General features: G+C 37.1%; 39 protein-coding genes, 1 rRNA gene and 1 other annotated feature (1 of these 41 running past the window's edge). Of the genes, 13 read left to right on the plus strand and 27 right to left on the minus strand.

Going from position 1 to position 40,529, the window contains the following annotated elements:
• A protein-coding gene (gene ezrA, locus SPK86_RS03970) for a septation ring formation regulator EzrA (RefSeq protein WP_284139846.1) crosses the window boundary here: on the minus strand, positions 1-866 show its 5' portion. It extends 832 nt beyond the left edge of the window; 866 of the gene's 1,698 nt are visible here — the first part of the coding sequence; it begins with the start codon at positions 864-866; its stop codon lies beyond the left edge, outside the window.
• A gap of 375 nt (positions 867-1,241) precedes the next feature.
• Positions 1,242-1,865: a forespore capture DNA-binding protein RefZ gene (refZ, locus tag SPK86_RS03975; protein WP_284139847.1), complete on the minus strand. Its 624-nt coding sequence runs from the start codon at positions 1,863-1,865 to the stop codon at positions 1,242-1,244.
• Between the two features lie 225 nt (positions 1,866-2,090).
• On the opposite strand from refZ, the gene SPK86_RS03980 reads away from it, so the two are divergent.
• Both SPK86_RS03980 and rpsD read left to right on the plus strand, forming a co-directional pair.
• Positions 2,091-2,582 carry a GAF domain-containing protein gene (locus SPK86_RS03980; RefSeq protein WP_284139848.1) on the plus strand — a complete coding sequence of 164 codons (492 nt, stop codon included), beginning with the start codon at positions 2,091-2,093 and terminating at the stop codon, positions 2,580-2,582.
• A 301-nt stretch (positions 2,583-2,883) separates the two neighbouring features.
• Positions 2,884-3,486, plus strand: coding sequence for a 30S ribosomal protein S4 (gene rpsD / locus SPK86_RS03985; protein WP_284139849.1), 603 nt, complete (start codon positions 2,884-2,886; stop codon positions 3,484-3,486).
• Positions 3,487-3,707: 221 nt separating this feature from the next.
• On the opposite strand, the gene tyrS is transcribed toward rpsD, so the two are convergent.
• Complete coding sequence (tyrS, locus tag SPK86_RS03990) at positions 3,708-4,979, minus strand: tyrosine--tRNA ligase (RefSeq protein ID WP_330948684.1); 1,272 nt, start codon at positions 4,977-4,979, stop codon at positions 3,708-3,710.
• An 86-nt stretch (positions 4,980-5,065) separates the two neighbouring features.
• Positions 5,066-5,281, minus strand: a binding site (T-box leader).
• Between the two features lie 114 nt (positions 5,282-5,395).
• On the opposite strand from tyrS, the gene SPK86_RS03995 reads away from it, so the two are divergent.
• The 4 genes from SPK86_RS03995 to SPK86_RS04010 all read left to right on the plus strand — a co-directional run bounded on the left by SPK86_RS03995 (position 5,396) and on the right by SPK86_RS04010 (position 11,103).
• Positions 5,396-8,341: a transglycosylase domain-containing protein gene (locus tag SPK86_RS03995; protein WP_330948685.1), complete on the plus strand. Its 2,946-nt coding sequence runs from the start codon at positions 5,396-5,398 to the stop codon at positions 8,339-8,341.
• 301 nt (positions 8,342-8,642) lie between these two features.
• Positions 8,643-9,296: an N-acetyltransferase gene (locus tag SPK86_RS04000; protein ID WP_284139852.1), complete on the plus strand. Its 654-nt coding sequence runs from the start codon at positions 8,643-8,645 to the stop codon at positions 9,294-9,296.
• Entirely contained in the window at positions 9,296-9,943 is a 648-nt protein-coding gene (locus tag SPK86_RS04005; protein WP_284139853.1) for an acetoin utilization AcuB family protein, read from the plus strand. The genes SPK86_RS04000 and SPK86_RS04005 overlap by 1 nt, the downstream gene beginning before the upstream one ends.
• A complete protein-coding gene (locus tag SPK86_RS04010) occupies positions 9,940-11,103 on the plus strand; it encodes an acetoin utilization protein AcuC (RefSeq protein WP_330948686.1) in 1,164 nt (387 codons plus the stop codon). The genes SPK86_RS04005 and SPK86_RS04010 overlap by 4 nt, the downstream gene beginning before the upstream one ends.
• Positions 11,104-11,155: 52 nt before the next feature.
• Here the strand turns inward: SPK86_RS04010 and motS are convergent, their stop codons facing one another.
• The 4 genes from motS to SPK86_RS04030 form a co-directional block, all read right to left on the minus strand.
• Positions 11,156-11,923: a flagellar motor protein MotS gene (gene motS, locus SPK86_RS04015; protein WP_284139855.1), complete on the minus strand. Its 768-nt coding sequence runs from the start codon at positions 11,921-11,923 to the stop codon at positions 11,156-11,158.
• Entirely contained in the window at positions 11,913-12,734 is an 822-nt protein-coding gene (motP, locus tag SPK86_RS04020) for a flagellar motor protein MotP (protein WP_284139856.1), read from the minus strand. The genes motS and motP overlap by 11 nt, the downstream gene beginning before the upstream one ends.
• A gap of 112 nt (positions 12,735-12,846) precedes the next feature.
• Complete coding sequence (gene ccpA, locus SPK86_RS04025; protein WP_330948687.1) at positions 12,847-13,848, minus strand: catabolite control protein A; 1,002 nt, start codon at positions 13,846-13,848, stop codon at positions 12,847-12,849.
• A 476-nt stretch (positions 13,849-14,324) separates the two neighbouring features.
• Positions 14,325-15,401, minus strand: a complete 1,077-nt coding sequence (locus tag SPK86_RS04030) for a bifunctional 3-deoxy-7-phosphoheptulonate synthase/chorismate mutase (protein WP_284139858.1) — start codon at positions 15,399-15,401, stop codon at positions 14,325-14,327.
• 178 nt (positions 15,402-15,579) lie between these two features.
• Here SPK86_RS04030 and SPK86_RS04035 point away from each other — a divergent pair, with 178 nt between their 5' ends.
• Positions 15,580-17,706: a cell division protein FtsA gene (locus tag SPK86_RS04035; RefSeq protein ID WP_330948688.1), complete on the plus strand. Its 2,127-nt coding sequence runs from the start codon at positions 15,580-15,582 to the stop codon at positions 17,704-17,706.
• A 52-nt stretch (positions 17,707-17,758) separates the two neighbouring features.
• Here the strand turns inward: SPK86_RS04035 and SPK86_RS04040 are convergent, their stop codons facing one another.
• The 9 genes from SPK86_RS04040 to SPK86_RS04080 form a co-directional block, all read right to left on the minus strand.
• The gene (locus SPK86_RS04040) at positions 17,759-18,175 is read right to left on the minus strand and encodes a YtxH domain-containing protein (protein ID WP_284139860.1); all 417 of its coding nucleotides are present in this window, start codon (positions 18,173-18,175) and stop codon (positions 17,759-17,761) included.
• A gap of 20 nt (positions 18,176-18,195) precedes the next feature.
• A complete protein-coding gene (locus tag SPK86_RS04045; RefSeq protein WP_284139861.1) occupies positions 18,196-18,603 on the minus strand; it encodes a DUF948 domain-containing protein in 408 nt (135 codons plus the stop codon).
• A gap of 282 nt (positions 18,604-18,885) precedes the next feature.
• On the minus strand, positions 18,886-20,187 hold the full coding sequence (murC, locus tag SPK86_RS04050) for a UDP-N-acetylmuramate--L-alanine ligase (RefSeq protein WP_284139862.1): 1,302 nt from the start codon (positions 20,185-20,187) through the stop codon (positions 18,886-18,888).
• Between the two features lie 146 nt (positions 20,188-20,333).
• Positions 20,334-21,449 (minus strand): nicotinate phosphoribosyltransferase, encoded by a 1,116-nt coding sequence (locus SPK86_RS04055; RefSeq protein ID WP_284139863.1) that lies wholly within the window; start codon positions 21,447-21,449, stop codon positions 20,334-20,336.
• 85 nt (positions 21,450-21,534) lie between these two features.
• On the minus strand, positions 21,535-23,748 hold the full coding sequence (locus SPK86_RS04060; protein WP_284139864.1) for a DNA translocase FtsK: 2,214 nt from the start codon (positions 23,746-23,748) through the stop codon (positions 21,535-21,537).
• Between the two features lie 193 nt (positions 23,749-23,941).
• Positions 23,942-24,544, minus strand: coding sequence for a YtpR family tRNA-binding protein (gene ytpR / locus SPK86_RS04065; RefSeq protein ID WP_284139865.1), 603 nt, complete (start codon positions 24,542-24,544; stop codon positions 23,942-23,944).
• A 20-nt stretch (positions 24,545-24,564) separates the two neighbouring features.
• Positions 24,565-25,368: a DUF1444 domain-containing protein gene (locus SPK86_RS04070; protein WP_284139866.1), complete on the minus strand. Its 804-nt coding sequence runs from the start codon at positions 25,366-25,368 to the stop codon at positions 24,565-24,567.
• Positions 25,369-25,396: 28 nt separating this feature from the next.
• Positions 25,397-25,714, minus strand: a complete 318-nt coding sequence (locus SPK86_RS04075) for a thioredoxin family protein (protein ID WP_284139867.1) — start codon at positions 25,712-25,714, stop codon at positions 25,397-25,399.
• A 122-nt stretch (positions 25,715-25,836) separates the two neighbouring features.
• Positions 25,837-26,358: a hypothetical protein gene (locus tag SPK86_RS04080; RefSeq protein WP_284139868.1), complete on the minus strand. Its 522-nt coding sequence runs from the start codon at positions 26,356-26,358 to the stop codon at positions 25,837-25,839.
• 147 nt (positions 26,359-26,505) lie between these two features.
• On the opposite strand from SPK86_RS04080, the gene SPK86_RS04085 reads away from it, so the two are divergent.
• Positions 26,506-26,946, plus strand: a complete 441-nt coding sequence (locus tag SPK86_RS04085) for a YtoQ family protein (RefSeq protein WP_284139869.1) — start codon at positions 26,506-26,508, stop codon at positions 26,944-26,946.
• A 68-nt stretch (positions 26,947-27,014) separates the two neighbouring features.
• Here the strand turns inward: SPK86_RS04085 and SPK86_RS04090 are convergent, their stop codons facing one another.
• Positions 27,015-27,515 carry a DUF84 family protein gene (locus SPK86_RS04090; protein WP_330948689.1) on the minus strand — a complete coding sequence of 167 codons (501 nt, stop codon included), beginning with the start codon at positions 27,513-27,515 and terminating at the stop codon, positions 27,015-27,017.
• A gap of 43 nt (positions 27,516-27,558) precedes the next feature.
• Positions 27,559-28,626, minus strand: coding sequence for a M42 family metallopeptidase (locus SPK86_RS04095; RefSeq protein WP_284139871.1), 1,068 nt, complete (start codon positions 28,624-28,626; stop codon positions 27,559-27,561).
• Between the two features lie 206 nt (positions 28,627-28,832).
• On the opposite strand from SPK86_RS04095, the gene SPK86_RS04100 reads away from it, so the two are divergent.
• Positions 28,833-29,147, plus strand: coding sequence for a PepSY domain-containing protein (locus SPK86_RS04100; protein WP_284139872.1), 315 nt, complete (start codon positions 28,833-28,835; stop codon positions 29,145-29,147).
• Positions 29,148-29,221: 74 nt separating this feature from the next.
• Here SPK86_RS04100 and SPK86_RS04105 read toward each other — a convergent pair whose 3' ends face one another.
• Positions 29,222-30,115, minus strand: coding sequence for a YtnP family quorum-quenching lactonase (locus tag SPK86_RS04105; RefSeq protein ID WP_330948690.1), 894 nt, complete (start codon positions 30,113-30,115; stop codon positions 29,222-29,224).
• A 165-nt stretch (positions 30,116-30,280) separates the two neighbouring features.
• On the minus strand, positions 30,281-30,922 hold the full coding sequence (trmB, locus tag SPK86_RS04110) for a tRNA (guanosine(46)-N7)-methyltransferase TrmB (RefSeq protein ID WP_330948698.1): 642 nt from the start codon (positions 30,920-30,922) through the stop codon (positions 30,281-30,283).
• 84 nt (positions 30,923-31,006) lie between these two features.
• Here trmB and SPK86_RS04115 point away from each other — a divergent pair, with 84 nt between their 5' ends.
• The gene (locus SPK86_RS04115; RefSeq protein ID WP_284139874.1) at positions 31,007-31,294 is read left to right on the plus strand and encodes a YtzH-like family protein; all 288 of its coding nucleotides are present in this window, start codon (positions 31,007-31,009) and stop codon (positions 31,292-31,294) included.
• Here the strand turns inward: SPK86_RS04115 and SPK86_RS04120 are convergent.
• The 6 genes from SPK86_RS04120 to SPK86_RS04145 all read right to left on the minus strand — a co-directional run bounded on the left by SPK86_RS04120 (position 31,281) and on the right by SPK86_RS04145 (position 36,986).
• Complete coding sequence (locus tag SPK86_RS04120; RefSeq protein WP_330948691.1) at positions 31,281-32,096, minus strand: phosphotransferase family protein; 816 nt, start codon at positions 32,094-32,096, stop codon at positions 31,281-31,283. The two genes, SPK86_RS04115 and SPK86_RS04120, sit on opposite strands and share 14 nt — an antisense overlap.
• Positions 32,097-32,170: 74 nt before the next feature.
• Positions 32,171-33,118: a diacylglycerol/lipid kinase family protein gene (locus SPK86_RS04125; RefSeq protein WP_284139876.1), complete on the minus strand. Its 948-nt coding sequence runs from the start codon at positions 33,116-33,118 to the stop codon at positions 32,171-32,173.
• A gap of 5 nt (positions 33,119-33,123) precedes the next feature.
• Positions 33,124-34,044, minus strand: a complete 921-nt coding sequence (locus SPK86_RS04130) for an NERD domain-containing protein (protein WP_284139877.1) — start codon at positions 34,042-34,044, stop codon at positions 33,124-33,126.
• 1 nt (position 34,045) lies between these two features.
• Entirely contained in the window at positions 34,046-34,615 is a 570-nt protein-coding gene (gene thpR / locus SPK86_RS04135; protein ID WP_330948692.1) for an RNA 2',3'-cyclic phosphodiesterase, read from the minus strand.
• A 24-nt stretch (positions 34,616-34,639) separates the two neighbouring features.
• Positions 34,640-35,350 carry a pseudouridine synthase gene (locus SPK86_RS04140; protein WP_330948693.1) on the minus strand — a complete coding sequence of 237 codons (711 nt, stop codon included), beginning with the start codon at positions 35,348-35,350 and terminating at the stop codon, positions 34,640-34,642.
• Positions 35,351-35,363: 13 nt separating this feature from the next.
• Positions 35,364-36,986, minus strand: a complete 1,623-nt coding sequence (locus SPK86_RS04145; RefSeq protein WP_330948694.1) for a putative polysaccharide biosynthesis protein — start codon at positions 36,984-36,986, stop codon at positions 35,364-35,366.
• A gap of 153 nt (positions 36,987-37,139) precedes the next feature.
• Between SPK86_RS04145 and SPK86_RS04150 the strand changes: the two genes are divergently transcribed.
• The 3 genes from SPK86_RS04150 (at position 37,140) to SPK86_RS04160 (ending at position 40,042) form a co-directional block, all read left to right on the plus strand.
• Positions 37,140-38,393: an NAD(P)/FAD-dependent oxidoreductase gene (locus SPK86_RS04150; RefSeq protein WP_330948695.1), complete on the plus strand. Its 1,254-nt coding sequence runs from the start codon at positions 37,140-37,142 to the stop codon at positions 38,391-38,393.
• A 69-nt stretch (positions 38,394-38,462) separates the two neighbouring features.
• Complete coding sequence (locus tag SPK86_RS04155) at positions 38,463-38,657, plus strand: hypothetical protein (RefSeq protein ID WP_284139882.1); 195 nt, start codon at positions 38,463-38,465, stop codon at positions 38,655-38,657.
• 191 nt (positions 38,658-38,848) lie between these two features.
• Entirely contained in the window at positions 38,849-40,042 is a 1,194-nt protein-coding gene (locus SPK86_RS04160) for a dicarboxylate/amino acid:cation symporter (RefSeq protein ID WP_284139883.1), read from the plus strand.
• Between the two features lie 192 nt (positions 40,043-40,234).
• Here SPK86_RS04160 and rrf read toward each other — a convergent pair.
• A 5S ribosomal RNA gene (gene rrf / locus SPK86_RS04165) occupies positions 40,235-40,350 on the minus strand.
• Positions 40,351-40,529 lie beyond the last annotated feature (179 nt).

Consider the following 40,529-nt stretch of genomic DNA (forward strand, 5'->3'; position numbering starts at 1 on the left):
CGGTCATCAAGCTCATCAATAATAGACTTCGACTCTTCTGTTTCACCTTTTTCTAGAGCCTTTACGCAATCAATTAACCGTTCCTGATATTGCTTAATTTCTTTCTCAAACCCTAAATGCTCGATACGATAGCCTGACTCCTTCATTTCCTTCATCCCTGTGTAAAGATCATCTAGCTGTGCAGGCAACTCTTGCTTACATGCTTTGTATAGTTGCGGAAATTCATGGATTTCTTGCTCTAGTGTATGTAGTCGATCACTTAAGTGTTTAACAATTTCCTTCGCCTCTATGTAGTTCCCGGCTTTTACCGTTTCATCATATGCTTGAAGTTGCTCATCTAGCTCATCTAATTCGACTTCAAAACGAATTTCTGCTTTACCGTATTGATAACGATTTTGGGAAATTGTTTTACGAAGATCGCGAATCGCTGGCTGTATTTGTTCAATTTCTAATCTACTCGTTTTTTCAGATTCAAGCAGTTCATCTAGTTCATTTAATATCCGTTCGATATCTGCTTCAATCGCTGTCATAATTTGATCAATCTTGCGAAGCGTTTTCTTTGCTGTCGGAAACCGATAGCGATCAGCCGCCTCTTCTGCATCAAACAAATACTCTTCAATATCTGGCAACTCTTTTGTTACGATAGCATCCCAACGTTCTTTCCACGTTTCAAATCTATCTTGCGTTTCCCCTGATAAGGTTAATTTCTTAATCTTAGCTAGCTCAGAAGCAATATTCCGATTCATAATATCCATCTTCCAGCTTTCCTGTCGATCAACCTCATCATAAACACGTTTTCGCAGTATAAGACCGATGATAATTAGTACGATAATTGCTAGTATGATTCCTATAATATAAGCTGCCATATAAAGCCTCCTCACCGAAATCCTTAATAAGAGGATTTTCAACCGTTCCTTATTCTCCATCTTCCTTTTATGTATGTTGATGGAGGGATTGTAATTATTCTTATGATACCATGTAAGTCCCTTTTTTGGCTAAAAAAAAACAAATAAATTCACATTTTGACATTTTCTTTTTTTTCGTCCAAAAATGCAATTTATTAAACAGGAACTCCTGTTCCCAGCTCGTTTACTATGTTTAAAACAACGACCTAATGGTTGATTAATTCGCTCTACCGCAATTTGTGAGAGCATTCTCCATCTTTTTCTCAATGCCACCAGACTAAAGTCGATTCCATCGTCTTAGAATGAATATAAATTTCTTGAAGCTAACGCTCTTCGTTATTTATAGCTTAGTTCTTCTGTAGCAACAACAAAATCAAGCCAATTATGAATTGTTTTTGCATACTGTGTAGCAAAGAGCTCGTGCGAATAATCGCCAATCACTTGATTTTTAAGCTCACTGTGCATGATATACGGCGTACTAAGCATGCCCTTTAACTGCATTAACAAAAACTGTCGATCCATAACAGTATGTCGCGCATTTTCAATTGCCTTAAAAAACGCATCCGCTATATAATGGTTTTCCTTTGCCAAATAAGTTACAACCATTTCTCTAGCAAAAACAGAGTCGAAAGAGAGCTCACGATGAATAAAACACGAAAATTGAAAATTATTCTGCTTATACTGTATAATAGTCGAAATTAATTTCTTCAAGTAATCAAGTGGAGGAGCATGATCCATCATATGCATACTTTCCTCCAACTGTAGTAAATAGGCTTCATAATATTCGGTTACGGTAGCCTCCAACAAGCCTTGTTTACCTTGAAAATAATAGCTAACAGAGGATACATTAACAGATGCTTTGTTAGCAATATCACGTACAGAAGTGTTATGAAATCCTTTCTGATAAAATAACGCTGTTGCAACACGCATAATTTTTAATTTTGTTGAATTCGATTCCATTTATAGCAGTCCTTTCTGCTTTAAAGTATTGTTAATTTAACGCAACAGTACTTTATAGTAAATTGTAGCACCAAAATGAAATAATTGATAAATATACCTTCTATTATTCCTTTTACGACAAGGATAAAAAAATCCCTGCATTTTTTTATCGACAAATCCCTACAGCATGTCGAAGGAAAGAACAGATTACTTAACCAAATTAACATAATGAGAGGAAGATGTCGGATGTTTCAAGTATCATCATACACCGGAAACAAAGCAAAAGATTATGATCTTGTCATTAATCAATTAAAGGCATTAACTGAAGGAGAACACGATGAAATTGCTAATCTAGCGAATGCAGCAGCATTATTAAATCAGTTTTTAGAGGAAATTAATTGGGTTGGCTTTTATTTATGGAAAGAGGAAGAATTAGTCCTTGGTCCTTTTCAAGGACTACCAGCATGTATTCGTATTCCTTCCGGAAAAGGAGTATGTGGTACTGCCCTTTCTACACAAACTACAATGCGAGTCGCAAATGTGGATGAATTCCCAGGGCATATCGCATGTGACAGTGCAAGTAAATCAGAAATTGTCATTCCGATGTATATCCATGATTCTATTTATGGTGTGCTTGATATTGATAGCCCCATTATAAATCGATTCGATGAAATCGATCAAACCTATTTAGAGAAATTTGTTCTTGTTTTATGTAATGCGCTTGAAAAACAAAAGTAATATATAAAGATCAAATCGTTTCATATTCTATTGAAGAATTACATTCTATCTTAAATTCTAAAAAATCCGTTAGCATTTGTTGACTTCTGGTAGATAAAATTATATACTATTCTTTGTGTAAAATAATTAAGTAGCCTTAGTGAACCGCCGCTTGGTTCCCATTTTGTTCCTCGTATGAGAAGAGGTGTATCGCGTAACTCTTAGCTGCTGGAGCGATGGTACATGAAAACAAAATGGACAACGGAAAGGGACACGGTCGCGTTATTTTATGCAAAATAACATATAAAGGAGGAAATGTCCTATGGCACGTTATACTGGACCGATTTGGAAAAAATCACGTCGTCTTGGCATTTCATTAACTGGAACTGGGAAAGAGCTTGATAAGCGCCCTTACGCTCCTGGTCAACACGGAGCAAACCAACGTAGAAAGATCTCTGAATATGGCTTGCAACAACAAGAGAAGCAAAAGCTTCGCTTCATGTACGGATTGAACGAGCGTCAATTCCGCAACCTATTCAACAAAGCTGGTAAAATGAAAGGTGTTCATGGTGAAAACTTCATGGTACTATTGGAATCTCGCCTTGATAACCTTGTTTACCGTATGGGGCTTGCACGTACACGCAGACAAGCTCGTCAATTAGTTAACCATGGTCACATCACTGTTGATGGATCTCGCGTAGATATCCCATCATACCAAATGAAGCCTGGTCAAACAATTGGCCTTCGTGAAAAAGCGAAAAACCTTGATATCATTAAAGAAGCTGTTGAAATTAACAACTTCGTACCAGAATACGTTTCATTTAACGCTGATAGCTTAGAAGGAACATTCACTCGTCTTCCTGAGCGTTCTGAGCTTCCAGCAGAAATCAACGAAGCACTTATCGTTGAATTCTACTCACGTTAATAATTTTTATAAACCCCTCTTAATCCTACACACTCGGATTAAGAGGGGTTTTTCTGTTTAAAAGAAGCGGCTACCTATCAGGTGATACAAAAAATACTTCACTTCTTCATAATTCGTTTTAATAGCTCTATGCAAATGTTTTCTATGAATTGAAAAACCTCGTAATGCTTGCACATTACGAGATTCCAAAACAACGCTTATTTATTTTTCACAAATATAGTTTACTGAAATCGAATTAGGAAATACTTTTTCTTTCCTCTTCGAATAATGATAAAGGTATCTTCTATTCGATCTGCTTTATCTAGTGTGTATGCAACATCCTGTTGTCTTTCACCATTAATGTAAATCGCACCATTTGAAATATCCTCTCTTGCTTGGCGCTTGGAGGGTGAGATTGATGCTTGCACAAGCAAATCTACTAAGCCAATAGCTTCTTTCTCCATTTCAAATGTTGGCACATCCTTAAAGCCTTGTTTAATTTCATCTACAGATAACTGCTTTAAATCACCACTAAATAGGGATTCCGTAATCCGTTGTGCTTGCATTAAAGCTGCTTCTCCATGTACTGTCTTTGTCATTTCCTCTGCAAGACGTTTTTGCGCAACACGATTTTCTGGTCTGTTTTTCACTTCTTCCTCTAGCTCTGAAAGGACTTCATCAGAAAGGAACGTAAAATAGCGCAAAAATTTAAGGACATCACGATCATCTGTATTCACCCAAAACTGATAAAACTCATACGGACTCGTTTTTTCAGGATCCAGCCAAATGGCACCTCCAGCTGTTTTCCCAAATTTCGTTCCATCCGCTTTTGTAATAAGTGGAACTGTAAGTCCGAACACCTTTACTTCTTCGTCAAGGTTTTCTCTGGAGCGTCGAATCAATTCCATTCCAGCCGTAATGTTTCCCCATTGGTCACTTCCACCAACTTGTAATGTACAGCCTTCTTCTTCATAAAGCTTTAAATAGTCAAGTGACTGTAAAAGCATGTAGCTAAACTCTGTATAAGAGATCCCCTGCTCAATTCGTGCAGAAACGGATTCTTTTGCAAGCATGTAGTTAATGCTAAAAAATTTACCCGCATCACGTAAAAAGTCAATCACTGTCATTTTCGTTAACCAATCATGATTATTCCTGGCAACGACCGGATTTTCTCCCTTATCAAATTCAACTAGTTTAGCAATTTGTTCTTTAATTTTATTCGCATAGCCTTCCACTACCTCCGCGGTATTTAATGAACGCTCGGAATTGCGACCACTTGGATCGCCAATCATTCCCGTACCACCACCAACAAGGGCAATTGGACGATGGCCTGCTTTTTGAAATCGTTTAAGTATCGTGATTGGCAATAAATGACCAATGTGTAAACTATCTGCTGTTGGGTCAAATCCACAATAAAGCGTCACTTGATTCTCATTTAAATGCTTTCGAAGTCCATCCATATCTGTTGCTTGATTAATTAAGCCACGCTTTTCTAAATCCTGTAAAATATCCATTCTTTACTCTCCTTTAAAATAGAATTTCATCCTTTTTCTTGATCGGATTTGTGAAACGAAGAAATCAAAAAAAGCCCTTCCCTATAAAAAGGGACGAGCTTCTACACGCGGTACCACCCTTGTTGCAATTTAATTGCCACTTTGGTATTGATAACGATGCAAAACACCGTCTTTTCATGTCCTATGACATGAAAAGAAGCTCCAGATTGTAATTCGTTAGCAAATATATATCGACTTCCACCAACCGTCGACTCTCTTGGATAGGGATTTGCATCACTACTGCGATCTTTCTCAGCTATTGAATATAAAGTATAATATATTCTTACCACATCTCCATATAAAAAGCAATTTTTTTCTATACCTTCTCCACTTAACCGTATGGTATAATAAATATTGGAATTTTAGGAGGTTTTATAGTGGATTTCAAAAAATGGAGTAAACAAGCTTACCATAAAATAATATCACTTTGGCGTACTGGGAAACTCCAACGCTCATCGAGAATTACCTATGATGTTGTTTGGAATGTTATTCTCTTCTTCCTCATCATCGGATTTATTGGTGGTTTTTTTGGTCTTGGCCTAGGTGCAGGCTACTTTGCTGCACTCGTGAAGGATGAACCTATCCGTAGCTATGAAAGCATGGAAAAAGACATATACAATTACGAAGAAACGTCCAAGCTATATTTTGCTAATAACGTCTATATTGCAGACATTAGCTCAGATCTACATAGAGAAGAGACATCATTGGAAAATGTGGCGCCAATATTAATCGATGCCGTAATCGCTACAGAAGACGAATATTTTAACGAACATAAAGGAGTCGTTCCAAAAGCGATTGTTCGTGCAATCATTCAAGAAGTACTTAATATGGACATGAAATCTGGTGGAAGCACGCTCACGCAGCAGCTGATTAAAAATCAAATCTTAACAAATGAAGTTTCATTTGAACGTAAAGCAAAGGAAATTCTTCTTGCCTTACGATTAGAACAATTCTTTGAAAAGGATCAAATTCTGGAAGCCTATTTAAATATTGTTCCATATGGAAGAGATGCATCAGGTCGTAACATTGCAGGTATCCAAACCGCTGCACAAGGTATATTCGGTGTTAATGCTAAAGAACTGAATTTACCACAAGCGGCCTTTCTTGCAGGAATGCCACAAAGCCCGTATCAATATACACCGTTTAAAAATAGCGGCGGTCTAAAAGATAAAAAAGGATTGGAATATGGAATAAACCGAATGAAAATCGTTTTAAAACGAATGTATGAAGAAGGGTTTATTGCCTCTGAAAAAGAATATAAAGATGCTTTAGCTTATGATATTACAGCTGATTTTACGAAGCAGGTGAAAAAGTCCAGCGATAAATATCAATATGTTATTGATGAACTGGAGCTTCGCGCTGAACCAATTATAAAAACATATCTTGCAAAACAAGATGGTCATACAGAAGAAGACCTTAAAAAAGATAAAGAATTAAATGAGAAATACGATATTTTAGCAAGACGAAGCTTGAAAATGGATGGATATCGAGTTCATTCTACGATCGATAAAAAGATATTTGATGTTTTTCAAGATGTGGCCAAAAACTATAAACATTACGGACCGGATCGTACCATTCAAGAAAAAAATGGAGAAACTGGTAAGATTGAAACGGTGAAAGACCCTGTGCAAGCTGGTGCAATGCTGATAGAAAATAATACGGGAAGAATCATTAGCTTCGTTGGTGGTCGAGGGTATTCGACAGAAAAAAGGCTTGGCCAAGTGAATTTTGCTACCCGTACAATGCGACAAACTGGAAGTACTATTAAGCCGGTGCTAGACTATGCACCAGCTATGGAAATGGGAGTTGTTCAACCTGGAACACCTATTGCGGATATTGATACAAAATTAATTCCTGTGCCTGGTTATCCGTATGGGAAGCCTGGAAACTATGGGGAAGGCTTTCATGGTATCGTTTCTGCGCGTACTGCTTTAGAAAAATCGTATAATATTCCAGCTGCTCGAACATATTCCAAAATACTTCATGCTGATCCCGTTGGAACGTATTTAGAGAAAATGGGAGTTTCAACTTTAACGGCAGAGGATCATGAAAATATCTCGATGTCTTTAGGTTCAGGCGATATTAGTGTAGAAGAAAACACGAACATGTATACAACCTTTGGAAACGGGGGTAAATTTGTTGACGGGTACATGATTGAAAAAATTACGACAAAAGATGGAAAGGTCATTTATGAACATAAGCCAGAACCCCTCAAAGTGCTTTCACCACAAACGAATTATTTAACAATTGATATGATGCGTGATGTCATTAATTCAGGAACTGCTGCTTCTTTACGCTCATACTTAAAATATGGTGGAGTTGATTGGGCAGGAAAAACAGGAACAACAAACGATTATAAAGATGCTTGGTTTGTTGCAACTAATCCAAATATTACGATGGGCGCATGGATTGGTTATGATTCCAATGAGAGCTTGAAATATTGCCCTGGATGCACCTATAGTTATAGTCAGCGTAATATAAAGCTTTGGGCAGAGCTTATCAATGCTGCTACCAAAGTTAACCCTGAACTACTTGCACCAAAAGAACGATTTAGCCGACCAAGTGGAGTCGTGTCGCGGAGCTATTGTGGTATATCTGGTCTATTACCATCCGAGCTCTGTCAAGAAGCTGGACTAGTAAAAACAGATTTATTTAATGCAAAGTATGTTCCAAAGAAAAGAGATGACAGCTTAATTAGAGGCTCTTTCGTTAAGGTGAATGGTAAATCGGTAGTAGCAGGACCAAATACTCCAAAGGAGTTTGTTAATGGAGACGGATTAACCTTTAATCCAGCATGGTTAAAACGAGAAGGTTATGATAAGTTAAGTGACTTGTCCGTGCTTTTCCCAAGATCAGACCGGGAGAAATGGGAAAAGATTGGATTACCAAAAGGTGATTTAGGCGGCAAAGTGAAAGACGACGGAAAAGCTCCAGCAGCTCCTAGCTCGCTAGGAAAATCCGGCAATAAACTAGCGTGGAAAAAATCGTCGAGTAAGGATGTTGTTGGATATCGTGTGTATAGAAAAACAAAACCCGATGGAAACTACTCTCTGATCGGTAGCACAACCGACACGAGCTTATCAATATCTAGTAATCCAGCACTCTATCAAGTAAAGGCTGTCGATTACTTTGGACTTGAATCCAATGCATCTAAAGAGTTAATGATTGGAAAGTTTCCTGATCCTGATAAAGAAAAACCAGAAAAACCTAAACCAGATGATCCAAAAAAGGATGAAGACAAAGACAATGGTAATGAAAAGGATCCAGGCAATGGAGAAGAAGGTTCACCACCAACAGATCCCGGGTCAGGAGATAATAATTAAATAACGATTACATTTTGAAGAGGGGACCCCCCTCTTCTTTTTATGAAAAAATAGTTCTACGTTCATTTAAATAGTTTTTCAAAATATTCATAGTAATTACTAAAAAAACATCTCGTTATCCTGTATAATAAAAAATGAAACATCAATCGGTTGTTTTTCATCTCCACCCGATTGTTACATGAAAAATTTCTGATGTTTCTATCCCCATAACCCCCTCTCTTTCTTCGCTTACTTAGCGAGAGTGGGGTTTATTACAAGGTGATAAAAGCATAGGCGGATTATTTTAATAGGTGGTGACATAGTGAAGCATAAGAAGGCATATCATTCTATCACACGCTATACAGAAAATGAACCAATAATATTAGAGGGTCCACTCTCCTCTAAAGAGTTAGCAAGCTATCAGTTCCATGGACAACTAACTGCGTTTCGTCCACCAGACAAACAGTTCGAGGCAATTAAACAGATTGCTGATTTTCCTGAAGGACGTATTATTATTGCTCGATGCAAGGATGTTATTATTGGGTATGTTACTTACCTTCACCCAGACCCACTTGAACGCTGGTCAACATACAAGATGGATGATTTAATCGTGCTTGGAGCGATAGAAGTAGTACCGGAATTCCGTGGGTATAAAATCGCTTCTGGACTATTAGAGGTTTCAATGATGGACGATTTCATGGAAAATTATATCGTTATATCCACTGAATACTATTGGCATTGGGATTTAGAAGGGACAAAGCTAAGTATCTGGAATTATCGTAAGATCATGGAAAAAATGATGGCTGCAGGCGGCTTAAAACCAGCACCAACGGACGATCCAGAAATTATCTCGCACCCAGCAAACTGCCTAATGGTACGAATCGGAAAAAATGTACCCGCTGCTTCTATAAAGAAATTCGATGAGCTGCGATTTTTACAGCGGAAGAAATACCGTAGCATGAGAGGAGGATTTTAATGCTTGTAGAAGAAATTATGAAAACAGACGTCGTTACCTTACCACCGAATGCCCCAATTAAGGAAGCGCTTCATCTATTACAAACGCATCGCATTCGTCATATTCCTATTGTCAATACGAAGAAACAGGTAATTGGTATTGTTTCTGATCGAGATGTTCGTGATGCAAGCCCATCCATTTTTGATACAACCTCAGATAATTCGGCGCTAAGCAATGAAATTCAAACGATTATGAGTAAGCCTGTAGTGACTGTACATCCACTTGACCTTGTTGAAGAAATCGCAAGTATTTTTTATGACGAAGAATTTGCCTCGCTTCCTGTCGTTCAGAACAATCAATTGGTCGGGATAGTTACGGAGAAGGATATGCTGTACACATTGATTCAACTAACTGGAACGCATGTTCAAAGCTCTCATATCGAAGTAAAAGTGCCACATCGCCCAGGAATCCTTCCTGAGGTTACTGCGATTTTTGGAAAACGAAAAACGAATATTGTTTCTGTTTTAATTTATCCATATAAAGATGATCCGAACTTTAAGATTTTAGTTTTCCGTATCCAAACGATGAATCCACTTCCGGTTATTCAAGATTTAAAGAAAGCTGGCTATGAATTAATGTGGCCAAACAACGTGGAGGATAATGTATGAGCGGTAATGCTTCCTTCGTTTATTCGGATGCACTCTTGAACTATCATTTTCATTCGGATCATCCTTTTAATCAAAAAAGAGTACAAATGACAAAAGAGCTGCTAGAAGCAGCACATCAATTAGATCAAACTGACATCATTCCACTGCGAAAAGCAACCGAACAGGAGCTTGCCCTTTTTCATGATCCGCAGTTTATTGAGGCGGTTAAGCAAGCAAGTAATGGAGAGCTTTCAGAAACCACAGCAGCTAAGTATGGTTTAGGAACAGAGGATACTCCAATTTTTGAGAACATGCATGAAGCTTCCTCCCTATTAGTTGGTGGTACGCTAACAGCAGTTGACGCTGTATTAGAAAAACGTTCCACACATTCACTTCATCTTGGTGGTGGCTTACATCATGGATTCAAGCAAAAAGCTTCTGGTTTTTGTATTTATAATGACGGTGCTGTAGCTATAAAATACATCCGTCAGCACTATAACTTAAAAGTACTGTATGTTGATACAGATGCGCATCACGGTGATGGCGTCCAGTGGGCGTTTTATGATGATCCAAATGTATGCACATTTTCTATCCACGAAACAGGCAGATATCTTTTTCCTGGCACTGGAAATGTTAATGAGCGTGGAATTAAAGCAGGACATGGATATTCCTTTAATATACCGATCGATGCTTTTACGCAGGACGAATCTTTTTTACACGTTTATGAATCCGCTTTCAGAGAAATTACAGCATTTTTTCAACCAGATATTATTATTACGCAAAATGGAGCCGATGCTCATTTTCACGATCCGCTTACGCATTTAAGTGCATCGATGCAAATATATGAACGAATTCCACAGCTTGCACATGAACTAGCACATACTTATTGTGAAGGTAGATGGGTTGCATTAGGTGGCGGTGGCTATGATATATGGAGAGTAGTTCCACGTGCATGGGCACAAGTATGGAATGTAATGCGCTATGGTGTACCTAAATCAGGTTCATTACCCCTTTCTTGGTTAAAGAAATGGCAAAAATCAGCACCAGTGACGTTACCACGAACCTGGCAGGATCAAAGTGATACACTACCAAATATTCCACGTAAAGCTGATATTCAGGAAAAAAACGACAAGATGCTACAAGTTGCGTTAAAGTATACAAAAGGAAGAACAAAAACTTAATTACTTAAGAAAAAAGGCTCGTCCCTTAAATAAAGGACAGCCTTTTGTTTACTTATTCCTGCTCCATAATGATAATTTCCACACGCCGGTTTTTACTCCAATTGGCTGGCGAATCATTTGGTGCAATTGGTCTTGTATCTGCATAACCAACCGTAGAAAACCGTGATTGATCAAATTGATTTTCTTTAATCAAAAACCGTACAACACTACTAGCTCTAGCCCCCGATAATTCCCAGTTGGAAGGATAGCGATAATTAGAAATCGGTCGATTATCCGTATGACCTTCTACCTTCACGTGATTTGGAATCTTTTCCAAAAGTGACCCGACCTTATTCAAAAATGGCTTTCCAGAAGCAAGAATATCTGCTTCTCCTGAATCAAAAAGGACACTTTCCTGTAGAACAAGAACAACACCACGATCCGTCCGATTAGCTGTTATTACATTATGTAGTCCATTTTCATCAAGGTATGCTTCCACATCGCTCATTAAAGTATTTAAGGAATCCTCTTTGTTCTTTTCTTCCTCCGTCTGATCTTTCTTCCCTTCATCCGGTGTATCAAACTCATTGGATTGCTTACCACTTTCCTGTTGACTTGGGCTTTGCGTAGGGTTCTCCATTGGAACTGGAGATGGATTAAAATCAAATATCATTCGATTTCGGAATGATTCTGATACAGCTTCAAATTTCACTACATCAATTTGTGACATCGAGAAGAGCAATATGAAAAAAACGAGAATCAGTGTAACCATATCGGAATACGTTACCATCCATTTCGGTGCACCGAGCTTTTTGCTTTTTCGAATTTCTCTACGCTTCATGGAAGCTCTCCCTCGCGATAGAAGCTTGTGCATCGTCTTCTTCCTCTAATGATGCATCACTTGAAAGAAATGCGCTCAGCTTTTCTTCCAATATTCGCGGATTCTGCCCTGATTGTACACCAATAACGCCTTCTATAATAACTTGCTTTAAGAATACTTCTTCTTCTGTTTTATTTTCTAGCTTACTTGCCATTGGAATAAATACCAAGTTGGCAAGTACGGTTCCATACAGTGTTGTTAATAAGGCAACCGCCATGCTAGGACCTAAAGTTGAAGGGTCTTGAAGCGTATTTAGCATTAGTACGAGCCCAACTAATGTACCAATCATTCCCCAAGCAGGCGCATACTCTCCACATTTTTCGATAATCAGTCTTCCGCGATAATGCCGATCCTCTATCGCCGTTATTTCTGCACTCATTATGTCATGAATGACATCAGGCTCGATTCCATCTACTGTTAATAATATTCCTTTTCGAATAAATGGATCTTCTACTTCATCTAATTCATTCTCCAAGGCTAAAATACCTTCTCTTCTTGCCCGCTCCGACAATCTGATAAACAAGCGGATGAGCTCTGGTAGTTTCTGATCATGTTTACGAAAAGCCTCTTTAAGTACTTTGTTCGTCATCTTAATGTGTTCCATTTTAAAATTGATGAGTAACGAAGCAATAAGCCCTCCAATTACAATGAATATGGATGAAATATCAAAAAACGATGTTGCATTACTGCCACCTTTTGAAATGATAGCAAGCATAATCATAACAAAGCCTAATGTAATGCCGATTGGAGTTAATAAATCGCGTTTTCTCATATATTCTTCTCCCCAAACCATGTTGATTATTACCGAAACAACTAGAAAAGCATGTCCATCTTATAAAAATACTAGAAGGTTATATCTCGTGTTCTTACTTTATATATCGACATTATTTATCTTTTGTTGAGTTTCTTTCTACAATTCGATGTGGTAGTACGACATTTTTTTCTTCTACTTGTTCTTTATTCATATATTTAGTTAATAGGCGCATCGCTACTGCCCCAATATCATACATTGGTTGTACTATTGTTGATAATGTTGGACGAACCATTGTAGCTAATCTTGTATTATCAAAGCCAAATACTTCAAGATCATCTGGAATAGAATATCCCAAATCTTGTGCACCATGAATAACACCAAGCGCCATCTCATCCGACGCTACAAACACTGCATCAGGCTTCTCTTCTAGTTGAAGTAGTTTTTCAATCGACTTCATTCCAGAATCATACGTATAATCACCATGAATGATATATGCGTCATTTAATATCATTGCTGTTTCTTTAAAAGCACGTTTATATCCTTCGTACTTTAACTGATTAATGATTGTATCTTCTTCTCCTGAGATAAACGCGATTCGCTTATTCCCTTTGTCAATTAAAAACTTAGTCGCTTCAAAGGCTGCTGCCTCATAATCAATATTAACTGACGGAATTTTTCCAGAGCCATCATAGGTTGCTGCTAATACTACTGGAACGGAAGCAGTTGAAAACTGTTTAATGTGCTCTTCAGAAATATTTCCACCCATAAACAATATTCCATCCACTTGCTTTTCGAGCATGGTATTAATGAGCTGTAACTCTTTATCCATGTTTTGATCCGAATTACTTAAGATAATATTATATTTATACATCGTAGCTATATCTTCTATTCCTCTTGCTAACTCTGCAAAGAAGATGCTCGAAATATCGGGGATAATAGCTCCAACTGTTGTCGTTTTTTTACTTGCTAGTCCCCGCGCAACCGCATTTGGACGATATCCTAATTGTTCAATTGTTGCTAACACTTTTTTTCTTGTGGCAGGTTTCACATTTGGATTGCCGTTTACAACGCGTGAAACCGTCGCCATTGATACATTGGCTTCTCTGGCAACATCATATATTGTTATTGTCATTTGTAATTCCTCCTACTGCTATTTACTAATTTCGTTAAGGCTTGATTATTACTACATTAAATATTTCAAACGTATCCTCACTTTTGTTATTATCATACTCCAGGATGAGAAAAATTACAAAGAGTATGTGAAATTAAATACGAATAAACCATTATCTAGCATAGATGACTACAATTATGTCTCTTAATAAGATAAAAGCAAAAAAGATGATTTAAAACAAGCGTATTTAAATTAAAATCCAAAAAATTTCATGACAGTTTGAAAATGGGTTCGATTTCCTCGGGCACGGCCTCACCTAACTCGGAAAAGAAAGTCTGCTTTTCCGAGTAGATTTTCGGCTCGTGCTATTCCCGAAGGAAATCTCACCCATTTCAAATGCTCGATTTATTTCATTTAATTAAATGTAAGTTATTGTCGTCCATATTTCGTTCGGTAATTTTAGATGAAAAATTGTTTTGTCCCAGACTCTTTCCAATTCACTTAATTTGATTTTGAAGCTTCGTTATTTCATCCATGAAATGATGAAACATTGGAATATCCATTTGTTGCGCCGAATCCGATAATGCAACGGCTGGATCTGGGTGCACCTCTGCCATAATACCATCTGCACCGATAGCAAGTGCCGCTTTTGCCGTTGGCAATAATAAGTCTCTTCTACCAGTTGAATGGGTAACATCCACCATAACAGGCAGATGTGTCTCTTTCTTTAATATTGGAACGGCTGAAATGTCTAGTGTATTTCTTGTCGCTTTTTCATATGTTCGAATGCCACGCTCACATAAAATAATATTGCCATTTCCTCTAGAAATAATATATTCCGCAGCATTAATAAACTCTGCTATTGTCGCTGATAGTCCACGCTTAAGCAGAACAGGCTTATCTACATCACCTGCTGCCTTTAACAATTCAAAGTTCTGCATATTTCTTGCACCAATTTGAATAATATCTACATAGTCAAGGGCTTTTTCAATATGCGCTGGATTAACAATTTCACTTACAACAGCAAGATCGTATTTATCAGCTACCTTCTTCAAGATTTCTAATCCCTCTAAGCCAAGTCCTTGAAAGTCATATGGTGAAGTACGTGGTTTAAAAGCACCACCGCGCAAGAATTTAATTCCTCTTTGCTTTACTGCAGCTGCAACTTTTTCAACTTGTTCATACGTTTCCACTGAACAAGGACCGATGACATATTGTACTGCTCCATTTCCAATTGACGTATCCTGGACTTGAATGATCGTATCTTCTGGCTTCTTCTTTCGAGAAACAAGCAATGCTTTACGATGATCATCCTCTTGCAGCTCCAAGCTAGCTTTAAAAATTTCCTTAAATATATGTTCAATCGTTGAACTTTCAAAAGGCCCTTCATTCTGTTCTACAATTTTGTTTAGCATTTCCCGTTCTCGCACCGGATCGAACCGTTTCATACTTTGTTTATTTTTAATCGCACCTATTTCTTGGACAAGCTTCGCGCGTTGATTGATCAATTGTAATAATTTCAAATTTACTTCATCCAATTCAGCGCGTAATTGATCCATCTTCAAATTACTCATTGAAATCCTCCCCCTAACGTTTTTTCTCGAGTCAAAATAATAATTAGAGACAATTATAGCTAAAAATTTTTCCTTTGTCATTAATAAGTTTATAATTAAGTCGATATTAATACTGAACGGTTTTGCTAGAAAAATAGAAGCATATTTTCTAGATTACTTGCGAAAGGAATTAATCTAAATGAACGATTTAATTTTTGCACTAGATATCGGTACACGTTCTGTTACAGGAATTATTCTTAAAAAAAGTGAAGATACATTTGAACTTATTGATTATCATATGGTTGAACACAAAGTAAGGTCCATGCAAGATGGTCAAATTCACGATGTCGTTAAGGTAGCCGAAGTAATAATAGAAGTAAAAGCACACCTTGAAAAAAAACATGGTCCACTGCTAAAGGTATGTGTAGCAGCAGCTGGTAGAGCTTTAAAAACAATAGAAGCAACAGCCTCCATGGAGCTACATCAACAACCAATTTCCAATATGGAAACCATTAAACATTTAGAGTTAAGTGCTGTGCATACAGCACAATTAGAGCTTATTGCACAAGAGAACCACGTTAAGTCCCTTGATTATTACTGTGTCGGCTATTCTGTACTTCAATTTAAATTGGATGGCGATCAAATTGGTTCCCTATTAGAACAAGCTGGTGAAGAAGCAAAAGTAGAGATCATCGCTACCTTTTTACCTAAGGTTGTCGTAGAATCTTTAATTGCTGCACTTTCTCGGGCAAACCTAGAAATGGAAGCACTCACATTAGAACCGATTGCAGCGATAGATGTGTTAATTCCAAGCTCTATGCGCAGGCTCAATGTTGCACTCGTTGACATTGGCGCAGGCACGAGTGATATCGCTTTAACTGATAAAGGAACGATTGTTGCATATGGAATGGTGCCTGTAGCTGGTGATGAAATTACCGAAGCGGTTAGTGATGAATATTTACTTGATTTTCCGAAAGCAGAAAAAACAAAGCGAAATATCGTTGAAAATGGAAAAGATGTCGTTGCTGATATTTTAGGATTCGAAACTACCATTACATATAATGAACTTGTTTCCCAAATTAGTCCAAGTATCGAGAAGCTCGCTGACGCAATCGCGGAAGAAATATACCGCTTGAATAATCGTTCTCCTAAGGCTGTAATGCTTGTTGGTGGGGGAAGTTTAACACCCGAACTAACGAAAGTGCTTGCAACGAAGCTACAATTACCAGCAAATCGAGTTGCGGTAAGAGGAATAGATGCCATTGAACAGCTCGAGCAAACTGACCTGCTTCCTACTGGTCCAGATTATGTAACACCAATTGGAATCGCAATTGCAGCAACTCAAAATCCTGTACATTATGTTTCCGTAAGAGTTAATGGTAAAACAATTCGCATGTTTGAGATGAAGCAACTTACCGTAGGAGATGCCTGTGTTCAAGCGGGATTAGAGATAAGAAAATATTACGGTCGACCAGGTATGGCAGCGATGATTCAGCTAAATGGAAAAGAAATAACCCTTCCAGGGGGATATGGAAACCCACCACAACTTACGTTGAACGGTGTTCCAGTAACAGTTGATGATAGAATTCATAATGGTGATATTTTACAAGTAGAAAAAGGCGCAGATGGGACTGCTTCCATTATTACAGTAGAAGAGCTTATTGGGGAGATGCCTACAATTACAGTAAACTTTGAGGAACAAGAATACACTGTAGATCCACAAATTTATATCAATAGGCAACAAGCTTCTAAGCATGCTTACATTAAAGATAAAGATCGTATTGATTTAAAGCAGCCGAAAACAATACGAGATTTCCTCCAGTTTATAAAACGTGACACTTTGTTAGCGGACAAACAATTTGAAATTATCGTTAATTATAAAAATCTAGCATTAGAAGCTGGTGAAACAACGTTCTTTGTGAATGGAAAGGCTACTTCAATAGAGCATCCATTAAAGCATCGTGACCTCCTAGAAGTCACTTATGCAAAAGAACCGACAGTGCATGACCTTTTAAAGCAGCTTGATAAAAATTACTGGACGACTATTTCTATTACGTTCAATGATCAGCCTGTAACATTAAAACAAAAACAGCTTGTTGTTACAAGAAATGGAGTAGAATTAGATGAACAAGAAACATTACATCCTAACGATGAAATCTCCATCACAGAGAAAAAAAACGTATCCTTCATCTTTCAAGATGTATTCCGTTTTGTGGATATTGATTTGGCAACTATTACAGGAAACTTTAAGTTATACAAAAATAAAAACGTGTCCAGCTTTGACGATCCTATTCAAACGGGTGACCGTCTTTCCATCAAATCATAAAGTGGGTCTAAAAAAACTTCTTTCCATTTAAAGATGGAAAGAAGTCTTTTTTTTACTTTTCTTTTTCTAGTTCATCCGCTGCCTTTTCCATTTGTTCTGCTACGTCATTCGCTGCTTCTAAAGCTTCATCTTCTTTTTTTCTTTTTTCTTGGAGCTTCGTTTGCACCGTATTGGTCAGATCCTGTGTTTTTTGTGAAACAGTCTTCGTTAATTCAGAAGTTGATTGTACTGCCTTATCTTTCCATTCATTTCCTTTCACCAACGCTTTTTCCTTCCAATCGATTCCTTTCACTTGTGCGTTATCCTTCCATTCATAAGCACGTTCTTTTACCTTTAATGCACCTTCATTAATATCTTCTCTAAGCTCTTTTCCTGCTTTTGGTGCAAGCATTAATGCTAAACCAGCTCCAACTGCTGCTCCCAGTATCGTACCAATTAAAAAATCTTTACTATTCACATTATCACTCATGTAAATTCCTCCCCTAATATCTATTTAGATTTGCTTTTCTTCCATAGATCGACCATTGCCGCTCCCCATTTCACAGCCTGGGATGCTTGGTCTTTATTTCGGTAAGCATTCTCCGTAATACTAGTTGAAAGCTGACGAAGTGAACTATTAAAGTCCTTTATCGTTTCTCCAATACCCTTTGCTCCATCAAAGATACCATCTAGCTTCGATGTTTTTTGATTAACATCCTCTGCTAATTGATTTGTCTTCTTTAATAGTTCGGTTGTTTCAGAAGTTATTCCTTCCATTTGCTTTTCTAAACCTTCTAACGTATTAGCGACATTGTTTAAGGTGCGTTGTGTTGCTTTCAAAGTGATTGCCAAATAAATAACCAGAACGGCAAAAGCAACAGCCGCAATGATTGCAGAAATGTATAAAAGACTTTCCATATAAGATAACAGCTCCTTCTCTATTCTATTTATTGCTATGTGGAAAGTATAGCTTGCTCACATGTAAATCCCAAAGTTAACGATTCTTTTTATTATTTACCCTCGTTTTTGTTCGTTAAACATAACCTATGTTAGTATGCCTCAAAAAGTAAGGTAACTATGTACTAATTTCGACAAAGACTAAAAAAATCCTGCATCATTTTAGAACTTTATATCTTAATTATAACAAAAAGAGTCTATGATTTTCATTACTAGACTCTTTTGTTGCATCTATTGGTTAAATTAAACTTGTGAGATGTTGGTTTCATACGCTTGCTGAAATTTTTGAATGTCTCCAGCACCCATAAAGATTAAAATATGATCTGTATGGCTGGACAATGTATCGATATTTTCCATCGTAAGGATATTACTATGGTGAACAAGCTTTTGTAAATCATGAATTGTTAGCTGTCCACTTTCTTCTCTTGCAGATGCAAATATGTCACATAAATAAACATGATCGGCTAGATTAAGACTATCTGCAAACTCCTGTAAAAACGTTTTTGTTCTTGTAAATGTATGTGGTTGAAAAATAGCGACAATCTCTTTTTCTGGATATTTTTTTCGAGCTGAATCAATCGTCGCCGTAATCTCCTTTGGATGATGCGCATAGTCGTCAATCAAAATTTGATTGCCTATTTTTTTCTCTGAGAAGCGACGCTTTACACCTTGAAAGGAGTATATATGCTTGATTATATCTGTGTCAATACCTTCGTAATGACAAATTGCGATTACAGCTAAAGCATTAAGTACATGATGATCCCCGTACATTGGTATCGTAAACGTATCATAATACGTATTGCGAACATATACTTCAAAAGAAGTCCCATTTCCGGTTTGCATCACATTTTGCGCTTGAAAATCGTTTGTAGGTAAAAATCCATAATAAACAACCGGAACCTTTGCCTGGATTTGCTGTAATTGTTCATCATCCCCACATGCAATTATTCCTTTTTTTACCTTATCAGCCATGGACTGAAATGCATCAAATACATCATTAATACTTGAGAAATAATCTGGATGATCAAAATCAATATTTGTCATAATAGCATAATCCGGTTCATACTTTAAAAAATGCCTTCTATATTCACATGCTTCAAAAACGAAATATTTACTATCCACATGGCCCTTTCCAGTACCATCTCCGATTAAATAGGAAATTGGAAATGCATGATCTAGCACATGGGCAAGTAAACCGGTTGTAGATGTTTTTCCATGAGCACCTGTAACAGCAATACTTGTATATTGCTTTAACCATTCCCCTAAAAATTCATGATAACGGTAAAAGGTTACTCCACGTTCTTTCGCAGCCTTTATCTCAACATGATTATCAGGAAACGCATTACCCGCTATAACGGTGTAGTCATCCTTGATGTTTTCTTCTGAGAAAGGGTAAATCGGAATGTTCTTTGCCTCTATTGCTTCTTGCGTAAAAAAACGTTTCTCCACATCCGAGCCTTGAACGGTTTCACCTGAATCATGAAGTATTTGGGCAAGTGCACTCATTCCCGTTCCCTTAATACCAATAAAATGGTAAGTTGTCATATAAAAGAACCTCCAAATATATATGTAGGAAAAATATCTTTTTCCCAATATCAATTAACCTAGGTGAATAATTCACCAATATCGATAATTATAGCAAAAGATAACAAGGAGCGAAACTGCTTTTTAATCCCGAAGAATAAGACCGTTTACATTGTTTGTTTATGATACTCTACCTTTTCAAGTCGCGGATTAGGACGAAAACGTCTTCCTTCCTTGGCGGATGGTGTTCCATTTAATAAGACATTATCACCAGTAAAGCCAATGTTAATTTTCAACAGACTTCCACCAACTCCATACATATCAACAGGAACTCCGAGGTTCTCAAAATGACGAATTCGCTCTTCTACAAACCCACCACTAACAACAATTTTCACGTGCTGATAGCCTTCCTCATCTAATGCCTTTCTTAAAGCAAATACAAGCTCTGGATTTACCCCGCGCGGATCAAAGGTTCCCATTAAATGATGGTTTCGTAAAAAGTATTTATCCACCAATGTTCTGGATGTATCGATGCGTACACCTTTTAAATCCTTCCCGAATTGGCGTGCTACCTTTAACGAATCAGTAATTGCATCATTATTATAGTCAACAAGCGCAACTAAATCATCCTCAGGATACATTTCATGATATGCTCTTGAAGCAGCAACAACATCCCCGCGGAACATTTGAATAAGTGCATGAGGCATTGTCCCCATACCTTCCTTTCCCCACCACTCATTCATAGCATGGGTCGCCTGTGCAGTAGAGCCACCTATAAATGCTGCATAACCATCTCCTGCTTGCTGTGTATAATGATCATCTCTATCTCCCATAAAAATAACTGGTTTTTGCTTACCAGAAGATCTAGCCGCTTTCACTACATTATATACATTTGTAGCGACTGATGTTCTCCTAGCTAGTATGCCATCGATTATCCCTTCTAAAAAACCAAATTGCTGATAAGCACCTGATATCGTTAATACAGATTCATATGGCTTGATTTTATCGCCATCCTTCAACGAATATATTTGCAATGTTTCTGGATTTTCTGCAAATGTATGAACGAGTGCAATAGCTTCATCTGTTCCACAAAGCACCGCTTCATCCTTTTGAAAAAACTGCATCGTCACATAATTATCAGGAAGCTTCTTTTCTGCAATTTCTTTTGTTTTTAAAAAATATACTGCCGAGAACCATCCCTCACTAATCCGTTTATCGAATTTGAACGTACGGTTGGTTAAACGATCTATTTTCCCTTTTAGTTTTTCTTCAATTTCTTTCATGACTTTCTCCCTTGATACTATTTTTTATAGTCCATCTATACTATCATATAAAAACGTCTCCAATTAAACAAGTTAAGTACGTTGCTTAATCCATATTATCCTGCCACTCTTCCAGTTGTGTTTGCGTAATTAGAACATCCCGTGGCTTACTTCCGTTTTGACCTGAGATGATGCCTTTTGACTCCAACGCATCAATTAATCTTGCTGCTCGATTATAGCCAATTTTAAATTGTCTTTGCAATAAAGAAGTACTTGCACTATTATGTGCCATTACAAATTGAATCGCTTCCTGAAGAAGTTCATCCTCTTCTTCGTCAACAGATAGCTGCTGTAGCAATGTCTCCTGCTCAAATAAATAATTAGGAGGAGCAATATTTCGCACATAGTCTGTCACACGTTCAATTTCATCATCTGATACAAATGGTCCCTGAAGGCGAATGCTTTTTCCAGCTCCATTTTCGACAAATAACATATCCCCTCTACCGAGCAGTTTTTCTGCACCAGCGCTATCAATTATTGTTCGCGAATCAACCTGTGAAGATACACTAAATGCAATCCTCGTCGGTATATTTGCCTTAATTAAGCCTGTAATTACATCTACGGACGGTCGTTGTGTCGCTAATAATAAATGAATCCCACATGCACGTGCTTTTTGCGCAATTCGACAGATCGCATCCTCCACATCCTGCGGAGATACCATCATTAAATCTGCTAATTCATCAATGATAATTACAATATAAGGCATTTTTTCATCAAGTCGATTTTGTTGCTCCATTTTTTGATTTAATCGCTTAATATCTCGTACACCTTCCTGAACAAAACGATCATACCGCTCTTCCATCTCATTCACAGCCCATTTTAACGCTGCTGTTGCAGCCTTTACATCTGTGATGACTGGAGAAATTAAGTGAGGGATACCATTATAAGGTGCAAGCTCAACCATTTTTGGATCAATAAGAATAAATTTAACTTCTTCATGGTTTGCTTTATAAAGCAAACTAAGCAAAATCGTATTAATACAAACACTTTTACCTGAACCAGTAGCTCCCGCTATCATTCCATGTGGCATCTTTTGAATATTCGTTACGATCGGTGAACCGTCGATATTGAGGCCTAATGCAATCGTTAACGGAGAGGTACTTGATTTAAATTGTTCTGTTTCCAAAATTTCTTGTAATCCTACCATGCTTGCCTGTGGATTAGGCACTTCGATTCCAATTGTATTTTTCCCCGGAATTGGTGCTTCAATACGGATATCCCGTGCTGACATATTCAGCTTCAAATCGTCACTTAAGTTCTTTACTTTACTTACTTTAACACCCATTTCAGGTTGAACCTCAAATCTAGTGACAGCAGGACCTTGCGTTGCATTCACCACTCTTGCACGTACATTAAAATGCTTTAACGTTTTCTCAAGCAGTTGCTGCTGCTCCTCCACCCATATCGAATTTTCGTTCCCTTTTACTTCTGGATCATCTAATAAATGAAGTGGAACGGATGCTGACGATTCCTTATTTTGCTCTATCTTCTTTATGTCTCTTTTATCCTGTAAACGCTTTTTATCTTTTGGTGTCATCATGACATTATAAGGAACAGAAGAAGTGTTATTACTTGCTACCACACTAGTATTTGAATATGGCTTTTGTTTTGATTTCTGTTTATCCACTTCTAGCTGATTCGGTTCCGTTTTTTGCTCTTTCCAATTATCTTCAGCGAAAGAATAATCGGTATCTTGTTTAGGAACTGAAGTAGAAATGTCTACTTGCTCCTCCGTATTTACTGTAGCTGCAGGTTGGTCCTTAAATAAAGGTTGTTCCTGCTGCTTATTCTCTTCGATTAGTGTTTCACTTTCTTTTTTGTCCAAATATTGCTGTTTTCTCATAAATGCCGGTACATTTTCTAGTTCTTCTTTCTGACTGGCTCTACGAGGATGAAAGCCGTAAATCGGAGAAGGAACATTTGTTGGTTGAAACGGCTTTTTTTCATCCTTAACTCGACGATAATTATTGTCTTTTACTTCATTGTTAATTTTATGATCATACTCTCTCGTCTTCTTTGCCCGACGCTGATATGCTGGAATTTCAGTTGGATTCACTTTTTCAGTCGAATCCGGGATTACCGGAAATCGAAAAGGAGTCTCTTTTGGATATTGATAAGCTATCTTTGCTTCTACTTCAGTTGATTGAACCGAGCCGATAGGATATTGTGGTTTTTTCGTTTCTATATCATCAACCTCTACTTCTACCTCTACTTCCTTCCAAATAAAGTGTTCTATCTTTTTCTTCCACTTATCCCACATATATGTTCACTCATTTCCTTGAATTCATTTCTAGCTAATATTCTACCAGTTTTATACCTTCTTTTGCAGGATTCTTGGTAAATATTCGCAATCGATGTTCTCCCTTTATATCGGTAGATGCGTGCAACCTTATAAATAAAGCAACCCATGTCTGAAGACCTGGGCTGCTTTATATTATAAAAAGCTTGAGAAACTAGACCTGAAAGGCGTCACCAATCTCATGCGTATCCTCTAATACGTAAATTCCTTTTTCTTGCGGTGCATTCGGCAAGCCAAGCTCTTTTTGCGAGCATATCATACCGTTCGAAGGAACACCACGTAATTCTGTCGGTTTTATTCGTAATCCACTAGGCATCGTTGCTCCAACCTTGGCAACTACAACTTTTTGTCCTTTGTCCACATTTGGAGCGCCACAAACAATTTGTAATGTTTCTGTGCCTACATCAACTTGGCACACGCTAAGCTTATCTGCATTTTCATGGGCTTCTTTATTTAACACATAACCAACAACAAACGTCGGGCTTAAATCGAAGTCAAGCTCATCTTGAAGCTGATGCGTTTGAAATAACTTTTCCAGCTCCATTAAAAGCTGCTCATTCATTGTTATCCGACCAGTTGAATGAAGCTGCAAATGCTTCGATGCTTCCAAAATATTATAGCCTAATCGTTCTCCATGATTGTCGGTAATTTTAACAATTGGTCCGTATATTTCATGCTTTATTTCATACCTATTTCCTTCTTTTAATGGGATAATAAGCACATCTCCAATACCATTCGGATTATAAAAAACATCCATTCAACTCACTCATTTCTAAGTTATTTTTCTGGGCGGTTTTTAGCCAAAATAAAAATAGGGGTCAATTTTTTATCCTCATAAACAAAAGATAACGATGTAACCGGAATTCGTCCTTCTGCAAAAAATTTCATCGTCATTTGAGCAAGAATATCATAACCCATTTTATTTTGTATATCTGCGATTATAAAAACATCCTGATGCGGAACAGATAAGGCTAGTTCACCCTTACTATTTGCTTTCATTTCCTCTAGAAATGCCTCATTCAGTATGCGACTTGCATCATATCCATCCTGCATAGCAACAAAGTAAAAATCATTATCCGCAACTGTATCCTTTTTCACATCATTTCGTAATGAACGTAAATTAAAGGTCGCTATTTCATCGATATGAGCCGCTGTCCAGCCTTCTTGTTTTAGTAAAGGTGCATCAATTAATCGATACGATTTACCTAAATCGAGCGCATAATAAACACGTGTTTCCGCGGTATGCTCCTTGTAAATGAGCGCTTCTCCTGCCTTAGTTTTCGTTGGAAAGGAAGCGGCTCGGATTACAGGATAGATATTTTTTTCCATTCCTTGTAAGGAATAAGTTTGATTCATAATGCGCAAGGATTCCTCAATATGCTCCTTTAGTTCTTCAATTGCTACCTCTCCACGAGCATTAAATTTAGCTACAACATTTGGAAGAGTTATCGTTACGCCCTGCTTCGTATCTTTCCATTCTATCCGGAATGTATCATTGTTCCGATCATATGACGTCTGATAATTCGGGTTGGAAAGCTGCTGCTCTAGTATGTTCTTCAATTTAATACTAGTCATCTTCATCGCTTTTCCTCCTCGTCTCTAGCAAGCATTACGCAAATAGATCTTCTAAAAATTGTTCAATTTCTTCTTTTGTCTTTCGATTCTTGCTTACAAATCTACCAGCTTCCTGCCCTTTATGCATGGCAATAAAGCTTGGTATACCAAATACATCTAGTTCTTGGCAAAGCTCAATAAATTGATCTCGATTTATCATTACAAAGGTATAATCCGAAAATCTATCTTCTAATTCAGGTAAGATTGGCTCTATTACGCGACAATCTGGACACCAATCTGCCGTGAATAAAAGAACTACCTTATCTTTGCTTATCAATTCATTATACTGTTCCATTGTTTCTAATAATTGCATCTTATCAACTCCCAATTCTTATAATAGCTTTGTTTTTCTTTACTTTCAATGATGTTGTTTAATTCGCTATACACTCCCTAGGAATAAAAAAGCTATCCAAAATTAATATGGATAGCTACTATTCATTCATTTTGGAACGCTAGTGAGAGTGCTATTTTCATTAATTCCCTTGCATCATTTTCCAAGTTTGTCTTTGGTGTAAAAGTCGTTATTTTTACACCGCCTACTCCAACTTGCAGCTCATAATGATTTTCCTCATCTGGAACAATTCGAATATAACCGAATTTTTCTTTATCTTGAAATGATTCGATAAGAAGTGCATCTTCATTACGTGCCGCTGCAGTATAGTTCAGCTCACTGTCCGCTGATTCTAATCCGTTATTAAAAATAAGGAATGTTTGCTCTTTATTCTCTAAAATAATATTGTTTTTATCTTGTTCCGTTACATGAAAACCTTTTGGCAGATAAAAAGGCAAATCTGCTTTCTCACTATTTTCACCCTCATTTGCTGCATTTTTGAAGGTGCGTTCTGCTATTTTTCGTGCATCCTGAATGATTGTCTTTTCTGATTTATATTCTGATATTGTCAGCCCTACAATAAATATTACTAAAGCAAGAATGACTAATAATGTTGGTCGCTTCAATTTGCTTCCCCCTACTTAAGGCCTATTATGTCCATTTATATCTTACTAGAAATCATAAAATTTGCAAGGAGAACGTTTGAAACGCTTTAATTTTTGCTGTGTTTTGATTAATATGGAGGTGAGAGATTTTTAAATGGAGGGAATTACATGGAGTTAACCGTTTATCTAGCAGGACAAATTCATGACAACTGGCGTGAGGAAGTTGCACAGAAAGCGAAAGAAAAGAGTCTACCACTTACGTTTGTAGCTCCACAAACAAATCATGATCGTTCTGATAATGTTGGTGAAGATATCCTAGGACAACAACCGAACAAACTCTTTAAAGACGATGCAGCTTCAAGTATAAATAATTTACGAACACAAGTATTAATGCAAAAAGCAGACATTGTAATTGCACTCTTTGGTGAAAAATACAAGCAATGGAATACAGCAATGGATGCCAGTGCTGCAATTGCGATGAACAAACCGACGATTATAGTTCGTCCTGAATCTCTTATTCATCCTTTAAAAGAGCTTTCTAATAAAGCAAATGTAACTGTTGAAACCGTCGATCAAGCTTTAGATGTGTTAGCTTATATTTTTGAATAAACAAACAGGGCTATCCTATCTGTCAAATAATTGACTTTAGGATAGCCTTCTTATTTCGTTCTATTTTATTATTTCATGTATTCCCATTGGCCACGAAGAATTTTCACAACATGTTCAAACATATCACTTCTGGTGATATGACCATTGGTAAATATCCCAATAGCTCCTTCTTGTTTTCGAACATCCTTCTTTTGAACATAAGCATCCATTATATAGCCGAGTTCTTCTCCTACATCTAATTGGCTCTTAATTTCCTTTGGCAACGGAATTTTTGCTCCACTTGCTGTATAAATCCGACTGTCTGGTGTCACCAATGCACCCCAATTACATAGGTACATTTCGTCATCCATTCTCATGACACCACCTTCAAGTCCGATTCCGATGAAAGGTGGATTCACATTGCTGCATTGTTTTGCTCGATTCACAGCGCCAAGCTTTGTTTCATGATCTGAAAACGGCTGTGCAGCAACATGCGAAGGAACATCCATTCCAATAACCTCTGCCTCTGGAAAAACTTGTGCTACTGCTTTTATTTTTGCTGGGTTTTTCGAACCAACTCTAATTTGCATAATACCCTCCAACATCTTTCCAAAGCTTTTAAGCTACAGAAAACTAGCTATTTGCTCTTATTAAATCAACCGTATTTTGATCCGTAGATTTGACAAGCTTTACAATTAATTCTTTTGCGGCAGCGTAGTCATCCACATGAATAATAGATGCTGATGTGTGAATGTATCGTGAACATATACCCACTACTGCAGAAGGTACGCCATTTCCAGTTAGATGAACACGACCAGCATCAGTGCCACCCTGAGAAATAAAATACTGATAAGGAATGTTGTTCGATTCAGCTGTATCCAGAACAAAGTCCCTTATTCCTTTATGCGTAATCATAGAACGATCAAAAATTCGAAGCAATGCTCCTTTTCCTAATTGACCAAATTCCTTTTTATCACCAGACATATCATTAGCTGGTGAAGCATCTAACGCATAAAATATATCCGGTTTGATCATATTTGCCGCAACCTGTGCACCACGTAATCCTACTTCTTCTTGTACGGTTGCACCAGAATATAATTCGTTTGGAAGTGTTTCATTTGCTACTTCTTTGAGCAATTCAATGGCTAACCCACAGCCATACCGATTATCCCATGCTTTAGCAAGGATTTTTTTAGGATTTGCCATTGGTGTAAATGGACAAATCGGAACGACAGTTTGACCTGGCTTAATTCCAATTTTTTCTGCATCTTCCTTATCATCGGCTCCGATATCAATGAGCATATGTTTAATTTCCATCGGCTTCTTACGCTGCTCATCCGTTAAATTATGCGGAGGAATAGAACCGATAACACCAGTTACTGGTCCCTTTTCCGTCAATATTTGAACACGTTGGGCTAATAGAACTTGATTCCACCAGCCTCCAAGTGGCTGAAAACGTAGCATGCCATTTTCTGTGATTTTGGTCACCATAAAGCCTACTTCATCCATATGTCCAGCAACCATTACCTTTGGACCCGTTCCTTTTTTAACCCCAAAGACTCCACCGAGGTTATCGTGAATTAATTCATCTGCGTATTTTTCTAATTGCGATTCCATAAAAGTGCGTACAAGTTTTTCATTTCCTGGGGCACCATGAAGCTCTGTTAATGTTTTAAATAATTCCATCGTATCGTGTTTCATTCGTTCTCGTCACCTCTTCAAATATGTAATATATTTAGTATAACGGATATCTCCATATTTTTTCTACAAATCGTCTTGATTCCATTCAATAATATTTTCTATTTGCACGCACATCATGTATACTAAAAAATAGAAGTAACAATTGTTACCAACGTGTATTTATGAAAAATTAATAAAGCTAAAATTACTTTGCAAGAGGTGAAATGATGAGTAGAAAAAAAGTTATTCTTGCTGCAGGTCTTGGTGTTGCAGCTGGATACTTAGCAAAAAGACAAATGGATCAGCTACAAAAAATCACACCAGAGAAAGCATTAAAAAATGCGAAAGATACATTTAAAAAACAAGGTCCAATAAGTGGTTCATGGATTTATATGAAGCCAGAGGAAGTAGAAAAAAACGGGTTAATTTACGAAGCTTATCGTGGCGGAGTTACTAGAAACATCGATGGAGAAAATAAGCAGTTTGAATTTTACGTAGACACAGAAACGGGAGCGGTCATTGATTCGATTGAAACAACATAACCGTTAGCTATATTATTTCCTTGGAAATAAAAGGGTAAGCTCGATGATTATGAGCTTACCTTTATTTTTTTCAATTAGCTATTTTCTTTTTTATAACCCGATTCATTACTTTCTGGATAAGCATAGCGTTGTCTTTCGACCGCATCTATCTTTTTACCACTCTCATCAAATTTAATGGCTCGATAGTATGCATCGTGATAAAACGTATACCACGCATTTTTTTCATAGCCAAATTGCATCCATTTCTCCTTTTCATGTACCGAATCCACCGGATAATCATCATAAGCCAGTGCCCAAAGCTTGTTTTGATGTCCATGTGTAGGCATAATATCCGCCATATGGATAAAACAATCCGCACCATCCTCAAATACGATAATGCAATGCCCATTACTATGACCACCTGTATGAATCATTCGTAAACCGGGAACAATTTCTAACTCCTTATCAAACGTTTTGACCTGCGAAATAATCGGCTTCCAATTCATTTCCCAGTACGTATTGATCGATCGAATATTTGGATGCTGCATTTCTTCCCATTCGATAGCAGAAGTATAAATAACTGCATTTTGAAAAACCGGCTCATAGTTATGCTCATCAACAGGTTTTGTCAGTCCACACGCATGATCAAAGTGAAGATGCGTCATTAAGACAACGTCAATATCTGCGACAGTCAATCCATGTGCTGCTAGCGACTTTTCAATCGCAGATTCCTCACGCACTCCAAAGTTTCGCACTTGCTTTGCTGTTAATTTAGCATTTCCCATCCCTGAATCAATTAATATCCGTTTTCCATCAACTAATAAAAGAATAGGGTCTGTACGTAATTCGATTTGATTTTGTTCATTAACAGGATATTTTTTGCTCCATAATGCTTTTGGCACTACTCCAAACATCGCACCTCCATCCAAAAAGTTAACTCCCCCTTGAAGCCAAGATAACGAAGCTCTGCCAACTTGCAAGTTTTCCAATTCAATCTCCCCCCATTATGTATATTAAGAACAGGAAATGTTCTTTTTTTAGAATTGTTTCCAAAAACACCTTTAAAAATAGTTTACCGAATACCTTCTCCGCTTGCAAACGCTCTCATTCATTTTATATAAAGAGAAAAGCCTTGATTAGAGAATCAAGGCTTCTTATTTGTTAAACGATGCTTTACAGCGATAAATAGGTTGTCCTTTCGCTGAAAATTTCGCTTCGTATTCCGTTTGAATATTCGTAGGATCTGCTTCTTGATGCAAATTCAAATTTACTTCCGTTAATTTCATACCATACTGTGAAAAACTAACTAGAGAATATTCAAATAACCCTTGATTATCTGTCTTCATAATTAGTTGTCCATCTGTTTCCACTATATGTTGATATTTATCTAAAAACGTGTGATAAGTTAACCTTCTTTTTTCATGACGATTTTTTGGCCATGGATCGGAAAAATTCAAATAAATCGTGGAAATCTCGTTTTCATTAAACACTTCTGCGATGTTTTCAGCATTTTCATTTAAAAGCACGATGTTTTTTTGTTCCGTGTCTAATACCTTTTGAGCGGCAGTTACAATGACGCTTTTTGCTAATTCGATACCAATAAAATTCACATCTGGGTATTGCTTAGCCATACCACAAAGAAATTGCCCTTTACCGGTTCCTATTTCAACATGAATCGGATTCGTATTTCCAAAAAGCTGCTGCCACTTTCCTTTATGATTAGTCGGATCTGCAATAATTAGTTCGTGATGTTCTTTTATAAAATCATCTGCCCAAGGCTTATTTCGTTGTCGCACTTTACTCACTCTTTCCTTCTATACGTTATATTCTTTATACATAATTTCTAATAATAAACAAAAACTATTCCTAGAGGTGATTCCATGACATTAAATACGAGCCATTTACTTACATTATTAAGCGATATTCTGGATGAACACCAAACAGATTTAAATGGGGAAGTAGCCGAATATCAGCAAATTAAACGTCTTGTAAAAACAATGATTGCACAAAATCATATTACAGATGAACAGCTTCAACAAATGCTGCCAGAAATATATAATTACGGCATCAAAGGAGAAACTGTTCAAAATATGCAAGAGCACATCGATTCAAATAAAAACAATATCGAACAATGGTTACAAACGATTGATCGCATTAACCTCGAATAGTTTTTGCTACAAGTTCATTTAACTCTCTAAGATTTTCTAATCGTTTCGTTGCTCGATTTACTTCGTTCCGTTCAATATGAAATGCAAAATAATTTAACGTATCGACAATGATATACCAATACATTCGTTCAATCATTTGATGATCACTTTTAGCACCGTACGTTTGAAGCCATGTTTTCCATTCTTCTGATGGAATGTACCATTTTAAAATCATCCCATAATCAATTATCGGATCAGCAATCATTGCGTTATCCCAATCAATTAAATAAAGCTGATTATCCTCTGTTTGCAAAATATTATGATGATCAATATCTCCATGGCAAACGACAAGCTCTTTGTTGGTTGTTGCGGGCATTAGATGCTCCAAATGCGTAAGAGCTTCCTTTACCTCCATATATTCATTTGCAAGCTGTAAAGCGGACAAACGCTTTATAACTTGTTGCAATCTTGTTTCAGCAGTTATCGGCCGCTTTCCTAAACGCATTAACATATAAAGCAATTCAGAGGAATGATGGATTTTTCGCAGCAACTTAGCTACCTGGTGGCTCTTCATTTCTTCAGGTTGAAGCTGTCTTCCCTCAAGCCATTCTTGAGCGGTGACAACATCTCCGTTTTCCATCCGCTTCGTCCAAACAAGCTTCGGTACAATGCCTTCTGCAGACAAAACAGCTAGAAAAGGAGAAGAGTTTCTTTTAAGAAAAAGACGTCTGCCATCTTTTTCTGCAAGGTACGCATCTCCGGTTAATCCACCTGCTTCTGTAACTGTCCATTCTTTACTCAATACCTTTTTAAACCAATCCACCGTGCATTCCTCAAATCTATAATCATAATCATTCTCTAAAAAACAAACATGTAAATAGATTATCTAAAATCAAATTACTTTGCAACATTAGAAAGCTTCTTTCCACCATTTGTTCCTAAAATAATAATTGGTAATTGTTGCTTTTTAATTTTACATGTTTGAAATGTACTCGTTTCACCATCTATTTGAACAAACTTCTCTTGCTTTGTTTTCAGTACTATTTGCTTTGCTCTAACAATTTCTACTTCCTTAAATCGAGTATGTCCTCCCCAAAAAACGGTAATAAACAAACCGAGAACCTTCCATTTTGAAATAGAATGAAGCAATAAAATCGTTACATAATCTTTTTCTACCGTAGCACTTGGATTTATTTTCATACCACCACCATAATATGGATGGTTGGAAACCGTTGTCATCCACAGCTGATCAATGGTACGTTTCTCATTATCAATTTCCAACTCGATTGAAAAAGGCTGAAAGCGAAAAAGTGTATATAAAAGTGCAAAAACATAACTCAGCTTTCCAACTCGAATGACGTTGAATATTCGTTTTAATGATCCGCTGTTCGCTCGATGCGTTACCTCTGCATCAAATCCAAAGCCAATACTATTAACAAAGTGACGTCTTTTATCTTGTAAATAATAATCTCCAAGCCAATAAGTAGAAATTCCATCACCACTTACAATTTTCTGAAACAATGCTACCGGATCCCCTTGAATTTCTGCCCCTCTCGCGAAATCATTTCCTGAACCAGCAGGAATGTAAGCGAAAGGATAACGATTCGTCCCTAAACCATTAATTGCTTCATAAAAGGTCCCATCCCCACCAATAACGATAACTGTGTGAATATCTGCGTCATTATATGTATGCAATTTACGAACAATCTCAGTCGCATGTCCTTGATATTCTGTTTTATAGCACTTACTCGAAACGAGCTGAAAGGCACTTGTTTTTTTTATTTCTTCAAAAACCTTTAACCCTCTTCCATTCCCAGCAATTGGATTAACAATAATAATATACATTTAGTTTAGACCTCATCCACAAACGTAAAGGTAGATGTATCCTCTTCCCATTCTGGACGTTTCACAGAGGAGGTTTCACATTGTTTTAACAGCGCATCGGCTGCTTTTAATTGGCGATTCTTTAGTGGTGATTGCAGTGACCTTTTTTCTTGAAACCATTTATCGAATTCGCGTGTACCAACTATCCTTGTCTGAAAGGGTTCGTTTGAAAATATAATCTGGTGCTTTCGAGATAATACCGTCTTCGAAACAGAAAATTCAACGTCATTGGATTTTAAAATACTTCTTACTATTTTCTCAGTTCGTTTCAGAGCAATAACCGGATTTAATATTTTTGTGTTTTTATGCTTTCCTTCGATAAACCATGTTCGTTCATCACTAGCCATAATAGTAGCATCCTCTGATAAACCTTCTAATAAATAGACGATTTCAATGCCAACAGGAGTGATTAAGATTATTTCGGTTTCCATAGGGGCTTTTTTAATATTAAAAATTGGGTAGTACATAATTAAATAATTATCTGGAAAGCGTTGTAAGAAAAATGCAAGTGTAGAATCCATCCTATATTTTGTTTCGAAAAAAGATACATCTGTTACAGTAGAAGTAGCCCATTTGAGTTGAAAGGGATAAAGTTTATTTAAAAAATATTGCTTTAACTCCATTTCAGACCTTGGCAAAGTATCCGTATGCTCCTGTATCTCTGGTTGATTTTGATCCGAATCTCTTCTCAAAAATTTTAACCAACGCGGAATTTTACTATCTGCTTCCTCTTCATTATCAAAGGCTTCTACTTGTGATGGGTTACTCCAAATATGATAGAGCTTATTCCAATTTTCCTGCTTTAACCGAATGAATTGAGTGGAATACCGATAAATATCCCATTCATACCTCGTAATATAATTTTGTAATTTAATTAATTGAGCCATTTTAAACACCACCATTTAAGTTAAATCGATGCATCACTTCATATTTTGGTTGTTTCGCAGGATGTATTTTATAAATTACAATTTCTTGAACGTGAACGTGCGCATGGATGGCAGTATGATAGGACGTCACAAGCTGTTGAACAGTTGATAAAGGAGGACCGGCCCACTTCTTTCCTAGGGTAATATGCGGACGGAAGGGACGACTCTCTTTAGTAAATCCTGCTTGTTCCACAGCAACCTCTACGTTCTGATAGAGATTTTCCAAGCTTTCCGAAGTCTCTACTCTAGCCCATAATACGCGTGGCTGCTCTTCTTTTCCAAACGTACCTGTTCCTTTAATCGTAATCGAAAATGGATCCGATTGCTTTATTACCTCAAGCTCTGCAAGCAACAATTTCATTTTTTCCTGAGAAACTGCCCCAAGAAATTTAACTGTAATATGAAAATCTTCTCGATAGGTCCATTGCTTATACGGCATCTGTTTTTTAAAATATGCTTGTTGATCTGCAAGCATGTCTTTAACGTTTGATGGTAAAGGTAGTGCGATAAAATAATGAGCGGTTGACTGCATAGTAGATGGTCCTCCCTTTTACAACTACAATGAGTGACAATAAGCAATCTCTGCTTCATTTAACTCACGGTAATGTCCGAGTGGCAGAGAAGGATCTAGTGTTAGCTTCCCCATCGAAACTCTTTTTAAATATATGACACGTTTTTCAACGGAACGAAACATTCGTTTAATTTGATGGAACTTACCTTCCGTAATTGTTATTTCAACTTTCGATTCTTCGTCACTTTTCAATATCTTTAAACGCGCAGGCTTTGTTTTATACCCATCTTCTAATACGATACCGTTCTTAAATTTATCTACATCTTCAATCGTTACTTTCCCTTGAATGGTCGCAATATATGTTTTTCCTACATCCTTTTTAGGTGATAAGAGTCGATGCGCAAGCTGCCCATCATTAGTTAGGAGAAGTAATCCTTCCGTATTTTTATCCAATCTCCCAACTGGAAAAGGTTTAAACCGCTGCATGGATGACGGTAATAAATCAATCACTGTTCGGGCTTCATCATCCACTGTCGCAGAAATAACCCCCTGCGGCTTATTCAACATAAGATATATATTTTTTTGATAGCTCACAGACTGCCCATCTACTTTTATATCGTCAACATTGGGCTCAACATGAAGCTTACCATCGGTTATTATCAATGAATTAACGGTTACTAAGCGCTTTTTGAGTAAAGTCTTAACTTCCTTTCTACTCCCGTAGCCTGTGTTTGCTAATAGCTTGTCTAATCGCAAGGAATTACCTCCCTCATCTTCGAAACACTTTATCTAAAATACGTACCCGATTTCCAAGTACTCTTTCTAACAGAGTAGAGGCGTAACCAAGCCATAGATAAACCACGCCTCCAACACTAACACCGATCATGAGCATTATTACAGCAGCTGTTCGCGATTCCTCATAAGGAAGGAGCATACCGAATAAAAACTTTGTAGCTACAATTGCAATAAACATGATTGCTGAAAAAATAAGTACAAGTAGCGTTCGCTTAAAGGTTTGACGATAAGAAAAATGGATGGACTTCTTAATTCGCCATAAATTTAATACAACCGCTGTTCCAGATGCTAATGCAGTTCCAAAGATTGCTCCCTTAGCACCAAACAAGTGGATCAGTGGAATATTAAATAAGATTTTCACAAAAAGCCCTGCCAGTAAACTAATCACTGCAAAATGCTGTTGATTTATTCCTTGTAAAATAGACGAAGTCACTGTAAACAAGGCCAGTATTAATGCAATTGGTGCATACCAGGCCAGTAAGGATCCAGTTAATGCGATATGGTTCATACCATATAATGCACCGTACGCTGGATAGGATAGCGCTGCTAAACCTACTGCAGCTGGAATAACAAGTACAGAAATAATTTGTAGCGCCTGATTAATTTGTTTAAAAAGAAGTTCTTTCCTATTTTGCGTAAATGTATCAGTTAACGCTGGTAAAATGGCTAAAGAAAGTCCTGTTGCAATCGTTACTGGTATGATTACAAGCTTGTGTCCATAAAAATTAATTGTTGCAAAGGCAATTTCTGAAATGTCTAATTCACCAATTGCCATCATTCCTCGATGAAAGGTAAACTGATCGACAAGCTGGTATAAAGGTGTAGCAATTCCAACCATTACAAAAGGACCTGCATATCGGAATAACTCGATAAACATTTCCTTTGTAGAAATGTCATGTGTGTATTGCTGCTGCATCAAACTTCTTTCTATATACGGTTTTCTTTTTCGCCAATACACCCAAAGTACAACAGAGGAGGCAATAGCGCCGATAAACGTTGCAAATGTTGCAAAGCCTACAGCGAGTGGCATCGGTCCATCAACCACTTCAATAATTAGAAAGACCGCTACAAGTAAAAATACAATACGTACGATTTGTTCTGCAATTTGGGACACTGCCGTGGGCCCCATTGACTGATGCCCTTGAAAAAAACCTCTTACAATACTCATGGATGGAATAATTAACAGTGCAAAACTAACCATTTGTATTACCATCGTAACATCTTCGATTGAGTTCCCCATTTTATTATCATCAACAATAATTTGCTTGGCAATCCATTCTGCACTAAAAAACAACGTTAAAAATGCGAGGATACCTGTTATGGCCATAAGTAATAGTCCACTTCGAAACATGCGCATGCTTGTTTGATAATCACCTAATGAATTATATTTAGAAACAAATTTAGATACCGCTAACGGCACACCTACAGTTGATAAACTAATTAATATATTATATGGATTATACGCATACTGAAACAAGGCACCGCCTTGTTCTCCTACGATTTCATTAAATGGAATAACATAAATCATTCCAAGAATTTTCGATAAAAATGCTGCTCCTGATAATAGAACAGTTCCTCTAACAATATTGTTTGACATTTGGTCACCTGCGTTTTTTCTTAAATTTACTCTAAACGTTATTTTATCATATATTTTTGTATGTTGGACAAACATAATCCCGATTCCATTCGAAAATTGAGTGAATCATTCATCCATGTTAAGATACATAAGGATGAAAGGAATGAATGCACATTGAAGTATGATGTTATAGTTATTGGCGGTGGCCCTTCTGGGTTGATGGCTGCCATTGCAGCAGCAGAACACGGTGCCAAAACGCTTTTACTAGAAAAAGGAAATAAACTCGGTAACAAACTTGCTATTTCAGGCGGAGGACGCTGTAATGTGACAAACCGGTTGCCACAGGAGGAAGTCATTAAACATATCCCCGGAAATGGAAAATTTTTATACAGCGCTTTTTCTGTTTTTAATAATTATGATATTATCGATTTCTTTGAAGCACTTGGCGTAAAACTTAAAGAAGAAGATCACGGAAGAATGTTTCCAGTTTCTAATTCAGCGAAAACCGTTGTAAACGCGCTTTTAAATCGATTAGACGAATTGGGAGTTACGATCAAAACAAATACCGCCGTTCAAGCGATTCATTATGGTGAAAACGAGCATCAGGTTGTTTTACAAGCCGAAAAAATATCTACAAAAAGTATTATCATTGCAGTCGGTGGTAAGGCAGTGCCTCATACTGGATCAACTGGAGACGGATATGCATGGGCAAAAAAGGCTGGACATACAATTACTCCGCTCTTTCCTACCGAGGTTGCGTTAACATCTAACGAGGACTTCATTAAAAAGAAACAATTACAAGGACTGTCACTACGCGATGTTTCCTTAACTGTCTTAAATGCAAAAAACAAGCCGATTGTCTCGCATCAAATGGACATGATTTTCACGCATTTTGGTGTATCAGGACCTGCAGTCTTACGTTGCTCACAATTTGTTGTTAAAGAGCTATTAAAAGGAGAAAACCATGTAAAAATGGTTCTCGATGTATTACCGAATACATCTAAAGATACGTTACAAAAAGAATTACTTACATTATGTGAGAAAAATCCACGTAAAACGATTAAAAATATATTAAAAGGAATTGTACCAGAACGATTTCTTACATTCATTTTAGCCTTAAACGATATTGAAGCAACCGATCATGCTGCTAATATATCAAAAGAATCCATTCAAAAACTTGGTAATACAATAAAACAGTTTACATTTTCCGTTCATGGCTCATTACCAATGGAAAAAGCATTTGTAACTGGTGGTGGTGTTTCTATAAAGGAAATAATGCCAAAAACAATGCAATCTAAACGAATGCCGCGCTTATTTTTTTGTGGAGAAATCCTCGATATCCACGGATATACCGGCGGCTATAACATTACCTCTGCCTTAGTAACCGGCAGATTGGCTGGTATAAATGCTGCTTTAGCTGGCATATGATTCCTGTAATTATTTTTCTGTATTAAGCCACGCTATTAATGCCTGGGATAAAACAGAAAGGATGATAAAATGCAAAAAAATAATGGAGTTTGGTTGCCACTAATTGCCTCCGTTGGAGTTGGCGCAGCAACATTCTATACCATGACAAAGAATAATCAAGGAATAGGTCAAACGATGCAAAAAATGATTCCTTTCGTTTCACAAATGACTGGTTCTTCTGGAACAGGAGATACACAAACCCTAGGCCCACACGGAATGAGTTAAATTGTTAGAAGCGTGTTAATGCACGCTTCTTTCTTTTATTATTAAATAGATGTGGTGCAAAACAAATTTAAACAAATTCAATTATGAACAGCATTTTAATTTAACCATCTTATATAAGGCAAAAGATGCTTGCACTCCCTCTCTTGCTCTAGTATAGTAGTCAATAATTAAATTGATAAGGAGAGAAAAAAATGAAGGGATTTCACCTACTTATAAGAATTGTAATTGCCATTATACTAGGTATTTTACTCGGTTCCTTTGTTCCTGAGTGGACGATTCGTATTTTTGCAACCTTTAACAGCCTTTTTGGAAATTTCTTAAGCTTTGTTATCCCCCTTATAATTCTTGGATTTATTGCTCCTGGTATTGGAACATTGGGACGAGGAGCAGGAAAATTGCTTGGTCTAACTGCGGTAATCGCTTATACATCAACGATTATTGCTGGAGTAATTGCATTTCTTGTTGCTAAAAACCTTTATCCAGCAATGCTTAAAGGACAATCACTTGAAAATTTTTCTGATCCAACGGAAAGTCTTGCTACAACTTATTTAAAGCTTGAAATGGCACCTCCAATCGGAGTCATGACAGCTTTATTACTTTCCTTTGTTATTGGATTAGGAATCGCTGCAATAAAGGGGAACACATTGCTTCATTTAATGAATGAATTTCGAGATATTATCCAATTAGTTATTGAAAAAGTAATTATTCCATTACTTCCATTTCACATTTTTGGTATTTTTGCTAATATGACATTTGCTGGTCAAGTAAGTACCATTTTAAATGTTTTTGCAAAGGTATTCATTATGATCATTATTTTACATCTATTATATTTAACATTACAATACACTGTTGCTGGATCATTGAGTAAGCAAAATCCTTTTGGCATGATAAAGAAAATGCTACCTGCATATTTCACAGCTTTAGGAACACAGTCGTCTGCTGCAACAATTCCAGTTACATTAGAAAGAACGAAGAAATTAAATGTACGCGAACGAGTCGCTGACTTTACAGTTCCACTTTTAGCTAACATTCATTTATCAGGCAGTACAATCACTCTTGTTAGCTGTGCATTAGCAGTTATGTTTTTACAAGGCGACATGGCAAGCTTTTCTAAAATCATGCCTTTTATATTAATGCTAGGAGTTACGATGATTGCCGCTCCAGGAGTGCCTGGAGGTGCCGTAATGGCTGCACTTGGACTATTGGAAACAATGCTTGGATTTGATCCAACAATGGTTTCGCTAATGATTGCGCTATACCTTGCACAAGACAGCATTGGTACTGCATGTAATGTAACAGGAGATGGTGCAATTACTTCGATTATAAACTCTTTTCGAAAAAAGAAAGATCCTGTTGAAGAAGAAATAAGAACAACTGCACAGTAAAGAAAAACTGCTGGAAATAAATTAAGTCAGGCAGTTCATCCAAGGGATGAGCAGCTTGACTTTTTTTGGTTTTCTTTCAAATTTGGTGGTGTAGCTTTCTAGCGCGAGTTTGTAAGCAAAAGGCATACAGATAACGCACATGTCATTTTTTGCATTAAAAAATGGATACGAATTTCGTATCCATTTTCTTTCGCCTGGCGGCGTCCTACTCTCACAGGGGCAATGCCCCAACTACCATCGGCGCTGAAGAGCTTAACTGCTGTGTTCGGCATGGGAACAGGTGTGACCTCTTCGCTATCGCTACCAGACAAATGTCTTTAAAGGAAAGACAAGATATATTATAGGCATTTTCCAAAGAAAATGCAAGGGTTTTTTATTTATACCCTAAAAACTAAATAAGAGATCTACCAATGACAAGCTGACATAAAGAAAGTTAGTTAAGTCCTCGATCGATTAGTATCCGTCAGCTCCACGTGTCACCACGCTT

The organism is Virgibacillus sp. MG-45, from assembly GCF_036409425.1.
Lineage (GTDB): Bacteria > Bacillota > Bacilli > Bacillales > Amphibacillaceae > LDC-1.

Excerpts from the sequence above, each read along its gene's own strand:
- refZ (WP_284139847.1), bottom strand. The coding sequence starts at position 1,865 with ATGGAATCGAATTCAACAAAATTAAAAATTATGCGTGTTGCAACAGCG.
- SPK86_RS03980 (WP_284139848.1), top strand. The coding sequence starts at position 2,091 with ATGTTTCAAGTATCATCATACACCGGAAACAAAGCAAAAGATTATGAT.
- rpsD (WP_284139849.1), top strand. The coding sequence starts at position 2,884 with ATGGCACGTTATACTGGACCGATTTGGAAAAAATCACGTCGTCTTGGC.
- tyrS (WP_330948684.1), bottom strand. The coding sequence starts at position 4,979 with ATGGATATTTTACAGGATTTAGAAAAGCGTGGCTTAATTAATCAAGCA.
- SPK86_RS04005 (WP_284139853.1), top strand. The coding sequence starts at position 9,296 with ATGCTTGTAGAAGAAATTATGAAAACAGACGTCGTTACCTTACCACCG.
- SPK86_RS04010 (WP_330948686.1), top strand. The coding sequence starts at position 9,940 with ATGAGCGGTAATGCTTCCTTCGTTTATTCGGATGCACTCTTGAACTAT.
- motS (WP_284139855.1), bottom strand. The coding sequence starts at position 11,923 with ATGAAGCGTAGAGAAATTCGAAAAAGCAAAAAGCTCGGTGCACCGAAA.
- motP (WP_284139856.1), bottom strand. The coding sequence starts at position 12,734 with ATGAGAAAACGCGATTTATTAACTCCAATCGGCATTACATTAGGCTTT.
- ccpA (WP_330948687.1), bottom strand. The coding sequence starts at position 13,848 with ATGACAATAACAATATATGATGTTGCCAGAGAAGCCAATGTATCAATG.
- SPK86_RS04030 (WP_284139858.1), bottom strand. The coding sequence starts at position 15,401 with ATGAGTAATTTGAAGATGGATCAATTACGCGCTGAATTGGATGAAGTA.
- SPK86_RS04035 (WP_330948688.1), top strand. The coding sequence starts at position 15,580 with ATGAACGATTTAATTTTTGCACTAGATATCGGTACACGTTCTGTTACA.
- SPK86_RS04040 (WP_284139860.1), bottom strand. The coding sequence starts at position 18,175 with ATGAGTGATAATGTGAATAGTAAAGATTTTTTAATTGGTACGATACTG.
- SPK86_RS04045 (WP_284139861.1), bottom strand. The coding sequence starts at position 18,603 with ATGGAAAGTCTTTTATACATTTCTGCAATCATTGCGGCTGTTGCTTTT.
- murC (WP_284139862.1), bottom strand. The coding sequence starts at position 20,187 with ATGACAACTTACCATTTTATTGGTATTAAGGGAACGGGAATGAGTGCA.
- SPK86_RS04055 (WP_284139863.1), bottom strand. The coding sequence starts at position 21,449 with ATGAAAGAAATTGAAGAAAAACTAAAAGGGAAAATAGATCGTTTAACC.
- SPK86_RS04060 (WP_284139864.1), bottom strand. The coding sequence starts at position 23,748 with ATGTGGGATAAGTGGAAGAAAAAGATAGAACACTTTATTTGGAAGGAA.
- ytpR (WP_284139865.1), bottom strand. The coding sequence starts at position 24,544 with ATGGATGTTTTTTATAATCCGAATGGTATTGGAGATGTGCTTATTATC.
- SPK86_RS04070 (WP_284139866.1), bottom strand. The coding sequence starts at position 25,368 with ATGAAGATGACTAGTATTAAATTGAAGAACATACTAGAGCAGCAGCTT.
- SPK86_RS04075 (WP_284139867.1), bottom strand. The coding sequence starts at position 25,714 with ATGCAATTATTAGAAACAATGGAACAGTATAATGAATTGATAAGCAAA.
- SPK86_RS04085 (WP_284139869.1), top strand. The coding sequence starts at position 26,506 with ATGGAGTTAACCGTTTATCTAGCAGGACAAATTCATGACAACTGGCGT.
- SPK86_RS04090 (WP_330948689.1), bottom strand. The coding sequence starts at position 27,515 with ATGCAAATTAGAGTTGGTTCGAAAAACCCAGCAAAAATAAAAGCAGTA.
- SPK86_RS04095 (WP_284139871.1), bottom strand. The coding sequence starts at position 28,626 with ATGAAACACGATACGATGGAATTATTTAAAACATTAACAGAGCTTCAT.
- SPK86_RS04100 (WP_284139872.1), top strand. The coding sequence starts at position 28,833 with ATGAGTAGAAAAAAAGTTATTCTTGCTGCAGGTCTTGGTGTTGCAGCT.
- SPK86_RS04115 (WP_284139874.1), top strand. The coding sequence starts at position 31,007 with ATGACATTAAATACGAGCCATTTACTTACATTATTAAGCGATATTCTG.
- SPK86_RS04125 (WP_284139876.1), bottom strand. The coding sequence starts at position 33,118 with ATGTATATTATTATTGTTAATCCAATTGCTGGGAATGGAAGAGGGTTA.
- SPK86_RS04130 (WP_284139877.1), bottom strand. The coding sequence starts at position 34,044 with ATGGCTCAATTAATTAAATTACAAAATTATATTACGAGGTATGAATGG.
- thpR (WP_330948692.1), bottom strand. The coding sequence starts at position 34,615 with ATGCAGTCAACCGCTCATTATTTTATCGCACTACCTTTACCATCAAAC.
- SPK86_RS04145 (WP_330948694.1), bottom strand. The coding sequence starts at position 36,986 with ATGTCAAACAATATTGTTAGAGGAACTGTTCTATTATCAGGAGCAGCA.
- SPK86_RS04155 (WP_284139882.1), top strand. The coding sequence starts at position 38,463 with ATGCAAAAAAATAATGGAGTTTGGTTGCCACTAATTGCCTCCGTTGGA.
- SPK86_RS04160 (WP_284139883.1), top strand. The coding sequence starts at position 38,849 with ATGAAGGGATTTCACCTACTTATAAGAATTGTAATTGCCATTATACTA.